We start from the raw sequence: 56,412 nt of genomic DNA, 5'->3' as shown, positions 1-56,412 counted from the left end.
CCACGAACTGGCGCGCAATCTGCGCTGCGGTGCCGGGATTGCCCTGTGCGGACTCATAAAGGAACTTGAGGTTCTCGCCTTCCTTGTAACCGGCTTCGGCAAGGGCAGCCTTGACGCCGTCACGGGCGGCGTCAAGCGCCGGATGTTCGACGATGGCGGTGACGGCAACGGTGACGTTTTCAGCCTTGGCCGGCAGAACGATGGCGCTCGCAGCAGCGAGAGCCAGAATGAATGCGCGCATGGATATCCTCCTATTGGTTCCCTGTTTTCGTCTTTCTAGGAACAAGACAGACCGAAATCAATCGGAGAACCGCCGGAAACCCAGCTTTATGGCGCAAATGCGGCTTATTCAGTCGTCTGCGCCGTGGTTGGCGATCATCATCGCCTCAAAAGCCAGCCGCTCGGTCTTGCGCATGCGTTCCGATTCCGACTTCAGCTGACCGCAGGCGGCGAGGATGTCGCGGCCGCGCGGCGTGCGGATCGGCGATGCATAACCCGCCTGATTGATGAAATCGGCAAATTTCTCGATCTGCGCCCAGTCGGAGCACTGGTAATTCGTGCCCGGCCAGGGGTTGAACGGAATGAGATTGATCTTGGCCGGAACGCCCTTCAGAAGCTGCACCAGCATCTTGGCGTCTTCCAGGCTGTCATTGACATCCTTCAGCATCACATATTCGAAGGTGATGCGGCGGGCATTGGAAAGACCCGGATAGTTGCGGCAAGCCTCGATCAGCTCCTTCAGCGGATATTTCTTGTTGATCGGCACCAGCATGTCGCGCAGCTCATCACGCACCGCATGCAGCGAAATCGCCAGCATCACGCCGATCTCATCACCCGTGCGGAAGATTTCCGGCACAACGCCGGACGTCGAGAGCGTGACACGACGCTTGGAGAGCGACAGGCCGTCGCCGTCGGTGGCAATCAGGAGCGCGGTCTTCACGTGCTCGAAATTATAGAGCGGTTCGCCCATGCCCATCATCACGATGTTGGAGACCTTGCGGCCTTCGCTCGGCACATAGGCGCCAACCGGCGTAGAACCATCAGGGAAATCACCCAGCCGGTCGCGGGCGAGCAGAAGCTGCGAGAGAATTTCCTCCGCCGTCAGGTTGCGCACCAGGCGCTGCGTGCCGGTGTGACAGAAGGAGCAGGTCAGCGAACAGCCCACCTGGCTCGATATGCACAGCGTGCCGCGCCCTTCTTCGGGAATATAGACCGTCTCGATCTCGACGGGGCGGCCGGCACCGCGCGGCGGAAAACGCATCAGCCATTTGCGGGTGCCGTCATTGGAGATCTGCTCCTCGACGATTTCCGGGCGAGCGATGGTGAAAGCCGCCTTCAGCTTCTCGCGAAGTTCCTTGGCGACATTGGTCATATTGTCGAAATCGGAGACGCCGCGCACATAAAGCCAGTTCCACAACTGGCTGACGCGCATCTTCACCTGCTTCTGCGGCACGCCGATTTCTGCCAGCGCCTCGCCCATTTCCTCACGCGTCAGGCCGATCAGCGACGGCTTGCCGGACATGAGATCGCTATTGGCGATCAGCGGGGTTTTGACTGCCAGACCGGCAGAAGCTTGCATTACGGACATCACGTTATCCCATCGTTCCATGCATCGCACGACCGGCCTGTCGGAAAGGCGGAAAATCGTCTGCATGTCGAGAAAATCAAAGGCGGAGCACTTTTCGCGCATCCGCCTGTCAATGTTGCCGCGCCTTTAGCATCAAACTGGCAAAAACGCAAATGGCCGGTCGAGGACCGGCCATTGTCAAACGCGATGAAGCGTCTGTGTTACTTGCAGCTCTCGATCTGCTTGAGAGCTGCTGAAATACCCGAGAGCGAATAGGAATAGGAAGTGCCGGTTCCGCGACCGGACGTCGCCTTCACCGTCATCGACTTGCCGCTCTTCATCGCTGCGACGAGAGCTGGCTCTTCAGCGGCGTTCTCAACCCAGGCAGCCTTGTCTTTGGTGAACATGACGAAGTTCTTGTTGTCGATCGTCACATTGACCTTGGAGCCCTGCTTCAGCGGATAACCCACCATGGCCTGCGGCTCATAGGAGATGTTCTGGCCAGGGCGCTGCGAGACGATGAAGAAGATATCGCCGTGGTCAACGCTCGCCGGTTCCTTGGAGGTCGGAATGGAAAGAACGTAGCAGACGGTGCTGTTGCCCGATTTGTACGAATAGGCACCCCAGGCATTAAACTGCTGGATGCGCGTGGGCGACTGTGCAGATGCTACGCCGACGCTGGTCAGCAAAATGGCCGCTGCGGTTGCTACACTTCTTACAAACATAGAATTTCCTGCCGGTTATTGTCTTCCATTGGCCCGAAGCAGCGGCGGGCTCCATTTTCTGGATCGGCCACGTTCAGGTGCGGATCGTCTTTTCTCATTGTGGTCGGAAAGCGGTTACCAAACCGTCAACAACACGCATAAAATGCCGGAAACGTCTTGCGGTGTTACAGATTGGCGACTTCCCGACGCCCTGAGGAGAACGGCGTGGCACGCCCTTCCCTCGTGTGTAAGACACATAAATTCAGGCAAGAATTTGTCACCCGCCGGGCTCTGCCGGACGGAAATATCACAGAGACGTTACCCGGCTTCCTGCTGGCGCTTCAGCATGGCGTCAGCCGCCTCGTAATGCTCCATCTTGATATGGGCGCGGATCATGGCGAGCGCGGCGGTAATGACCGCGATATCATCGGTAAAACCGACGACCGCCAGCATGTCCGGCACCGCATCGATGGGCATGATGAAATAGGCAAGGGCAGCCAGAATAATACCCTTGGCGCGCAACGGCGTGTCACGGTCGATCGCGCAATAATAGGCCGCAGCCGCGTCGCGCGCGAAGGGAACCTTCGTCATCACCCGCTTCAGCTTGGGCCAGAATTTGGCGCGCACGACATTCTCACGCTCCTGCTGCTTGTCGGCTTCGCCCGGCAGAAGAATTTCACCGATTTTCACATCATCCATGATCGACGGTCCTCCGGTCACGGCTATTATATGGGACTGAACGCGCGCCGTTCAATTCCCCCGGCCCGCAGCCGCCTTCTGCATGGCTTCGGCCAGAAGAAAATCCCGCTCCGTCACCCCCTGTGAATCATGGGTGGTGAGGCAGACCTTGACCCGCGAATAGACATTGGACCATTCGGGATGATGATTGAGCCTTTCCGCGACAAGTGCGGACTCGGCCATGAAACCGAAGGCCTCCGCAAAACTCGAAAACTTGAAGGAGCGAACGATCGCCGCCCCGTCCTCACGCAGCGACCAGCCCTCGAGTTTCGACAATGCCTGCCGGATGGCGTCCGGTTCAAGTCTGGGATATTTCATGACTCTTGCCTCCGCTTGAGACCCATTAACGCTTCAACGACCGGATCGACGCATATTCCATGAAACATATAGCTGTTCTTTTTGTCTGCATGGGCAATATCTGCCGCTCACCACTTGCCGAAGGCGTTTTGACAAACCTTGCCGATGGAGACGGCGTATCCCGCCAACTTACGGTCGACTCCGCCGGCACCGGCGGCTGGCATACCGGCAATGCCCCGGATCGTCGATCCATCGCGATAGCCCGCAAGCATGGCATCGATATTTCAGGGCAGCGCGCGCGGCAGGTCAGTCAGGCCGATTTCGAAAACTTCGATCTCATCCTTGCCATGGACACGAGCAATCTGGCGAAACTGCTTCAAAAGTCGCCGGAAAACCACAGGCACAAAATCCACCTGTTTCTGGACTATGCTTCGGGACACCACGAGAGCGTCCCGGATCCCTATTTCGGCGGTGAAGACGGTTTTCTGACCGTCTACAACATGCTCTTGGCAGGATGCAGATCGTTGCTCGAAAAGATGGAGCTGGATCGCGCCTCGTGAAGCGGGAAAGCCTCCTCCACGATATAGGGCCCGCCGCCCACCGATTCCTTCGACGACATCAGCACGAAACGGCCGACCGTGAAGGGCGAGGTGCGGAAGTTGCCGCGTCCGGAAAGATAATGCACCACATCATCCAGGCGGGAAGAGCGCAGCCGCGCCAGCGTGACATGCGGCATGAACTTGCGCGGATCGGGCGGGAGACCGATCCTCTGGCAGATTCTCTCCACCTCCGCCTGCAGCGCATGCATTTCCGGCGAGGGCGAGACCCCGGCCCAGATGGAATGCGGTTTCTTGGAACCGAAGGACCCCATGCCGGTGAGGCTGAGCTGGAATTCCGGCCTGTCGATCCGGTCCAGCCTGTCCACGACCTCATCGGCGGTACGCCCGTCGATGTCACCGATAAAACGCAGGGTTATGTGATAATTCTCCACATCGATCCACCGGGCTCCCGGCAGACCACCGCGCAACAATGAGAGGCTCATAGCCGCATTGCGCGGAATTTCGAGGGCGGTAAACAGTCTCGGCATGGCGAGCTCCCCGAATCTCTTGGCAGAACAAGCATAGCGAATCACGCAATGCAGACGGGCGCAAGTGCTTATTTTTTTTGCGCACCGATTGTCTTGATGAAGCTTTCAACAGCCGGCAAAGATTTTTCGACCATCATCGCCACCCCCTTGGTATTGGGGTGCATCTTGTCATCGAGCTTCAGCGCATCATCCGTCACGACGCCGTCCAGAAAGAAGGGATAAAGCGGCAGGTTGTATTTTTCGGCAAGCTTCGGGAAGATCGGATTGAACCGCCCGGCATAATCCTCGCCCATGTTCGGCGGCGCCATAATGCCGACCAGCAACACGGCTATGTTACGCTTCTGAAAGCCGGAAATGATGGTATCGAGGTTCTTTTCCGTCTGTTCCGGTGCAATACCGCGCAGTGCATCATTGGCGCCAAGCTCCAGAATGACCCCGTCCGTGCCGTCCGGAACCGACCATTCCGCCCGCGCCAGACCACCGGAGGACGTATCGCCGGAGACGCCGGCATTGGCGATGGCGACATTGGCGCCCTTCGCCTTTAATGCAGCTTCAAGCTGTGCGGTGTAGCTGTCGGTGGGCGGAAGCTGGTACCCGGCCATGAGGCTGTCGCCGAGGCCGACCAGTTGCAATGTCCGCTCCTGCGCCATGGCGGACGCGGCGGAAAAGGCGGCGGCGAAAATGACGATGAAGTGAAACAGGGCAGCTTTAAATCTCATCACGGCTTTCCTAACTTGGTTCGCATTGTCTGAAATACCGACCGCATCGACACCGCCAGACCGTTTTCATCCCCTATATAGGAACGAGAATTGTGACGAAAAGCATCATAGAGCTGAAGAAGGCCGACCTCACGCTCGGTAACGCCGCCGCCTCCGTTCACGTTCTCAAGAACATCGATCTTTCCATCGGCGAAGGCGAAGCGGTCGGCATCGTCGGCCCTTCCGGTTCGGGAAAATCGACGCTTCTCATGGTGCTTGCCGGTCTGGAGCGGCTGGACAGCGGCGAAATCGTCATTGCGGATACGCAACTGCACAAGCTTGGCGAAGACGCGCTGGCGGATTTTCGCGGCCGGAATATCGGCATTGTTTTCCAGTCCTTTCACCTCATCGCCAATATGACGGCGCTGGAGAATGTCGCCGTTCCGCTGGAATTGGCCAACGTTCCCAATCCCTTCGAGATTGCCAAGCGCGAACTCGTCGCCGTCGGTCTCGGCGAACGCCTCAACCATTATCCCGGCCAGCTTTCCGGCGGCGAGCAGCAGCGTGTCGCCATCGCCCGCGCGCTTGCCCCCTCACCGGCCGTGCTGATCGCCGACGAACCGACCGGCAATCTCGATACCGATACCGGCAGGCAGATCGCCGATCTTCTGTTTACCAAACAGGCCGAACGCGGCATGACCATGGTGCTCGTCACCCATGATCCGTCGCTCGCCGCCCGCTGCTCGCGGCAGATCAAGGTGCGCTCCGGCGAGATCGAGGGCGACAGCGCCAGACCGCAGGTAGCGCGGGTGGTATCGGCATGACCGGATTCATTCTCCCGTCTTTTGCCAATATCAGAAACGCCGCAAGGCTCGCCCGTCGCGAAATCCGCGGCGGTCTGCGCGGCTTTTACATTTTCCTCGCCTGCATTGCGCTTGGAACAGGGGCCATCGCTGCGGTCAATTCCGTCTCGCGTGCGGTCACCAGCGCGATTGCCACCGAAGGCCAGTCGATTCTGGCGGGCGACGTGCGCTTCGAACTGCGCAACAGGGAGGCGACGGCGGAGGAGAAGGCCTATCTCGACGGCCTTGGCACCGTCGCGGTCTCCACCGGGCTGCGCTCCATGGCCCGCCTTGCCGACGGCTCCGAACAGACTTTGACGGAAGTGAAAGCCATAGACGGCGCCTACCCGCTCTATGGAACTTTCGTCGCCGATCCCAATCGACCTTTGGCGGAACTGCTGGCCGGCAATGGCGACGCCTATGGCGCCATTGCCGCGCCACTTCTGCTGGAACGGCTCGGTATCAAGGTGGGCGATGAGATACTGCTCGGCAATGTGAAATTGAAATTGACCGGCACCGTCGTCGACGAGCCGGACGCGCTGTCCGACGGTTTCGGTTTTGCGCCAAGGCTCATCGTCAGCCGCGATGCCCTCTTCGCCTCCGGCCTCGTCCAGACCGGCAGCCTCGTCGAACACGCCTACAAGATCAAGTTGAACGATCCGTCAGCGCGGGTAACCATGACCGATGCGGCCAACAAGGCCTTTCCCGATGCCGGCTGGTCCATCCGCACCAGCGACCGGGCAGCACCCTCGCTCACCGAAAACGTCAACCGCTTCTCGCAATTCCTCACACTGGTAGGCCTCACAGCCCTTATCGTCGGCGGCGTCGGCGTCGCCAACGCCGTTCGCGCCTTTCTCGATTCCAAGCGCACCACGATCGCCTCGCTGAAATGCCTGGGTGCGCCGGCCTCGGTGGTCACCATGACCTACCTCTTCCAGATCGCCTTCATTGCCACCGTCGGCATCGTGATCGGCCTTGTGGTTGGCGCCGTTGCGCCGCTTGTCGCCATGCGGTTTCTGGAAGGTGTGCTGCCGGTGCCAGAAGGACTTGCCTTTTATCCCGGCGCACTCGGTCTCGCCGCCCTGTTCGGTCTCCTGACAACGCTTGCCTTCGCCATCGTGCCGCTCGGCCAGGCGCGCGAGGTTCCGGCGACGGCGCTTTTCCGCGAACAGGGTTTCGAGGAGGGCAGCTGGCCATCCTGGCCTTATCTCGCTGCAACCGGCGTTCTGCTGGCGGCGCTGGCCGCACTGGCCATCTTTTCGGCGGAAGACCGTTTCATCGCCTCGGTCTTCCTTGCGGCAATCGCCTTTGCCTTCGTGGTGCTGCGGCTGGTGGCTTCCGGCGTCAAGGCCATTGCCAAACGCAGCCCGCGCGTTCACTCCGCAGCCCTTCGTCTGGCGATCGGCAATATTCACCGGCCCGGTGCGCTCACCCCGTCAGTCGTTCTTTCCCTCGGCCTCGGCCTCACCCTGCTCGTGACGCTAACACTGATCGACGGCAATCTTCGCCGTGAACTGACGGACAGCCTGCCGGAAAAGGCGCCGAATTTCTTCTTCGTGGATATTCAGGGCAGCGAAGTTCAGGGCTTCCGCGATCTCCTGAAGCGGGAAGCGCCGGAGGGAACCCTGACCGAAGTGCCGATGCTGCGCGGCCGCATCATGGCGCTGAACGGCACGGATGTGACGAAAATGGAGGTGCCACCGGGAGGGCGCTGGCTGCTGCGCGGTGACCGTGGCATCACCTATTCGCAGGATGTTCCCGAAAACGCGACGCTGACGGAGGGAACATGGTGGCAGCCGGATTATAGCGGCGAGCCACTGGTCTCCTTCGCGGCGAAAGAGGCGGGGGATCTGGGCCTCAAGATCGGTGACAAGGTCACCGTCAACGTGCTCGGTCGCAGCATCACGGCCAAGATCGCCAATCTGCGCAATGTCGAATGGGAATCGCTGTCGATCAATTTCGTCATGGTGTTTTCGCCGAATACCTTCCGCGGCGCACCGCATGCCTGGCTCGCGACCCTTGCCGATCCTTCCGCAACGGCCGGCGATGAGGGCCGGATATTGCGCGCCGTCACCAACACCTACCCAACGATCACCAGCGTGCGCGTGAAGGACGCGCTCGATGTCGTGAACCGGCTGGTCGGCCAGCTTGCCACCGCCATTCGCGCCGCTGCGGCCGTCGCCCTGATAGCCTCCGTCCTCGTTCTCGCCGGCGCGCTTGCAGCCGGCAACCGCGCCCGCACCCATGACGCGGTCATCCTCAAGACGCTGGGCGGCACGCGAAACCTGCTCATCCGCGCCTTCTCCTACGAATATATGATGCTCGGCCTCGCCACCGCCGTCTTCGCGCTTTTTGCCGGCGGCGTTTCCGCATGGTTCGTCGTTGCCCGCATCATGAAACTGCCCTCCAGCTTCCTGCCGGATGTGGCGATCGGAACCCTTCTCGTCGCCCTCGTCATGACGGTCGGCATCGGCCTCATCGGCACCTGGCGAATTCTCGGGCAGAAGGCGGCGCCGGTCCTCAGGCAGGCGGGGGAATAATCATCGGTTGCGCACCGCTTAACTTTAACGATTAATTCTTTGTAATGATCGCCAAAACGTGAGCGCTTTTCGCGCATATGGTGTCTTTTCAACCGCAAAAGGCCTTGTATCGGACACGTTCTGCCATCATATTCTTGAGCAGGCTTGCTGAAGCTCCGCAGCGGCGCCCGGGAGGTATCCCGACACCGTAGCAATCACGGAGCTCAAAAGAGGAAACAATGGCTGACTTCAATAACTACCAGAACCGCATGGCGCAGACCCGTGCACAGTCTGGTGCGATGATCGATGAAGGTCTTCGCGCCTACATGCTCAAGGTTTACAACCTGATGGCGCTGGCTCTGGTCATCACCGGCGTCGCGGCGTTCGGCACCTATACGCTCGCCGCCTCCAACCCGGCTTTTGCCCAGTTGCTTTTCGCATCGCCGCTGCGCTGGGTCGTGATGCTCGCACCGCTGGCACTGGTGTTCTTCCTTAGCTTCCGTATTCAGAACATGAGCGTTTCCGCTGCGCAGACGACCTTCTGGGTCTACGCTGCACTGATGGGCGTTTCGCTCTCCTCGATCTTCCTGGTCTATACCGGCCAGAGCATCGTGCAGACGTTCTTTGTGACCGCGGCTTCGTTCGGCGCGCTTTCGCTCTACGGCTACACCACGAAGAAGAATCTCTCGGGCCTCGGTTCGTTCCTGATCATGGGCCTGTTCGGCTTGATCATCGCGTCGATCGTCAACATCTTCCTCGCATCGTCTGCGCTGCAGTTCGCGATCTCCGCGATCGGCGTTCTGATCTTCGCAGGTTTGACCGCCTACGACACGCAGAAGATCAAGGAAATGTACTTTGACGCTGATGATGTTGCCGTGGCTGGCCGCAAGGCCATCATGGGCGCGCTGACGCTCTATCTCGACTTCATCAACCTCTTCACCTTCCTTCTCCAGTTCCTCGGCAACCGCGACGACTAAGGTCGGGAGTTCTGGTGACAGACACACAAAAGGCGGCCGATCGGCCGCCTTTTTTGTTTGCAAATACCTTTGCGCTTCGCGTGTTCCCGTCGTTATCGACATTACAGCCAGTCAAAGCTCACTCGATAAGCTTCAAAACCTTGTCAAAAACCTTGAGAACCTGCGGCAACTCATGACCGCGCTTGAGGATGCGGCCATCCACATTCACCACGCAATAGGCGCCCTGTTTCGCCGCCAGCCTGGGGTTCTTCTCGATCCTGTAAAGCGGCATCTCACCCGAGCGCTTGAAGACGGAAAACACCGCCTTCTCCTTCAGATGGTCAATGGCGTAGTCACGCCACTCGCCCTCGCCCACCATGCGGCCATAGATGCGCAGGATCGCATCCAGCTCGCGGCGGTGAAAGGTGACCGGCAGAGGATCCTTGTTCTTCTTATATTCGCGGAGATCGATAACGGTGGAACTGTCGCGTGAAGCGGTCTGCACCTGCTGCACATCCGGTTGATCGGTCATCCAATGCCTCCGAATCCACCCAAATCATCCCATCAATGTGAGCCTGAGACGACGAAATTGCAAGCCTTGCCCCCTGCCGGCAGCAGGCCACCCATTCCATAGGGCTTGAGGGGTTTCGGGCAGCGGCAGAACCGGACGCGACGATACGGAACGGCCGCATGACAGCTGCCTCCGTAAAAGCAGAGGTAAAAATTGGTAACCATTTAGGCACCCATTTTAGGGGACCCTGCCGTATTTCGGTCAAACCATGGCCTGAATTGGGTGGAATAGTCCTATTGTCAATTGATGCCTAGGCACCAAGATGACCCGGTCCGGTGCATTGACCCTTTACCCCCAGCCCCCAATGCCCGGACCGGATCTTCAATCGCCAATAGGCGATTATGGCGTTTCGCTTCCCAGCAGAATACTTGCGCCGACGATAGCCGCCGGATCGCCGCTGGCATTGGCGCTCTGCAACAGAACGGCGCAGCCGCCCTTTTTCACCTTTGCCACAACGCTTGCCGGAAGCTTCACCGTCATCGGCGAACCATCCCACATGCCGACGGTCTGCACGTCATAAACGCTGTGCCAGTAGGATATTTTTTTGCCCTGGTTATCGCCCTTCTGCACATCCACCGTCTGTTCACGGGTGAAATAAGCGACCACGACATCCGCCCTGCCGCTGCCGGCACCGATATCGATCTCCACCTCATTTCCGGCAAACTTTGACGAGACCGGCACGTTCAGCCCCTTGCCCTCGCGCTTGAAGGCGTCCAGCCTGTCATAGATACCACGGACATCGGCGCCCTTGACATGGTCGCGGCCGTTCAGAATAGCCTGCGGCGTATAAACCCCGTTGCGACCGAGTGCGCGCATATAGCCATATTGCCGCTCGGTATTTTCCTTCGATGCCAGCGAATCGGTCCAGCCGAGATAGTTCCAGTAATCGACATGGTAGGAGAGACCGACGACATCGCCCTTCTGGATCATCTTGCGCAAAGCCTCATCCGCCGGCGGGCAGGAGGCACACCCCTGAGATGTGAACAATTCGACGACGCCCTTCACGGCCTCCTGCGCCTGCGCGGAGGTGACGAGGAACGTGCCGAGAAGACATATCGACAGGGGGAATTTCAGCGGCATTACAAAAACCTTTGTCCGGAAGAGATCCAGACGAATTGATGCGATCAATCCTGCCGGGATGCAAACCGGAAAATAACGTCTATTACCCTTCAATAGAAAGTCACGAAGGGGTGAGCGACAATCACAAAAAACGAGACCAGAAAATGGAAAGACGCCGGGATTTCTCCCGGCGCCTGCAATTGTTGAAGCGTTAGGCGGCCAGATCGCGAAGAACGGTCTGCAGAATGCCGCCATTGTTCATGTAGATCACCTCATCCAGCGTATCGATGCGGCAGAGAAGCGGAACTTCCTTCACCGAACCGTCGCTATAGGTGATCTTGGCGATCTTCTTTTCACGCGGCTTGATGTCACCTTCGAGACCATCGATCTCGACGATTTCGTCACCCTTGAGATCAAGGCTCGCCCAGGTCGTACCTTCTTCGAATACGAAGGGAACGACACCCATGCCGACGAGGTTAGAGCGATGGATACGCTCGAAGGACTGCGCGATGACAGCCTTGACACCGAGCAGGTTGGTACCCTTCGCCGCCCAGTCGCGCGACGAGCCATTGCCATATTCGACGCCGGCGAAGATGACGAGCGGAACGCCTTCCGCCTTGTATTTCATGGCGGCGTCATAGATCGACATCTCTTCCTTGGACGGATAGTGGATGGTGTAGCCACCTTCCTTACCGTTCGGGCCGAGCATGTGATTGCGGATGCGGATATTGGCGAAGGTGCCGCGCATCATCACTTCATGATTGCCACGACGCGTGCCGTACTGGTTGAAGTCGGCAACTCCGACCCCATGCTCCGTCAGGTAGGCGCCGGCAGGCGAAGCTGCCTTGATCGAACCGGCCGGAGAAATATGGTCGGTGGTGATCTTGTCGCCGAAGAGACCAAGGACGCGCGCACCCTTGATGTTCTTGAGACCCGTGCCCTTCTTGCCCATGCCGACGAAATAAGGCGGGTTCTGAACATAGGTCGACTGGTCGTCCCAGGCATAGGTCTGGCCCGGCGGAACCTGAACGGCCTGCCAGTTCGCATCACCCTTGAACACGTCGGCATACTTGGTTTCATAAAGCTCGCGGGTGACGTATTTCAGGATGAATTCCTGGATTTCCTTCGAAGTCGGCCAGATATCCTTGAGATAAACCGGATTGCCGTTCTGGTCGTTGCCGATCGGCTCCTTCGTCAGGTCCTTCTGGACCGTGCCGGCAAGCGCGTAAGCCACGACAAGCGGCGGCGAGGCTAGATAGTTCGCCTGAACATCCGGCGAGATACGGCCTTCGAAGTTGCGGTTACCCGAGAGAACACCTGCGGTGATCAGGCCCTTGTCGTTGATCGTCTTGGAGATCGCCGGTGGCAGCGGACCGGAGTTACCGATGCAGGTGGTGCAACCGAAACCAACGAGGTTGAAACCGATCGCATCGAGATCCTTCTGCAGACCGGACTTGTCGAGATATTCCGCAACCACCTGCGATCCCGGTGCAAGCGAGGTCTTCACCCATGGCTTGGACGTCAGCCCCTTGGCGACCGCATTGCGGGCGAGAAGGCCTGCCGCGATGAGAACCGAGGGGTTGGAGGTGTTGGTGCAGGAGGTGATGGCGGCAATCGCCACATCGCCATGGCCAAGATCGAAAGCTTCGCCTTCAACTGCGTAACGGTTCGAAAGCTGGCCGGGCTTCTTGTAGTCGTTTTCGAGAGCCGTCGCAAAATTCGGCGCGATGGTTTCGAGCGGCAGGCGGCCTTCCGGACGCTTCGGGCCGGCCATGGAGGGCACGACGTCGCCGAGATCGAGTTCCAGCGTGTCGGTGAAGACGAGGTCGGAACCATCGCCGGTGCGCCACATGTCCTGAGCCTTGGAGTAGGCCTCAACGAGGGCGATACGGTCCTTGGCGCGGCCGGACATGGTGAGGTAATTGATGGTTTCGCCATCAACCGGGAAGAAGCCGCAGGTCGCGCCATATTCCGGACCCATGTTACCGATGGTCGCACGGTCGGCGAGAGACATCGAATCGAGGCCCGGGCCGAAGAATTCGACGAATTTGGAGACGACGCCCTTCTTGCGCAGCATCTGCACCACGGTCAGCACGAGGTCGGTCGCGGTAACGCCTTCCTTCACCTTTCCGGTCAGCTTGAAACCGATGACCTCGGGCAGGAGCATGGAGACCGGCTGGCCGAGCATGGCTGCCTCAGCCTCGATACCACCAACACCCCAGCCGAGAACGCCGAGACCGTTGATCATGGTCGTGTGGCTGTCGGTGCCGACGCAGGTATCCGGATAAGCGACCGTCTCGCCGTCCTCTTCCTTCGTCCAGACGGTCTGGCCGAGATATTCGAGGTTGACCTGGTGACAGATGCCGGTGCCGGGCGGAACCACACGGAAGTTCTTGAACGCCTGCTGGCCCCACTTCAGGAAGCGGTAACGCTCGCCATTGCGCTCATATTCCAGTTCAACGTTACGGGCAAAAGCGCTCGGCGTGCCGAATTCGTCAACGATAACGGAGTGGTCGATGACGAGATCGACGGGAACCAGCGGATTGATCTTTTCCGGGTCACCACCAAGCGCCTTGATGCCGTCACGCATGGCGGCAAGGTCGACCACGGCGGGAACACCGGTAAAGTCCTGCATGAGAACGCGGGCGGGGCGGTAGGCGATTTCGGTTTCGGTCAGGCCCTTGTTGTTCAGCCATTCGGAAACCGCCAGAATGTGTTCCTTGGTGACGGACTGGCCGTCTTCGAAACGCAGCAGGTTTTCCAGGAGAACCTTCATGGAATAGGGCAGCTTGGAAACGCCCTTCAGGCCATTGGCTTCAGCCTTGGGAAGGCTGAAATAGACGTATTCCTTACCATCCACGGTAAGGACGGAACGACATTGAAAACTGTCGAGTGATTTGGGCATGGATCAAAACCCCGCTTACACTGATAGCCAACACGTTCGTGCGGACACCTATGCACTCATGCACATCAGGATGCGGGTACGACCATTTCCGCTGTCCGCACGTGAAAATTGCTCCTCGCAATCGTCAAGTCCGGCGCAAGATGATGTTCACGCCGGCCGCTGGCGTGGTTGACACCCATATAGATAATTTCGGAGAAACGTGCCAGACCATTCAACGAAGCTAATCGATTTTTTTATCGAGACGACGAAATCTTAAACGGAACCGCAGCATGGATTTGACGGCGGAAAATCTTGGCGTGCGACGCGGCGAAGATTTCATATTCATGAACATTTCCTTCAAGTTAAGCGACGGTGAGGCGCTGGTGCTGACCGGCCGCAACGGCTCGGGAAAATCCACGCTGCTGCGCGCGGTGGCTGGCCTGCTGCGCCCCGAACAAGGGCAGGTGAAGATAGCCGGCAAAGGAATAGACGCCGAGATGCGGCCGTCGGAGGCCTGCCATTATCTCGGCCATCGCAATGCGATGAAAACCGAACTGACGGTCGCGGAAAATCTCCGCTTCTGGAAGGACTTCCTCGGCGATTTTTCCGGCAGCACGGGCGTGGCGATCGACGAGGCAGCGGAGATCGTTGGTCTCGCCGGCATCACCCACCTGCCCTTCGGTTATCTCTCGGCCGGCCAGCAGCGGCGTTTTGCCATGGCGAAGCTTTTGATCGCATGGCGACCGGTGTGGATTCTCGATGAGCCGACGGCAGCACTCGACAGGGCTGCGGACGCCATGTTTACCGATCTCGTGAAAAGCCACCTTGGGAAAGGTGGGATCGTTCTGGCTGCGACCCATCAGCCCCTGGGGCTGGAGAAGGCGCGGGAATTGCAGATGACGGGTTTTGCGGGTGTGGAGGCTTGGGCATGAACGGTTTGCACGCGGGGCTTACCCCCCTCTGCCCTGCCGGGCATCTCCCCCTCAAGGGGGGAGATCGACCCGCGGCAAGGTCTCGCCCATCTCAATGCTGGAGAAAGAATTGGGGGGAGTGCGCCTTGCCGATCTCCCCCCTTGTGGGGGAGATGCCCGGCAGGGCAGAGGGGGGTAAGCTACACCCATCGGGGGCCCACCAATGACCGCCCTCTTCCTCCGCGATATCAAACTCTCCATCCGCGCCGGCGGCGGCGCGCTGATCGGCGTGCTCTTCTTTATGACCGTGGTTGCCGTCATCCCCTTCGGCGTCGGCCCCGATCTCAACCTGCTCGCCCGCATCGGCCCGGCCATCGTCTGGATCGGCGCGCTTCTGTCCGCCCTTCTCGGCCTCGACCGGCTGTTTCAGGCCGAGCGGGATGACGGTTCGCTCGATCTGATCCTGATGCAGGAAACCCCGCTGGTGCTGACCGTCTTCGTCAAATGCCTGGCGCATTGGGTCACGACCGGGCTGCCACTGGTGCTGGCATCACCCTTGCTCGGCCTGTTCATGAACATGGACGAGGTGGCGATCGGTGCGGTGATGCTGACGCTTCTCGTCGGCTCACCCGCCATCACCTTCATCGGCGCGGTGGGCGCGGCGGTTGCCGTTGCCCTGCCACGCGGCGGGCTTCTCGTTTCCATCCTCGTCCTGCCGCTCGCCATCCCGGTGCTGATTTTCGGCGTCAGCGCTTCCTACGCGGCGGTGCAAGACCCGGCCCCCTTCATGCCGCCATTTCTCATTCTCGGCGCGATCACGTTATTTTCAGCCGTGACCGGCCCTTTCTTTGCCGCTTTGGCGCTGCGCAATGTTATGGATTGACGAAACCGTGATGGACGATCTCCGATTGACAGGGATCAATTGCGGGACGGCCATTCTCGGGTTACACAAACGGCATGAACGAGCAGACCTTTACCATCACCAAATTCAGCGATCTCGCCAACCCCACGCGGTTTCTGGCGCTGGCGGCGCGCATTCTGCCCTGGCTCGCTGGGCTCACGGCACTGGTGCTGGCCGCCGGTCTTTATCTGTCCTTCACCACCGAAGGTGATTACCAGCAGGGTTATACCGTGCGCATCATGTATGTGCATGTGCCCTCCGCGTGGCTGGCGATGATGTGTTATTCGGTCATGGCGATCTCGGCCATCGGCACGCTCGTCTGGCGTCATCCGCTGGCCGATGTCAGCCACAAGGCCGCAGCCCCCATCGGTGCCGCCTTCACGCTGATAGCGCTCATCACCGGCTCGCTCTGGGGCAAGCCCATGTGGGGAACCTGGTGGGTGTGGGATGCGCGGCTCACCTCCGTTTTCGTGCTTTTCCTGATGTATCTCGGGCTGATTGCGCTCAACCGCGCCATGGACGATCCTTCCAGAGCCGCCCGTGTCAGCGCCGTGCTGATCCTCGTCGGTTTCGTGAATATTCCCATCATCAAGTTTTCGGTCGAGTGGTGGAATACGCTGCATCAGCCGGCAAGCGTCATCCGCATGGGCGGTTCCGCCATCGATGCGGAGTTTCTGTGGCCGCTTCTGACCATGGCTGTCGGCTTCACGCTGCTGTTCTTCACCTTGCACATCGCCGCCATGCGCAATGAAATCTGGCGCCGGCGCGTGGCCGCGCAGCGGCGGCTTGCCGCGCGCATGGCAAACCGGGAGGGCTGAGGCGATGACACACGCCTTTTATATCGGCATGTCCTATGCTGCGACCGGGTTTGTCGTTCTCTGTCTCATCGCCTGGGTCGTCATGGATGGCCAGGCGCGCAAACGGGAACTGAAGGAACTCGAAGCATCCGGCGTGCGCCGCAGGGCGAGAGCCGGTTCCGCAGGTGATGCGCAATGACGCAGACCGACCACGACACCAAGGCCAAATCGACGGGCCGCGCCCGTTACGCGCTGGCGCTGCTGCCGCTTCTGCTATTTGGCGGCTTTGCCCTCATCGCCGGCAAGATGCTTTACGATCAGGATGTGAACGGGCTGGATATCAGCGCCATCCCGTCAGCGCTGATCGGCACCAAGGCGCCCGCTTTGTCGCTGCCGCCACTGGAAGGCTCGAACCTGCCGGCGCTCACCGATGCCGCCATCAAGGGCAAGCTGACGCTGGTCAACGTCTTCGCCTCCTGGTGCATTCCATGTCGACAGGAACATCCGCTACTTCAGGAACTGGCCAAAGACAGCCGCATCACCGTCGTTGGCATCAACTACAAGGACAAGCAGGACAATGCGCTGCGCTTCCTTGGTGAACTCGGCAATCCCTTTGCCGCGATAGGCGTCGATCCGAATGGCAAGGCGGCAATCGACTGGGGTGTCTATGGCATTCCCGAAAGTTATCTGGTCGGCGTTGATGGCACGATCCTTTATAAAAAGGTCGGCCCCTTCGATGCCCGCAGTGTCGAACGTGACCTGCTGCCCGCCATTACGGCCGCAGCCGGGAAATAACCTCATACCGTAAGGCCTTACCCCTTGGTAACGACCCTCAGCGCCGGCCCTTCCGCAGGCAGGCGTATGCCTTCCAGCACGACCTGATCACGGCCGCCACGCTTTGCGGCATAAAGGCTGTCATCTGCCCGCTTGATGGCATCGTGAATGGAATGATCTCCCCTCGCGACAGCCGAGACACCGAAACTTGCGGTGATCTGGCTCATAACACCGCGATTGCGCCAATCGAGGGATGAGAGACCTGTGCGCATGCCATTGGCAAGCTGGCCGGCTGCAGCGGCAGTCTGCCCGGGCAGGAAGACCACGAATTCCTCACCGCCGAAACGCGCCACCAGCGCATTCGCGGGCGCGTTTCGCCTGAGAAGGTCGGAAAGGCCGATGAGCACGATATCGCCGGCCGCATGACCATAAACATCGTTGATGCGCTTGAAGTGGTCTATGTCGCAGGCGATGATCGCGCCTTCCGGCGTATCGTTGCGAAAATCGGGAACGCACCGGTCGAAACCACGGCGGTTCAACACATCCGTCAACGGATCATGTTCCGCCGCATGCAGGTGACGGTCAACGGTGACGGAAATCTGGCTTGCGAGCACAGACAGCGCGAGCAGGAAGCCGAAGATGCTCGCCGCAAGCTGCATGTAGAAGGCGTAATCCGACTCGAAGAATTCGCTGAGCTCGATCATCGAGCCGTTCGGCGTCATCACCAGCAGCATGCCGATGCGCACCAGCGTTTCCAGCACCACAAGCGAAGCGATGGCTACCATAAGCCTGTCAGCCAGCGCGACGGGCCGCCGGCGCACGAGCCAGACCGGAAAGGCAAGCAGCAGGGCACAGACGAAATCACCGATGACGAGTTCGCGTTTCAGATCCGGCGTGACGAAAACATGGAACGAGACCAACAATACCGCCACTGCCACGATCGACAGCCGCGCCTTGGTATAAAGCGGCCGCTCAAAATGGGTGAGCAGCGCATGGCCATACAGAAAGAAGGCGGAGAAGAACAGCAGGTTCGAAAGGATCGCCTGGACTTCGAAGGGCAGGCCGCCTAGCACCAGAGGCGTCGCGAAACCAAAAGCCGCCGCAAGATATCCGATACCCCAATAGCGCGCCGAAGCGTGGCCGATCCTCTGCAGGAACAGGAACACCACGCCGAATGTCAGCATGATGAAGGGAAGAAGATAGGCGAAATTATCTTGCAACGGGATCTGCCAGGAAGAAACGGGCCTTTGAAGCCGGACGTTACCGCAATGCCCTTAAGAAAGCCTGCATATAACGCGCGGTTTCTGAGCCTTTCCGGCCAAAATCCCGGCGAACCCGTTCACATTTGCGGGAGCGCGTTCTGCCATTCCTTGATCGCTTCGACGGGCCAGACCAGCATCACCACATTCAGCGTCAGATTATCGCGGATCAGCCAGCCGGTGAAGATTTCAAAGAAGACGGCGATCAGGACCGTCAGCCACACCGGCACGCGCGCGGCAAAGAGGAAACCCAGCGCCATGAAGACCGTATCCATCGCCGAGTTCAGGATGCTGTCGCCGGTGTAACCCAGCGCCATGGTCGCGGTGCGGTAACGATCAATGATGAGCGGGGAGTTTTCGAGGATTTCCCACGCCGCCTCCACCAGAACCGCCAGCGAAAGGCGCATGGAGAGCGGCTTGTTGCGGAACAGCAGCCAAGCGAACCAGTAGAACAGGAAGCCATGAATGATATGCGAAGGCGTATACCAGTCGGCCAGATGCTGGGAATTGCCCGGCGTGTTCACGCCCGGCTCGAACAGCTTCACATAACCGCATTCACAGATGGGAATACGGCCCATGGCATAAAGAATGACGATTTGCAGGAGAAGCAGCGCGGCGGCCACGCCGAACCATTTAAGCGAACGCGAACGGGAAGCCGGCATCTCCGCAACTGTCATTTTTCGTCCTTGTTAAGCGGTTCCAGCGAATGACGCATGACAAGCGGCATCTGCGCCATGGTGAAGATGATGGTGATCGGCATCGTGCCCCACACCTTGAAAGCCACCCAGGTATCAGTGGTGAACATGCGCCACACGACCTCGTTCAGCACCGCGAGGAAGAGGAAGAAAATGCCCCAGCGCAGCGTCAGCTTGCGCCAGCCCTCATCCGTCAGCCTGAAGGCCGAATTGAAGACATAACCCAAAAGCGATTGCCCGAAGAACAGGCCGCCGAGCAGGATGACGCCGAACAGCGTGTTGACGATGGTCGGCTTCATCTTGATGAAGGTGTCGTTCTGCAACCACAAGGTCAGCGCACCGAACACGAACACCACGATGCCGGAAATCAGCGGCATGATCGGCAGCTTGCGCGTCAGCACCCAGGAAACGGAAAGGGCAACGGCCGTGGCGATCATGAAGAGGCCGGTTGCGATGAAGATCGGCCCACCGAACTCCGTCAGCACCGGGAAGGTGGAAGCCAGCCATTCGCCGCGGGAATTGGCGAAGAAGAACACCATCAGCGGGCCAAGCTCGAGCACGAACTTCAGCAGCGGGCTGATTTCCGCCACCATCTTTTCGCTTTCCTTGGAATTGCTTTCAATATCCATACTCAAACTCCCGCAATGGCCTTGGCGAAATCTTCCGCCTCGAAGGGCTCCAGATCGTCAACACCTTCACCCACACCGATGAAATAGACCGGCAGCTTATGTTTGGCAGCGATGGCGACGAGGATACCGCCTCGCGCCGTGCCATCCAATTTTGTCATAATCAGGCCCGAAACACCCGCAACATTGCGGAATATCTCCACCTGGTTCATGGCGTTCTGTCCCGTCGTCGCATCGAGCGTCTGCAACACGGTGTGCGGTGCATCCGGGTCGAGCTTGCCGAGCACACGCACGATCTTTTCCAGTTCCGCCATCAATTCCGTCTTGTTCTGCAGACGGCCGGCCGTATCGATGATCAGCACGTCGCTTTTCTGCGCCCGCGCCTGCTCGTAAGCGTCGTAGGCGAGACCCGAGGCATCCGCACCGAGCTTGGTGCCGATGAATTCCGAACCCGTGCGATCGGCCCAGATCTTGAGCTGCTCGATTGCCGCCGCGCGGAACGTATCGCCCGCCGCCAGCATCACCTTGAGGCCGGAGCCCGAGAGCTTGGCGGCAAGCTTGCCGATGGTGGTCGTCTTGCCGGTACCGTTCACGCCGACGACGAGGATGACATGCGGCTTGTGCGAAAGATCGAGTTCCAGCGGCTTGGCGACGGGTTTCAAAACCTTGGTGATCTCACCCGCCATGATGCGCGCCACATCTTCGCCGCTCACATCCTTGCCGTAGCGTTCCGAAGACAGGGCGCCGGTGATGCGCATGGCGGTTTCGACGCCGAGATCGGACTGGATGAGAAGGTCTTCCAGCTCGTCAAGCGTATCCTCATCCAGCTTGCGTTTGGTAAAGAGCGCCGAAATCTGCGTGGTCAGCTGTGTTGATGTGCGTGCAAGACCGGCCCGCAGGCGCTGGAACCAGGTCAATTTTACCTGAGGCGCGGCAGGGGCAGGTTCCTGCCGCTCGCTTGCTGACGAAAAGCCCTTGGGCAGGACCGGAGGAATGGCAGAGGGTTCGGCCGCACTCGCGGCTTCCGCCTCATCAAGCAGCGCATCCATTGCATCCGCATCAAGCACGGCATCAGCGGGTTCCTGCAAAGGTTCCGCCGGCTCCTCGGCAGCGGCCTCCGCCTGCAGCAAGGATAAGGGCACGAGACCCATATCGCCGGAAAGCTCGGCGCCGGGCAGAAGCGGCGCGTCCTCTTCCTCGTCGTCTTCAGCGAGGGCAGCATCGACGGCCTCGTCAGCAGCCGGCCCGCCGGCCGTCTCCATTTCCAGTTCGGAAACCGGGTCCTTGTCGACAGGGTCATGCGCTTCAGCGTCGCTCAGCGCGGCTTCGAAGGAGGCGTTTTCATTGCCGCGCGCGGGTGCGGCATCCTCTTGCGGCCGCTCTTCCGTTTCGGCCTTGTCCTTGCCGAACGAAAAGACTTTTTTGATGAAGCCGAGGGCCATGATTGTTCCCGTGTCTTTTCTCTTTAGCCGCCTCAGGCCGCATCCGCCGCCAGAAGCTTCATGTTCAGATGTTTGCCGTTGTGGCCGGTAATCGCAACCTGCGCAAGAGTGCGCGGGGCGAGATCAGGCGTCTCCACCAGCGTGAAATTGTCGGTATGGGCAAAACCGTTGTTTTCGACCAGGATCGTCTGCACCGAACCGACCATGTTTTGCAGATGCGCCAGTCTCAGCGCCTCACCGCGTGCCCGAAGCCTGCCCGCCCGCTCCTTCACCAGAGAGCGGTCCAGCTGCGGCATGCGCGCCGCCGGCGTGCCGGCACGCGGGCTGTAGGGGAAGACATGCAGGCTGGAAATGCCGCACTCCTCAGCCAGCATCGCGGCGTTTTCGAACATCTCTTCCGTTTCGGTCGGAAACCCGGCGATCATATCCGCACCGAAGGCGATATCCGGTCTCAGTGATCGCACCTCGTAACAGAAGCGGATGGCATCGGCGCGCGAATGGCGGCGCTTCATGCGTTTCAGGATCATGTCATCGCCATGCTGAAGAGAGAGATGCAGATGCGGCATGAAACGTGGCTCATCGGCAATCAGATCCATCAGATGATGGTCAGCCTCGATACTGTCGATCGAAGAAAGCCGCAGGCGGAGAATATCAGGCACCTGCTTCAGCAAGGTCTTGGCGAGGTAACCGAGCGACGGCTCGCCGGGCAGGTCCGCACCATAACTCGTGGCATCCACCCCGGTCAATACGATTTCGCGATAGCCGCTTTCCGTCAGCCTGCGCGCCTGATCCACCACCGCACCCATCGGCACGGAGCGCGAATTGCCGCGCCCATAGGGAATGATGCAGAAGGTGCAGCGATGATCGCAGCCATTCTGCACCTGAATGAAGGCGCGCACATGCCCGTCAATATGCTTGACCATCTGCGGCGCGGTCGCCTTGATGCTCATAATATCGTTGACGCGCAGTTTTTCTTCCGCCGAGACGCCAAAATCCGGCAGCGCGCGATAGGAGACGCTTTTCAGCTTTTCCTCGTTGCCCAGCACCGCATCCACCTCGGGCATTTCGGCAAAGGTCTGCTTTTCGGTCTGGGCGGCGCAGCCGGTAACGATGATGCGCGCATGCGGATTGTCCCGCCGGGCACGGCGGATGGCCTGACGTGCCTGGCGCACCGCTTCGCCCGTCACGGCGCAGGTATTGACCAGCACGGCATTGTTGAGCCCCGCCTTTTCGGCCTCCGCCCGCATCACTTCCGATTCATAGGTGTTGAGACGACAGCCGAAGGTTATGACCTCGACGCCACTCATACGGCCCCCCGTTCGACCGCATCGCGCGACCACGCGCCAGTAACGGGATCGACGGAACCCGACCATTCCCATTCGGCCGGGCCGGTCATGATGACGTGGTTATCCTCACGCCAGTCGATGGTCAGCGGCACGCGGATGGGGCTCGAGGCGACATCGATGGTGACCTTCCTGCCGGTGCGGCCGGTGCGAGCGGCGGAAACGGCCGCCGCACAGGCGGCGGAACCGCAGGCAAGCGTCAGCCCGGCGCCGCGCTCCCAGGTGCGGGTGCGAAGCGCGCTGTCGGAAATGACCTGCGCCAGCGTGATATTGGCCTTTTCCGGAAACATCGGATGATTTTCGAGAAGCGGTCCGAAACGTTCGAGATCGAATTCCATCGGATCGCGATCCACCCAGAAAATCGCATGCGGGTTACCCATGGACATGACGGCGGGCGAATGCAGGATCGGTGCGTCGATCGGCCCGATCTGCAATTCGATGCGGCTCGTGTCGTGGAACTCCTCAGAAAGCGGAATGTCACTCCAGCGGAAACGCGGCAGGCCCATATCGACCGATATCATGCCGTCTTCATGCTCGACAGCGTTCAGAATGCCGGCGACCGTCTGGAAGGTGAAGCTGGTCTTGCCGGTTTCGGAAGATAGCGCCTGCACAACACAGCGCGTACCATTGCCGCAGGCCTGCGCCTTGGTGCCATCGCAATTGAGAATATCGATGAAGGCATCCGTGCCGCTGACACGCGGATCGTGGATCGCCATGATCTGGTCGAACTGTGTGGCGGGATCGGCGTTGAGGGCGATTGCTGCCGCTGGCGTGACCATCTCCTTGCGGCCGCGCATGTCGACAACGAGGATCTTGTTGCCAAGCCCGTTCATCTTCGCAAATTCGACCGTGTCCGCCATCGCCTTAAACCTGAAAACTGTCTGAAAACCGGTTTGCATACGGGATTTCCCCGCGCTTTCGCCCTATATGGCGGAAAGGACAGCAAATTACCAGACTGTTGCGGCGCAAACGCGGCAGCGGCTCAGGCGGCAGGCACGTCGAAAACCTCGCCGGGGCGCATCGGCCGGAAACGGCTCTCCTCCACCCCCTGCTCCGTCAGTGCTGTCTTAAGCGCCACAAGCGGTGCATCCACCGCCTCATCGGTGAGCTGCACCGTGCCCCAATGGTGGCCGCAGACATGCGCCGCACCGCAAAGCCTCATGCCTTCCACTGCTTCCGCCGGGTTCTGGTGCTGGCCCTTCATGAACCAGCGCGGTTCATAGGCGCCGAAAGGCAGGTTAGCGAGGCGGAATTCACCATGCTTCTTGCGTGCGGCGTGATAGTTGAGGCCTTCGTGGAAGCCGGTATCGCCGATATGGTAAATCTTGCCGCCCGGCGTTTCGATGACGAAAGCGGCCCAGAGCGCCATGCTCCGATCGTTCAAACCGCGCGCCGACCAGTGGTGGCACGGTTCGAAGTGAATTTTCACCGAACCCGTCTCCACCACATCGCCCCAGTCCCCCACCTCGATACGCGCCGCCTGAACGCCGGTACGGATGATGGCGTCATTGCCGAGTGGGGTGATGAAAAGCGGCTTGTGCGCCACATGCAGGCGCTTCAGCGTTTCCATATCCAGATGGTCGTAGTGATTATGCGTCACCAGAACCAGATCAATGGGCGGCAGGTCCTCGAAACGGATGCCGGGTGCATTGACCCGTTTGGGACCAGCAAAGCTGAAGGGGCTGGTGCGCTGCGACCACACCGGGTCGACGAGAATATTCAGTCCGGCCGTCTGGATGAGAAAGGAGGCATGGCCAACGAAAGTGACACGCATATCCCTACCTTCGATCCGGGCTTCCGGCTTTGCGAAGGGAAAGGGGCTCGGATAACTTTCCGGCCATGTGGCGCGCTCGCCATTGAAGCGCCATTTCAAAAGACCCATGAAATTGCCGGGCGGCGTGCCCCCGGGATTGAAAAAGCGTACCCCGTCGAAATGATCAGAGATCGGGCCGCTGTAACAGGCGCTGGCGCTCGAACGGCGTGCATAAAGGCCGCCGCCCGCCAGAGCGAGCAGGCCAAGTGCGGAAAAACGAAAAAAGTTTCGACGTTTCATGACAAAGGTATAGGAAGCGCAATGACGCCGTTCAAGCGCCGCCAATAGCGGCCTGCGACCGATCACGCAAAGATGAAATGCGGGCTTTGCCAGCCATAAACCGGCGCTGCCTTGACTTTTCCCGCACTTTCCTGTTTATCCCGCCCATTAGCTGGCAGTTTCATGACTCCAAGCCGCCGACCGGGACCCGCAAAGGTATAAAGAGATCCCGGAGGTCAACACCCGACAGCGCGATGCGCCCTCGGGTGCTTTTTGGCTTTGCGTCTTGTTTTTGCCAGCGAAAGCACCGACGTTTCGGAGACCCCGGAACGAAGAAGGAAGAAACGATGTTTGAAAACCTCCAGGACCGCCTTGGTTCCATTCTGAATGGACTGACCGGCCGTGGCGCGCTGACGGAAGCCGATGTTGCCGCCGCCCTGCGCGAGGTTCGCCGTGCGCTTCTGGAAGCGGACGTGGCGCTGGAAGTCGTGCGTTCCTTCACCGACAAGGTGCGTGAAAAGGCCGTCGGCGCGGCCGTCCTGAAATCCATCAAGCCCGGCCAGATGGTCGTCAAGATCGTCCATGACGAGCTTGTCGAAATGCTCGGCACCGAAGGCGTCTCCATCGACCTTCATGCCCCGGCTCCCGTCGTCATCATGATGGTGGGTCTGCAGGGCTCGGGTAAGACGACCACGACCGGCAAGATCGCCAAGCGCCTGACCGACCGCGACAAGAAGAAGGTGCTGATGGCATCTCTCGACACGCGTCGTCCGGCAGCACAGGAGCAGCTTCGCCAGCTTGGCGTCCAGACCGGCGTCGACACGTTGCCGATCATCGCCGGCCAGTCGCCGACCGATATCGCCGCACGCGCTGTGCAGGCGGCAAAGCTCGGCGGCCATGACGTCGTCATTCTCGATACCGCCGGCCGTACCCATATCGACGAACCCTTGATGCTGGAAATGGCCGACATCAAGAAGAAGTCCAACCCGCATGAAATCCTGCTGGTCGCGGATTCGCTGACCGGTCAGGACGCCGTCAATCTGGCGCGCAATTTCGATGAGCGTGTCGGCATCACCGGTCTCGTGCTCACCCGTATGGACGGTGACGGCCGCGGCGGTGCGGCCCTCTCCATGCGCGCCGTCACCGGCAAGCCGATCAAGCTAATCGGTATCGGCGAGCGCATGAACGAACTCGACGAGTTCCATCCGCGCCGTATCGCCGACCGTATTCTCGGCATGGGCGACATCGTCTCGCTGGTCGAAAAGGCCGCCGAAAACATCGATGCGGAAAAAGCCCGCGCCATGGCCGAGAAGATGGCCAAGGGCAAGTTCGACCTCAACGATCTGGCCGACCAGCTTGGCCAGATGAAGAAGATGGGCGGCATGGGCGGCATCATGGGGCTTATGCCCGGCATGGCCGGCATGAAGGACAAAATGGCTTCGGCCGGTATGAACGACAAGATGTTCGACCGTCAGATCGCCATCATCTCCTCCATGACCAAGGCGGAACGCGCCAATCCGGATATTCTGAAGCACAGCCGCAAGAAGCGCATCGCCGCCGGTTCCGGCACCGATGCCGCCGAAATCAACAAGCTCCTGAAAATGCATCGCGGCATGGCCGACATGATGAAGGCCATGGGCGGCAAGGGCAAAGGCGGCATCATGAAACAGATGATGGGCGGCCTTGCCGGCAAGATGGGCCTCGGTGGCATGATGGGCGGCGGCATGCCTGACCTGTCGAACATTGATCCGAAGCAGCTTGAGGCGCTCCAGAAACAGGCTGAAGCCGCCGGCCTCGGCAAGCCGGGCGCAATGCCAGGTCTTGGCGGCCTGCCGGGCGGGCTGCCCGGTCTCGGTGGGGCAAAGCTGCCGGGTCTTGGTGGCATGCCGGGCCTGCCCGGTTTCCCGAAAAAGAAGTGAGGTCGACGCCGATGAACAATGCAGAGGTGAAAGCCCAGCTTTCCGAATACCGCCAGTCGATCGACAATATCGATGCCGCACTGGTTCACATTCTTGCCGAACGTTTCCGCTGCACCAAGGCGGTGGGCGTATTGAAGGCAAAATACAGTTTGCCGCCGGCCGACCCGGCGCGCGAGGAATACCAGATCGAACGCCTTCGCCGTCTGGCGAAGGACGCCAATCTGGACCCGGATTTCGCCGAGAAGTTCCTGAACTTCGTCATCAAGGAAGTCATCCGGCATCATGAAGCAATAGCCGCTGAACATGGCGGTAATGAAAAGACCGCCTGAACGGCGGACAAGCCATCCTAAGGAGTAAATGACATGGCACTGAAAATTCGTCTCGCACGCGGTGGTTCCAAGAAGCGCCCGTACTACCAGATCGTCGTTGCTGACGCCCGCTCGCCCCGCGACGGCCGTTTCCTCGAGAAGGTCGGTTCCTGGAACCCGATGCTTGCCAAGGACAACCCGCAGCGCGTTGAGCTGAAGGCTGACCTCATCAAGGAATGGATCGCCAAGGGCGCGCAGCCGACCGACCGCGTTCTGCGCTTCCTCGCCGAAGCCGGCCTTGCCGAGCGCGCCGCTCGCAGCAACCCGGAAAAGGCAAAGCCGGGCAAGCGCGCTCTGGAGCGCGTTGCTGAAAAGAAGCAGAAGGCTGAAGATGCAGCCGCTGCTGCTGCGGAAGCCTCTGCTGCAGAATAATCTGCACGGAAACTTTTGAAGAACGGGTGGCGTGGTTTTCCATGCCGCCCGTTTTTTGTTTATTTTGGCGTCAACAAACCTTAAAGCTGACGCAACCAACACCAGAAGACGGACGGCCCGATGGCAAAGCTGGAAAACCCGGTACTCATGGCAAAGATCGGCGGCGCGCAGGGCCTGCGCGGCGAAGTCCGTGTCAGCACCTATACGGCCGACCCTCTGGCGCTTGGCGATTACGGCAATCTGGTCACCGCCGATGGCCGCATCTTCGAGATTCTGGAACTGCGCGAGGGCAAGAATGTCGTCGTCGTCCGCTTCCGTGGCATCAACGACCGCAATGCGGCCGAAAGCCTGAACGGGCTGGAACTCTTTGTCGAACGCGACAATCTGCCGGATGACGAACTCGATGACGACGAATTCTATTATGCCGATCTCGAAGGGCTGGAAGCCGTTGACGCCGAGGGAAAAAGCTATGGTGCCGTCAGCGCCGTCTATGATTTCGGCGCCGGCGATCTGCTGGAACTGAAAGGCGCCGGCCGCCGGCCCGCCCTTATTCCATTTTCAGAAGCGGCCGTGCTTGAGATCGATCTGGAAGCGGGGCGCATTCTCATCGATCCCATGGCCGCCGGCCTGATCGACAATCCTGACGACAAGAACGAAACCGGCGTACCGCCGTTCGGCAAGAAATAATCCATGACCTTCAAGGCGACCGTGCTGACGCTCTACCCGGAAATGTTTCCGGGGCATCTCCAATATTCGCTGGCCGGCAAGGCGCTGGAGCGGGGGCAATGGTCGCTGGATGCCGTGCAGATCCGCGAATTCGCCACCGACAGGCACAGAAGCGTCGATGATACGCCCGCAGGCGGCGGTGCCGGCATGGTGCTGAAACCCGATGTTCTGGCTATGGCGATCGATCATGTTTCAAATGGCGATACTCGACCACGGCTGCTGATGAGCCCGCGCGGCAAACCCCTGTCTCAGAACCGCGTGCGGGAACTGGCGGCCGGCGAAGGGGCGATCATCGTCTGCGGCCGTTTCGAAGGTGTCGACCAGCGCGTCATCGAGGCGCGTGGACTGGAGGAAGTGTCGATTGGCGACTACATCCTCTCCGGTGGCGAGCCGGCGGCGCTGACGCTTCTGGATGCCGTCGTCCGCATCCTGCCGGGCGTCATGGGCAACGATCTTTCCGGCGTGCATGAAAGCTTCGAGGGTGGGTTGCTGGAACATCCGCATTATACCCGCCCACAGCTCTGGGAAGGCCGCGATATTCCCGCCATCCTCACCTCCGGCAACCATGCCGCCATCGATAAATGGCGGCACGAACAGGCGCTGGCGTTGACGAAGGAAAGACGGCCCGATCTGCTGGAAAGTACTCAGACCGAGACGAAATAATAGGCCGTCAGCACCAGCCCGACCGCAATGACCAGCCAGCGGATGATCCATTGCGGCACCCGCCTTGCCGTGTGCACACCCACATAGCCGCCAAGTGCCGCCGCCGGGAACATGATGAGGGCGGCCCACCAGGACACGACCCCGCCGCTGACAAAGATCGTGATGGCTATGACGGCAATCACCACCGACAGCAGGTTCTTCAGCGCGTTCAGATGATGATAGCTGCCACCCGAGGTTATTCCGAGGATGGCCAGCATCATGATGCCCATGCCCGCTCCGAAAAAACCGCCATAGATGGAGGCGAGCCCCTGAAAGACAAGGCTCGGCAGATTGCCGGGTGAACGTTCCGCGCTCGCCTTTGGTCGCAGCCATGGGCCGGCCGCGAAAACAGCGGTAGCGGCCAGAAGCAGCCATGGCACCAGCTGACGGAAGGACGGATTGTCGAGCGACAGCAGAAGCAGCGACCCGGCAAGCCCGCCGACAATGGAGACGACAGACAGCGAGACCGCTTCGCGCCAATGTGCACGGATTTCCGGCCCATAGGCGATAACGGAAGTGATATAGCCCGGAAACTGCACGATCGCCGACGTGGCATTGGCGACGATGGGCGGCAGGCCGGCAAGCGTCATCGCCCCGAAGGTCAGGAAGGTGCCGCCACCGGCGATCGCATTGACGACACCCGACAGGAAACCGGTCGCAAACAGCATGAGAATGATAAATACAGACATGGCCCCTCCCAAGGTTCCCATGCCATAACCGGGCAGATGCGCCTTCGCAATCACCGTGATGCAGCGCGTAATTGATAAAATATTGTCATGAAAGGGATGACAAACGGCGCATCCTCGTGTATGTGCCCGCGTGGAATTGGGGTTTACCCCTTTAACCGCAAGCAAAGAATGGCGAACCCGCTCCTGCCGCAAGGCATAGTCTGAAGGCATTGACCGACAGACGACCGTTGAGCGCTCTGGCTGTTTCAGAAGAAATCAGAGGTTAACATGACCAATATCATTCAGCAGCTGGAAGCCGAACAGGCTGCCAAGATCGAAGCAAAGCGCACCCTGCCGGACTTTTCTCCGGGCGATACGCTGCGCGTCAACGTGCGCGTGACGGAAGGTAACCGTACCCGCGTTCAGGCTTACGAAGGCGTTTGCATCGCTCGTTCCGGCGGTGGCCTTTCCGAAAGCTTCACCGTTCGCAAGATCTCCTACGGCGAAGGCGTCGAGCGCGTATTCCCGATCTACTCCCCGCTGGTCGAAGGCGTTGAAATCGTTCGCCGTGGTAAGGTTCGCCGCGCGAAGCTCTACTACCTGCGCGACCGTCGCGGCAAGGCTGCCCGTATCGTTGAAAACACCGGTACGCGCGCACGCAAGCTGAACGAATCCGAGCGCCAGGCAGCTGCCGAAGAAAAGGCACGTCTGGAAGCTGAAAAGGTAGCAGCAGCACAGGCTCTCGCCGCCGAAAAGGCAGCAGCCGAAGCCGCAGAAGCCAAGGCAGCGGAAGAAGCAGCAAAGGCTGCAGAAGCCACGGCGGAATAAGATTCCATTTCGATGGATGCACGAAAGGCGACCTTCGGGTCGCCTTTTTTGTGGTGCCTGACGGCCAATCGGAAGTCGCAGCCCACAGATTGGGAATTCGATACCTGACCTGAACTATGCGCGACGGGCGATAGGCCAGAAAACCGAAAGAAAAGCCGCCATCCTTCCCGTCGGCCGCACGTCCTTCAGTCTTTTTTAATGGGAGGATACGGCAAATTCCAACAAGATAACGGATACTTACTTAAATTTTTCGTGCGGGTGTTTTAGCCCTTCCTCGAATAGCATTGCCTAATTCCTTTTATTGTGCAATTTTCTTGCTGTTTTAGGTGTTATTATGTTTTTCTTTAATTCTTTTTTAACAAGAAATAAGTCTGCCTTTTTCGCCGTTGGCCTCGCCAGCGCGTTGATGAACGTTCTCAATCTTTCCGGCTCACTTTTCATGCTGGAAGTTTACGACCGGATTCTGCCCAGCAAGAGCATTCCATCTCTTGTGGCGTTGGTCGTTCTGCTTGTCGTTCTCTACGCGTTTCTTACGGGGTTCGATGCATTGCGAGGCCGGATATTGGCGCGCATCTCCGACAATATGGACGACGCGCTCAATCGGAAGCTTTTCCGGGCGTCGATCAGCACGCCGCTCATCGCTTCCGCCAAAGTCGATGGTTTGCAGATCATCGGCGATCTCGACCAGATTCGTCAGTTTCTCTCCGGGCCGGGACCGGCGGCGTTTTTCGATATTCCCTGGCTGCCCGTCTATCTCGTGATCTGTTTTGCCCTGCATCCGTGGATCGGCTTTGCCGTGCTCGCCGGCGCCGTGGTTCTTGTCTTGCTGACGCTGCTGACCAATTGGCTGACCGAAAGAGCGACAAAGCAGGCCTATACCGTGCGGGGACACAGAAACGCGCTTGTCGGCAGCAGCCAGCGCAACATCGAATCCATCAGGACCATGGGCATGATGGGAGCGGTGACCTCGATGTGGGATGAGCTGCATTCCGGCTATCGCGCCATCACCCTGTCGACATCCGATACGACCGGCATGCTTGGCGCAATATCCCGAACATTCCGCCTGTTGCTGCAATCCGGTGTCATGGCGCTTGGCGCCGTGCTGGTGATCGACGGCCACGCATCGGCGGGCAGCATCATTGCCGGCTCGATCCTCTCGGCAAAGGCGCTTGGCCCCGTCGAACATGCGATTGCAAACTGGCGCAGTTTCATGACTGCCCGGCAGGGGTGGAAACGCGTCAACGAATTCCTTGAACTGGTGCCCGAACCCGCACCGCCTCTCTCCCTGCCGCGTCCGCAATATACCGTTGCCGTCGATCGCGTCACCGGTGGCCCGCCCAATGGTGCGCGCGATACCGTAGCCGATATCTCCTTCACGCTGAATGCGGGCGATGGTCTCGGCATCATTGGCCCAAGCGCATCCGGCAAATCCACGCTGGCACGTTTGATAGCCGGCATCTGGCCCTATGAACGCGGCTCCGTCCGCTTCGATGGGGCGGCACTGAACCAGTGGGATTTCGAGTTTCTCGGCAAATCCATCGGCTACATGCCCCAGCAGGTGGAGCTAATGCCGGGAACAGTGGCGCAGAATATCGCCCGCTTCGACCGTGATGCGACCGCGGAATCGATCGTCGCCGCCGCCAAGGCTGCCCAGGTGCATGAGCTGATTCTGAACCTGCCCAATGGCTACGACACCCACATAGGCGATCGTGGCGAGGCTTTGTCGGGTGGGCAAAAACAGCGCATCGGCCTGGCACGCGCGCTGTTCGGCGAGCCCTTCTTCGTTCTTCTCGACGAACCGAACTCCAATCTGGACAGCGAAGGCGAAGCGGCCCTACGCACTGCCATTGGCGATATCAGGGCGCGGGGCGGCATCGTCGTCGTCATTGCCCATCGCCCCAGCGCCATCGAAAGCATCAATCTGGTGATGGTGATGAGCAATGGCCGGATGCTGCGCTTCGGCACCAAGGAAGAGGTGCTTGCGCAAATCCTGCGACAGAATATCCGCCAGGTGTCGGAGGGGGAAGAAACACGCAAGATCGAAAGCCGGGTGAGCGAAAATGGCTGAGGCGGAAAAAGCCGGTATGACAAATCCGTCCATCGTCAGGCACTCGGCGGCGGTGATCGTTCTTGCCCTCGGCCTTCTGGTCGGATTGGGCGGCTGGGCGGCTCTCGCGAAGCTTGCGGGCGCCGTGGTGGCCACGGGCCGGGTTGTGGTTGAGGGCAACTCCAAAAAGATCCAGCATCTTTCCGGCGGGATCGTCAGCGAGATCGATGTCGCCGAAGGCGACAGGGTCGAGGCGGGCCAGGTCGTGGTGCGGCTGAGCAGCACGATCGTTCAGGCGAACCTCTCCATCGTTGAAAACACGCTCGCGCAACTCTATTCGCGCCGGGCGCGCCTGCGTGCGGAGATTGCCGAGGAACCCTCTTTCACCGTGCAGGAAGACCTGGCGGCGCTGACGACTTCCAAGGCCGCCAAGACCTTCATCGACAGTGAGCAGAACCTTTTCAGCAGCCGTCGTAACGCGTTGGTCGGGATGAAAAAGCAGCTCGGAACACGCAAGGATCAGCTGGCCGACGAGGCGCGGGGTCTCGAGGTGCAGGTGGAGGCGACGGGAAATGAGCTTGCCATTGTAAAGGACGATGTTTCCAAGACCGATGAGCTCTTCAAAAAAGGGCTCGTCACGCTTCAGCGCCTCAATCTCCTCAAGCGCCAGCTTTCCAATCTCGAGGGCCAGCAGGGCCAATATATGGCGGCTCGCGCGCAGACGGTGGGCAAGCTGAGCGAACTGGACCTGCAGTTGCTTCAGCTCGACGAAGACCGCAAATCGGAAGTCACGAAAGATCTGACCGCGATCGAAGCAACGGTCGCAGAATACGAAGAACGGCTTGCGGCAACGCGCGACCAGCTGGACCGCCTCGATATCCGCTCGCCGATTTCCGGTCGCATCTACCAGCTTTCAGTGCACAACATAAATGGCGTCATCCAACCGGGCGAAGTGCTGATGCTGGTCGTGCCGGAGCAGGATGAGCTTGCCATCGAAGCCAATATAACCCCGCGCGACATCGATCAGATTTACGTCGGGCAGCCGGTTACCGTTCGCTTCACGGCATTCAATCAAAGCACGACGCCGGATTTGAGCGCGGAAGTTGCTGTCGTTGCCCCCGATCTGCAGGCAGATCCCCGAACTGGCGCATCCTATTACGCGCTGCGCATCAAACCCGACAAGACCGGCATGTCTCATCTGCCAGGTGGGCGGTTGTACCCCGGCATGCCCGCTGAAGTATTCATACAGACCAGCGAAAGGAGTGTTCTTTCTTATTTTGTGAAGCCATTCCAGGATAGACTTAGAAAGACATTCGTTCAGGAATAATTCATCACCAAAAACGCGTTATCCAGTAAAAATTTCCATAAATATTATTATTATCAATTTTTATAAAAAACGAATTAATATATTGTACTATGAATTTTTATGGATTAGAAATTGCATGCAAATTTATCCAAAAGCACATTTTCACTTCAATTCATTCTCAAAAATTTATGGGAGAGTAACATGGCATTGACGGTAACTTTCGGTAACGGCGGCGCTTACACGGTCGCTTCGCTCACCAATCCGGTCGATCAGGAAACATACAAACTCCTCGATGAAGCGACGACGCAGACCAAGAACGGCTCCTCGCTCAATACCGGCATCGTTCAGGTCGACAACCCGGCCGCCAAGGTCGCTGTCGGATACAATGCCGATACCAACAGCTTCAATTTCGACGTCGTGACGGCGTGGAACTCCGTGAAAAACGTCCTCGCCAAATCCAACACATCCGAAAACCTTTCGTTCAAGGATTTCGTTCACGTCGACGTTCACCTCGGCGGCACGGGTTCCTCCAACGTTGAAGTTCTCAACGCCAAGCGTGGCAATATTTCCACGGGCTCGGGCAACGACACGGTCACCGTCTCCCTCGTTTCGAACGAGAAGTTCTGGGTAAATGCCTTCAACGTCGATACCGGCGCCGGCAACGACACCATCACTTTCAAGGCAGGCAAGGCGTTCAACGACACCTCCGCCGGAGGTACGGGCGGTATTGTCAGCGCCCAGGCTGTGAACGGCGGCGCTGGCGTCACCGACGGCAGCTTCACCACCGTCAAGATCGATGCCGGTGCCGGCAACGATACGATCGACCTGAGCGGTGTGAACCTTGCTTCCTCGCTGGTAACCGGCGGCAAGGGCATCGACAACATCAAGGCAAGCGGTGGCGCCGACACTTTCGTCTTCAATCTCGGCGACATGGCCAAGAGCCTTGCCACCGACAGCATCGAAGGCTTTGACGTCGTCAAGGACAAGCTCAAGCTGGTCGGTACGGTGATCGATAACTGGGCAGTATCGACGAGCGATAGCGACACCATCCTTACCTACAACGTCACTGGCGAGCACAAGGGCGAGAAAATCGTTCTTTCCGGCGTTCACCTGACCGGTAGCGACTGGTTCACCGCATAATTCCCTCAAAGGGATCGCATACAACAGTGCTTAAAATAGTCGTGGCCCGGACATATCCGGGCCACGATTTTTGTATGTATGAGAGCCGTAATTTACGGCTGTCGCTTTCTTCAAGGTCAGGCCATCTTGGCCTGGCTCCCCATTTTACGCGTGGCGATGATGACCAATACGCCCGCAAGCGCCAGGCACAGGGCGAGGAAGAACATCGGCGCGATGGTGCTGCCGGTCTGATCCTTGATCCAGGGCACGACATTCTGCGCCACGAAGCCACCCAGATTGCCGACGGAATTGATGGCGGCAATGCCAGCAGCCGCACCCGCACCCTTGAGGAAGCGGCCGGGCAGGCTCCAGAATACCGGCTGGCCGGCAAAGATACCCGCAGCGGCAACGCACAGGAAGGCAAACTGCAAGACGGGATCGCTGAGCAGCGCCGACATCAACAGGCAGAAGGCGCCAACGAAGGCAGGACCAACGATATAGGGCGTCTTGTTCTTTGCCTTATCGGCCGCCAAAGGCACGACGAACAGGGCGATGGCGACGATCACCCAGGGGATGATGTTGATGAAGCCATTGGCGGTATTGGAAACGCCGAAGCTCTTCACAATCGTCGGAAGCCAGTAGCTGAGACCGTAGGCCGCCAGCGGAAAACCGACATAACAAAGCGCCATGAACAGGACACGCGGATTGGTCAGCGCCTTGAAGCCGTCTTCCGCATGATCTTCCATGCCCTTGTTTTCTTCGGCCAGACGATTCTTCAGCCAGTCCTTCTCGTCCTGTGTCAGGAACTTCGCCTTTTCGGGCGTATCATCCAGATAAAAGAAGGTGGCGACGCCGGCGATGACAGCCGGAATACCCGTTGCCAGGAATACCCATTCCCAGCCGGCATAACCGAGGAAACCGTCGAGATCGAGCAGTATGCCGCCGAGCGGCGCGCCGATGGCATTGGCAAGCGCGCTGAAGATCATGAACAGGCCGATCATGCGGCCGCGATAATCACGCGGGAACCAGAGCGTCATCAAGAACAGCACGCCGGGGAAGAAGCCAGCCTCGCAAAGCCCGAGCAGGAAGCGCAGGATGTAGAACATCGTGGCGTTCTGCGTATAGGCAAGCGCGATGGTAACGGCACCCCAGGAAACCAGAATGCGGGCGAACCATTTGCTGGCGCCGAAACGGTTGAGGAACAGGTTGCTCGGAACTTCGAAGATGAAGTAACCGATGAAGAACAGCGAAGCGCCAAGACCGTAGGCATATTCGCTCAGGCTCAGCGCATCGACCATCTGCAGCTTGGCATAGCTGACATTCTGGCGGTCGATATAAGCGATGAGATAGAGAAGGCCAAGAAACGGCATCAGCCGCCAGGTGATCTTCGAGATAAGGGCTTTTTCGGATACCATATGCTTTTCCCTCCCTTCGATTTCTCGTCGAAATGCAGATGATAAGGGAACCCATCTATATGTGCGTCGCAAAATACGCAAGTTGCATCGCATCATGACAATGGGCGGAACCTCCGCAGAACAGGCAAGTCACGGTCGGAATAGCATGGTGCAGCGCATATAAGAGCCGCCCATCAACCGCTCTGCCGACAATACGCATCCATATTGCCGTAAAACCGGCGATCTGCTATGAAAGCTGCCATGGGATCTAAATTCGGATGTCTCGCACAGAATGTTTACGTGCTGCAGGACCACAAGCGTCTGCCGGCACGGTTCTTTGCGCGCGTTTCCGGGGCGCTCACCAGCCGACTTAGGCTCGCCTGACAGCACCCGCTGTCCACCGCCTTTTTGAACCCCGATTACCCTTTTTCATGACAAGGCATAGAGCCATGAGCGCACCCCGCACCTTATATGACAAGATCTGGGACGACCACGTCGTCAATCGTGACCCGGACGGAACCTGTCTTCTCTACATCGACCGTCACCTCGTGCACGAGGTGACGAGCCCACAGGCCTTCGAAGGTCTGCGTATGGCCGGCCGCCCGGTCCATTCGCCGACCCGCACGCTGGCTGTGGTCGACCATAACGTCCCGACCACCGCCGACAGGCTGGAAGGCATCAAGAACGAGGAAAGCCGTATTCAGGTGGAAGCGCTTGCGCAGAACGCCAAGGATTTCGGTGTGGAATATTATTCCGAGCGCGACAAGCGCCAGGGCATCGTCCATATCGTTGGCCCCGAACAGGGCTTCACCCTGCCCGGCATGACCATCGTCTGCGGTGACAGCCACACCTCCACCCACGGTGCTTTCGGCGCGCTCGCACATGGCATCGGCACTTCGGAAGTGGAACATGTTCTGGCCACCCAGACACTGATCCAGAAAAAGGCCAAGAACATGCTGGTACGTGTCGACGGCAAGATTCCGGAAGGCGTCACGGCCAAGGATATCATCCTTGCCATTATCGGCGAGATCGGTACCGCCGGCGGCACCGGCCATGTGATCGAATTTGCCGGCGAGGCAATCCGGTCGCTCTCCATGGAAGGCCGCATGACGGTCTGCAACATGACCATCGAAGGCGGAGCCCGCGCCGGTCTGATCGCACCGGATGAGACGACCTTCGACTACATCAAGGACAAGCCGCGCGCACCGAAGGGCGAAACGCTGGAACAGGCCATCGCCTATTGGAAGACGCTGAAATCCGATGAAGGCGCTCACTACGACAAGGTCGTGGTGCTGGATGCGGCCAACCTGCCGCCCATCGTCTCCTGGGGTTCGTCACCGGAAGACGTGACCTCCGTTCAGGGCATCGTTCCCAATCCGGACGATATCGCGGAAGAAAACAAGCGCACCTCCAAGTGGCGCGCGCTTGAATATATGGGCCTGAAGCCCGGCACGCGCATCACCGACATCGCCATCGACCGCGTCTTCATCGGCTCCTGCACCAATGGCCGCATCGAGGATCTGCGTGCGGCGGCGAAGATCGTTGATGGCCGCAAGGTGGCCCCCACCGTCTCGGCCATGATCGTGCCCGGCTCCGGCCTCGTGAAGGAACAGGCGGAAAAGGAAGGTCTGGACAAGATTTTCCTCGACGCCGGTTTCGAGTGGCGCGAACCGGGCTGCTCCATGTGCCTTGCCATGAATGACGACCGCCTGAAGCCCGGCGAACGCTGCGCCTCGACCTCGAACCGCAATTTCGAGGGCCGTCAGGGTTACAAGAGCCGCACCCACCTCGTCTCCCCCGCCATGGCGGCAGCGGCGGCGATTGCCGGTCATTTCGTCGACGTGCGCGAGTGGGAGTAAGAGCCTGAAGTCCGCTTAAGACGAGCCACTTGCCCCGCACAGGGGTGGGTGGCTTTTTATTGCGCCCCTTGCAAACGCCGCTGCGGCTGCGTCCCGTGCAGAAATACCGCAAAAGTATCCCAGGGCGGCGTGATGGCGAGCTGGCTCAAAATACGCGCAACCTCGCCCCTGTGAATGCCGGCATGCAGGACCATATGTGAGATCATCTCTGCGCGGGACATGTACCCCCTGTCGCCATCCGTAAAGGTGAAGGCGACGAACTCGCCGAGCGACGCCGGCGATGTTGCCTCGATATAATCGAGATACCAGCCATCAAGAGCGGCGACATCCTTCGCAAGATCACCCAGTTGCGGTGTTACCTCGGTATTGTCCGAGAGAAAACCGTGTGCCGTTCCGGTGAGGTGACCCGAAAAAATCCTTGCGACGACGTAATAGTGATTGATCAGCCGAATGGCGGCGTGGCGTTCGGATGCGTTTCGATCGGGATCGAGGTGTTGCAGCTTCTCGAACAAGTCCCTGTTCGCCCATGCGTGATAGCCGAGCAGGCTCCTGAGCAAATCCCTCATGACAATATCCTTTACATCTGAAAAATGTGAGCATTATGTTTATATTTTCGCCATGGAGGACGGCTTGTCTACTCGCATTGCCAAGCGGAAGACCGAGATGCGCAAGGAGCCGCGTCAGGAGCGTTCCAGGGCCACGGTCGATGCCGTCATCCACGCAGCGGCTCGCATTTTGAGCGATCACGGCTGGGCGGGCTTCACCACGAACAAGGTGGCAAAAACGGCTGGCGTCAGCATCGGCTCGCTTTATCAATATTTCCCGGACAAGGTTTCGATCGTGGAAGCGGTGCGCCATCGTCACCTCGAGGACTGCCTCTCGGTGATGAAGCGCGTTGCCGAACGGCAGCAATCGCTTGCCAAATTCGTGGAAGAACTCGTGACCGGCATGATCGCGGTCCACAGCTCCATCCCGGCCTTCACAAGGTCCTTCTGGATGACGCGCCGAGCCACGAGGGAATGAACGATCCGAACAGCGCCTTCGAACAGGAATATCTCGGTCTCTATGCGGCCGCGATCGCGGCACATATGGCCGGTTCGAAGGCAGAGAGCAGAACGGCGGCCCTGATCGTATCAGACGCCATCGACGGCATCATTCACAATGCCGCCCGCCGTGGAGAATTACAGTCACCCAAAGTCAGGCGGGAAATGATCGCACTCGTTCACGCCTATCTGTCGAAGGCAAGCGGCCAATAAAAGCTTCTCAGCTCATTCCGAAATAATCTTCACCCGCTGACCGGGCTGAATGGTGGCCGTGGCGCTCATCGCGTTGATCATGCGGAACATGTCGAGCTTCCGGTCGGTTCCCATCATCCGTGCCGCCATCGTCGCCACGGTTTCACCGGACTTCACCGTCACCACCCGCACTCTCAGCGGCTTCAGCGAGGCGATCTCCTGCGGCGTCATCTTGCGGAAGCTGGTGCGCAATATATTGGCGATGGAATCGAGCTGCGTATTGCCCTTCGGCACCGCCGTCAGGAACCGGAAAATCTGCTGCCCGACACGGATGACGGTCACGTCGAAATCCCATTTATCCGCGCTGGCGCGGGCTGTCGCGGCTTCCAGACCATTGATCTGTGTTTCCTTGACGGTTTCCGGCAACAGGCCGGCAACCCAGCCGCTGGTCAGGTAATTGGCAAGGCTCGTCTGTTTCGGATCGGCCACGCCGTCGAAACGGATCGCCATGTCGCCCGGCCCCGTCGCCAGAACGGCCTCCACCTTGTTGTCGATGACGAAACCTTCCGGCACATCGAAGCGGATACCCAGCGTTCCATGCAGGAATGTCTGACCGCGGACGTAACCTTCCTGCGGGCTGTCGCCATAAAGCAGGCCATCTATGCCATCCAGAAACCAGTCGCGGCCACGATCCCCGACCTGACCTTCCTGGCCGAAGGCGCGGGCATGACGGCGCGCCAGTTCGATGCGCTGCGGCGTATTGGGGTGGCTGGAAAGGAAGTCAAGGCTCTGATCGTTTTCGGGATCAGCCGAGGAGAACCGCGCATAGGCCGCCATGGAATCCAGAAAACGCGGCGATGCGAAGGGATCGTAGCCAGCCTCGCCCAGCATGCGAACGCCGATCACGTCCGCCTGCAATTCCTGTTGGCGGGAGAAGGCCGCAAGCCGCAGCTTGCCGCGGGCCAGTGCCTGCTTGCCGGCGAGATCGCTCGACAGCACCTCGGCGACTACGCGGCTCGCAATCACCTCGGCCTCTTCGCGGCGCTGGCGTTCGATGCCGTGGTTTGCGGTCACATGGCCCATCTCGTGCGACAGCACGGCCGCCACTTCAGAAGCATCATTGGCAAGCGCCAGAAGTCCGCGCGTCACGTAGAGATATCCGCCGGGCAATGCGAAAGCATTGATGGCGGGGGAGTTCAGAATGGTGATGCGATAGGATTGCTGCGGATTTTCCGAGACAGCCGTCAGCGCGCCGGCAATGCGGGCGACCAACCGCTCCGTCTTGGCGTCACGATATTCGCCGCCATAACTTGCGACGATGCGCGGATGTTCGCGCGCACCCATCTGGGCGCGCGGATCATTCTTCTGCACCTCTTCCACGGTCTGGGGATTATCCGAAGGACGCAATGTGGACTGGTAGGCCGGGCTGAAGAGGGACTGGCACGATGACAGCAACACGGCGGACGCCGTCAGCGCGGACCAGGCCGCAGCAAGCCGGCCGGAACGGCGAAGGCCTGAACCGGAGAAGAGCCTCCGCTGTGCAGTCATGCTATTTTTCATTCTCTATGCCTGCCCCTTAACGTTCCTGATCATCCGTTAATTGCAGACCAGAATAACAGATTCGCCCCAATGGGCGATGAATGCCAAAGCGGTAAAAACGATCCATCAAGTCCGGAATATTCCTGAAGAACGCAATAATTCCCATCTTTTCTCGGACAACAACTTGAAACTGGCAAGTGCAAATTAGCGCCATTGAAGTCATCTAAAGCGATTGCCAGCGGCGCGCGTCGAAAATAAGGCGATCAGCCATTCAGAAAACTGTCGACCGCCTTCACATTTTGTGTGGTGAAGAAATCTGCGGTCGAGCCTGCATAGACAACGCGGCCGCGCTCAAGAAAAACCACCCGCTGCGCCAGCTTTCTTATGTCATCGGGGTGATGCGTGACAATAATCACCGTATTTTTTGTTTCATCATGCAAGTCGAGAAGCAAAGAGGCCATGCCCGCCCGCAATCCCGGATCGAGCGCGGCGAAGGGCTCGTCGAGCAGCATGACCGGTTTTTTCCGCACCAGCGCACGGGCCAGCGCCGCTCTCTGTCTTTCCCCGCCGGAAAGTGTGCCCGGCAGACGCTTGTCGAAACCCGCAAGGCCGACGCGCGCCAGCGCCACCTCGATCCTCTGCCGGTCTTCCGCTCGCAATTTCAGCCCGGGGCTAACGCCGAGAGCGACATTGGTGAAAATATCGAGATGGGCAAAAAGATTATTGTCCTGAAAGATCGATGAAACCGGTCTCTCCGAAGGGTCTTGTGCCGTCATATCCTGCCCATCGATCACCACGCGACCGGAATCCGGCACCTCAAAACCAGCGACAAGATTAAGGAGAGTCGATTTTCCCGAACCGGAGGCACCCACAACGGCGGTCACCTGACCTTGCGGGAAGGCGCAATCGAGATCGAAATCCTGTGCTCCAAGCCGCAGCGTGACCTTGTCCAGCTCAACGGCAAAATCATAACCCGTCATATGCTCGCCCTTGCTGATTGGGATTGCCGCGAAACGCCGCCTGCGGCCAGCAGCAGGCAAACGACACCAAGGAGGAAGGCATAACCGGCGGCATCATTGGTGCGATAGCTGCCCATATTGCTATAAACCAGCCAGGGCAAGGTGACGAAACTTTCCGATCCGAACAGCGCAACCGCCCCGAGATCACCGAGCGACAGCGCCATGGCAAAGGAAAGCGCCATCAGCACGGGCCGCCACAGAACCGGCAGATCGGCAAACCGCAGCCGCGACAGGCCCTGAAGCCCGAGACTGGCGGAAAGCCGGCCAGTGCGCAGAAAATGGCTGGTAAAAGCCGGCTCCATCACCCGCATGGCAAGGGGTAAGGCCATCAACATATTGATGAGCGCCACGAGAACGGGCGCATAAAAGCTGACATCACCGAACACCCGCAGCAGCAGGAACCATCCGCTTCCCAGTACGACGGGCGGCACAAGCAGCACCAGCGACGACCCCGCCCCAAGGACTGCGGAAAGCAGGCGGAGAGGCCAGGCCACGCTACGTCTGGAGTTGACAGCCTGACGCGCGCCGATGATCGCCATGCAGCAGAGGACGACGAGAATTGCCGACAGCATGGCGATTGCAAGACTGGTCGCCGCGGCGCGCAGGAAGACCGGCGCGGTGAGCAGACGCGGCAGATCGGCCTGCAGCCCCGAAACCGCTATGGCGACAAGCGGCAGCCCGATCAGGAAAACGGCAAAAACGATTGCCGCCCCGTCCCACAGGCGCGCAGCGGTACTTTTGCCGTCGAAACGGCGGATGCTGCGACCAAGCGAAGAGATTTCCGCTTCCGGTGACGGCAGAAAGGCGAGCAGCCCGAGCAGGATTGCGGTGAGGACGATCTGCAGAACCGAGAGCGCGATTGCCCGCTGCGGATCGAAATCGAACCGCAGCGCCTGATAGATCGCCACCTCCAGCGTTGTCGCCGCCGGCCCGCCGCCGAGAAGAAGCACAAGCGTGAAGCTGGTGGCACACAGCATGAAAACCAGCCCGGCAATGCCGGGAATGAGCCGCGAGACCGCAGGCCATTCGATGAAACGGAAAACCGAAACCGGCCCCATGCCGAGACTTGCCGCCATGCGCCAATATTCCCCCGGAATACGCTCCAGCCCCGCCAGCATCAGCCGCACGCAAAGCGGCAGATTGAAGAAGACGTGAGCAATGAGAATGCCGGAAAGGCCATAAATGCTGAAAGGCTCATCCACACCGGCAAAAACAAGGGCACTGTTCAGCACACCCTGCCTGCCCCAGATGGTGATGATGCCGAAGGCGCCGACGATCACCGGCAGCCCCATTGGCACCGCCATCAGCCGGATGATCCAGATCCTTCCCGGAAACTCTTTCCGCCGGGCGAGCGCCAGAGCGACGGGCAGGCCAAGAGTGATGGACAAAAGGGTGGAGAGCGTGGCCTGGTACAGTGTGAAGCGCAGGATGCGCAACGTATAGGCATCCATGATACCGGCGGCGGATGCGCCAGCGTCAAATGACAGCAGCGCAAAAACCGCGAGCGCCATGAACAGGAAAACGGCGGCAAAAGCCGCCGTCCCGAAAATGATCGACCGCCGATAATCGCGACGCAGCATCATGCGCGGGCGTGCCTCTTCCTCAGTTCATGCTCATGGCGGCAAGCCATTCGTCGATCCACGCCTTGCGGTTCTTCGCCACTTCTTCCGGATCCATCAGGAAGGTCTTCTGCGGCACGACGAGTTTGGAAAATGCCTCGGGCAAGGGCGTCGAGGTTGCCGCGACCGGCATCATCCAGTTGTTTTCCGGGATGGCATCCTGAAAACCTGAGGTCAGCGTGAAAGCGAGGAACTGCTTTGCCAGCTCCTTGTGCGGTGCATTTTTGAGAAGGCCAGACACTTCGATCTGGATGTAATGCCCTTCGGAAAAGACCGCGGCCTGATAACGGTCCGACTTTTCGGCGACCATGTGATAGGCAGGCGAGGTGGTGTAGGAGAGCACCATCGGCACCTCCCCCTTGGTGAACAGGCCATAGGATTCCGACCAGCCCGGCGTGACGGTGAGAATGCGCTTCCTGAGCTTTGTCCAGGCTTCCGGCGCCTTGTCGCCATAAACCGATTTTACCCACAAAAGCAGGCCGAGCCCCGGCGTGGAAGTACGCGGGTCCTGAATGGCGATCTTCTGCGCAGGGTCACCTTCCACCAGCTCCTTGAGGCTCGCCGGCGGGTTTTTCACCGTCTGCGTATCATAGATGACAGCGAAATGCCCATAATCATAGGGCACGAAAACATCGTCGGCAAAACCGCCCGGCACCTTGGCCGCCGATGCATCGATGCCGCTGGCGTCAAAAAGGCCGGTCTGTTTGGCTTCCGCGACAAGATTGGTGTCGAGACCAACAACGACATCCGCCTTGGAACCGCTACCCTCAAGTTTCAGACGGTTGAGCAGCGCCACGCCATCCGCGACACCCACAAAATTGACCGTGCAGCCGCAGACCTTCTCGAAGGCTTCCTTCACCTTGGGACCCGGACCCCATTCGGAAACGAAGCTTTCATAAGTGTAGACGGTCAGTTCCGGCTTGTCCTGAGCCACGGCGAAACCGGGCAGGAACAGCGAGGCGGCAATGACGGAATTCAGGAAAAGACGACGGCGCACGGGTATCTCCTCAAAAACGAGAAGGGAAATAGCCGCCTGCCTTGAAGCCGTCTAATCCCTCCGCCGGTATGAACCGGATCAGGTTCTTCGGGTTGGCAAGCCTCTCAGCCCTCTGCACACGAGCACAGAAGACACCCCGTTAGATCAAGATGATGGTTTAGTCCCGCCGTCCCAGATTGGCAAGATGGCCGAAGATCAACCCTGCTCCGTCATATGCACCAGCTCCCAGACGTGCCCGTCGGGATCCTGAAAGCTGCCGGCATACATGAAACCGTGATCCTGAACCGGTTTCCAGCTGCCGCCGCCAGACGCAAGCGCGGTTGCGATCATCCGGTCGATCTCCTCTCGGCTTCCGGCGGAAAGGCAGGTCAGAACCTCGGTGCTGCTTTTGGCATCGGCGATATCGCCATTGATGAAATCGCGAAAACGTTCTTCCTGAAGAAGCATCACGAAGATGTTTTCCTCCACGATCATGCAGAGCGTCCGGTCGTCGGAATATTCCGGATTGAAGCTGAAACCGAGGGCCGTGAAGAAGCTTCTCGATGCCTCGATATTCTTGACCGGCAGATTGACGAAAATCATGCGCATTTTCAGACCTCCTTCAAACGAACGCGGTCATAGAACGGCAATTCCGCTTACCTGTCAAAGGCCGAAGAAAAGCTGGTGAACGGGCGCGTCTGGCTTCAGCTCTCCAGTTCCTCGCGCAGCATTTCCAGTTCCAGCCATTCCTCTTCCATGGTCTCCAGCTTGTCGCGCAGCTTTTCCATTTCCTGCGCCAGCTTGTTGAAGGTGGCCTGATCCTTGGCGAAAAGTTCCGGGTCAGCCATGCGCTGTTCTCGTTTTGCGATCTCTTCCTGGGCCTTTTCCATTTCCTTCGGCAGATTTTCGAGGGCGAATTTCTGCTTGAAGGAGAGTTTGCCTTTAGCCTTTGCAGGCTCCTGCGGCGTCGAAGCTGAAGATACCGCCTTGGCCTTTTCCTGCCTTTCGGCCTTGTGTTTTTCTTCGGCCGCACCCTTGCGCTGCGCCATCATGTCCGAATAGCCGCCCGCATATTCGATCCAGCGCCCATCCGGCTGATCGGGGTTGGCCGGTGCGATGGTGGAGGTGACGGTGCGGTCCAGAAAATCACGGTCGTGGCTGACGAGAATAACCGTGCCGGAAAAACCGGCGACGATCTCCTGCAGCAGATCGAGCGTTTCAATATCGAGATCGTTGGTCGGTTCGTCGAGGATCAGAAGATTGGTCGGCCGGGCCAGAATGCGCGCCAGGATAAGGCGGGCGCGCTCCCCACCGGAAAGATTGCGGATGGGCGTGCGCGCCTGCTCCGGCTGGAACAGGAAGTCCTTCATGTAACCAGTGACATGCTTCACTTCGCCATTGACGAGAAGATTGTCACCACGCCCGTCGGTTAGATAATGCGCGAGCGTTTCGGCGGGATTGAGATCCTCACGCTTCTGGTCGAGCGTGGCGATCTCCAGATTGGTGCCGAGCTTCACCGTGCCGCTATCGGGCTCAAGCTGGCCCGTCAGCATCTTCAGAAGCGTGGTTTTGCCCGCACCGTTCGGTCCGACGAGACCGATGCAGTCACCACGATGCACGCGAAGCGAAAATGGCGCGACGATCACGCGCTCACCATAAGCCTTGGTGATGGCATCGGCCTCGATGACCAGCTTGCCGGATTCCCGCCCTTCCGTGACGGTCGCCTGCACGGAACCCTGCGGTCCCTTGTGGCCGCGATATTCCGCGCGCATGGCCTGAAGCTCGCCGACACGGCGCATGTTACGCTTGCGCCTTGCGGTCACGCCGTAGCGCATCCAGTGTTCTTCGCGCTCGATGGCCTTGCCGAGCTTGTGCTGTTCAAGCTCTTCCTCTTCCAGCACCTTGTCGCGCCATTCCTCGAAATGGGCAAAGCCGCGATTGAGGCGGCGCGACTGGCCGCGATCGAGCCACACCGTGGAGGTCGAGACCTTTTCCAGAAAGCGCCGGTCGTGCGAAATCAGCACCAGCGCACTGCGCGTCTGCTGCAGTTCGCCTTCCAGCCATTCGATGGTGGGAAGGTCCAGATGGTTGGTCGGCTCGTCCAGCATCAGAATATCGGGCTCCGGCGCCATGACCCGGGCAAGCGCCGCACGGCGTGCTTCGCCGCCTGAAAGGCTCTCAGGATTCTCCTGTCCGGTAAGACCCAGATGTTCGAGAAGATAGGTCACGCGATAGGGATCGTCGCCCGGCCCGAGCCCCGCTTCCGCATAGGCCTGAATGGTGTCGTAACCGGCAAAATCCGGCGCCTGCTCCAGGTAACGAATGGTGGCGGCAGGATGCCGGAAAACCTCGCCCGATTGTGCCTCAACCAGGCCGGCAGCGATCTTCATCAGCGTGGATTTGCCAGAGCCATTGCGTCCGACAAGGCAGATGCGGTCACCGGGCTCCACCTGGAGGTTGGCGCCGTCGAGAAGCGGGGTCACGCCGAAGGTCAGCTTGATATCGTCGAGTTTCAGAATTGGGGGTGCCAAGGCGTCAGGCTCCGGTCAGATCATAGGGGCGGGCGAGCACGATGGCTTTGCCGCTTTTCAGCGAGAAATGCACAAGGCCGCCATTCGCGACATTGGAAATAGTGCGGGAGGAACCGAAAGCAAGCGCGAAATCATCAAGCGGATAACGCACATTGCCGATATCGAGCCCCTCCAGGGCGGTAAAGCCGGCGACGGAAAATAACGATCCGGCCGGCAAATCGATGGTAAGCGAACCGGCAAGCAGCGGCTTCGCCTCTTCCTCACCGGAGGTCAGCGTCACTTCGAAACCGCGCTCCGCAAGCGCTACGGCATAAAGAAGGTGCTGAAGCGCATGGTCGCTTCGCGCGCCACCGAGCGCACCCACCAGCAGCAGCGAATGCGCGCCGCGCGAAAGTGCCTCGGAGACCGCGATCTCACCATCCGTTACGGCCTTTGCGGCCGGATAGGGTTGCCGCCTCACATCCGGCCAGGCATCGAGCAGCTCTTGGCTGGCGGAATCGAAATCTCCGACCCACAGTTCAGGTGTGAGACCAAGCGGCGCGGCATGGCGCATGCCGCCATCGGCCGCAATCACGCGGCTATTGCCGACCGCCTGTTTCAGGCGATCGGTCACCGCGACATCGCCGCCAAGCAGAATGGTGAAGCGCTCTTTGTTCATGCCCTGCCTTACCGCACCTCGGCCGAAAATGGAAAGCCGAAACCCCGATGAAATCAGCCTATATTGATTTTCGCCGGCTTCGGGATTATGAAACGCCTCAGTGGTGATTTGCCGACCGGCTTGCAGCCACTTTAAAGAAGTCGCTAAAGGGTCGAGGAAAAGGGCAATTTCCTGGGACCGGCCGCGATTTCGCTGCCGGTTTTTTTGTTTTCGCAACGTTCTTTACGTGATCCGGAAAAGAGAGTTCGACATGCCGATCAAAATTCCCGATACGCTTCCCGCCTTTGAGACCCTCGTTCATGAGGGTGTGCGGGTCATGACCGAAACGGCGGCCATCCGGCAGGATATCCGCCCGCTCCAAATCGGGCTTCTCAACCTCATGCCGAACAAGATCAAGACGGAAATCCAGATGGCGCGCCTCGTTGGCGCTTCGCCGCTGCAGGTGGAATTGTCGCTGATCCGCATCGGCGGCCATCGCGCCAAGAACACGCCGGAAGAGCATCTCCTCTCCTTCTATGAAACGTGGGAGGAAGTACGCCACCGCAAGTTCGACGGCTTCATCATCACCGGCGCACCGATCGAGCTGCTGGACTATGAAGATGTGACCTACTGGAACGAGATGCAGCAGATTTTCGAATGGACGCAGACCAACGTCCATTCCACCCTGAATGTCTGCTGGGGCGCTATGGCCGCCATCTACCATTTCCACGGCGTGCCGAAATACGAGCTGAAGGAGAAAGCTTTCGGCGTTTATCGCCACCGCAATCTCTGCCCCTCATCGATTTACCTCAACGGCTTTTCGGATGACTTTCAGGTTCCGGTCTCGCGCTGGACGGAAGTGCGCCGCGCCGATATCGAGAAAAACCCCGAACTCGAAATCCTGATGGAATCAGAGGAAATGGGCGTGTGTCTGGTGCATGAGAAGGCAGGCAACCGGCTCTACATGTTCAATCATGTCGAATATGATTCCACCTCGCTGTCCGACGAATATTTCCGCGACGTGAATTCCGGCGTGCCCATCAAGCTGCCGCATGATTATTTTCCGCATAACGACCCGGAACTCGCTCCGCTCAACCGCTGGCGCAGCCATGCCCATCTGTTTTTCGGAAACTGGATCAACGAGATATACCAGACGACGCCCTATGATCTCCAAGCCATAGGCAAACTGGCCGCGTAAACTGCGGGATTGCGAATTGCCGGAAAATGACGCAACGTCCGCCCGGCAATTCGCGACACCAGGGAGAATGACGAGATGAGCGACGGCGCGGCACGGGAAGATTTCGGTTTCACGGCAACCGGTGAAAAGGTCGAACGCGTCACCATCTCGAAAGACGGTTTGACGGCGAAAGTCATCACCTGGGGCGCGGTCATTCAGGATCTGCGCCTTGACGGCCACCAGCCGCCACTCGTTCTCGGCTTCGACAAGTTCGAGGATTACAAATATTCCTCCTATTTCGGCGCCACGCCGGGCCGCAACGCCAATCGCATCGGCAATGGCAGGTTCGCCATCGACGGGCACGAATACCAGCTGGAGCTGAACGAAAAGGGCGTAACCCATCTGCATGGCGGCAGCGATGGCATGGGCAAGCGCAACTGGATGCTGATGGAACATGGCGAAAGCCATGCCGTCCTGCAGATCATCGATCCCGATGGCCGCGCCGGTTATCCCGGCAACTGCACGGTCACGGCCACCTATACGATCCGCGATGGCGGCGTGCTTTCGGTGGTTTATGAAACGGTGACCGACCAGCCAACCATCGCCAATGTCTGCCAGCACTCCTATTTCAATCTCGATGGCGCGGATACCGCACTTGGTCATGAGATCAGCATCGCCGCTGACTTTTACCTGCCGACAAACGAACAGCAGATACCGACCGGCGAAATCCGCTCCGTTGAAGGCACCGTCTTCGACCTGCGCCACACAACGCCGATGCGGCGCAAGGAGAATGGCGAACAGGTTCTCTACGACCACAATTTCTGCCTCTCGCCCGAGCGTCGCGCCAAGCGCAAGGTCGCCCGCGCCTATTCGCCCGCCTCCGATATCGCGCTTGAGGTTCACACCACCGAACCCGGCGTGCAGCTCTACTCGGCTTTCAAGCTGGATGTCCCCGTTCCGGGCCTCGATGGCCGCCATTACGGCCCCTTTGCCGGTTTCTGCCTGGAAACGCAGATTTGGCCTGACGCCGTCAATCACCCGGATTTTCCGCATGCGATCCTGCGGCCGGGCGAAACCCTGCGTCAGGAAACCGATTATATCTTCACGAAGGGCTGAGAAGCAGAGGGCCGGGATCAGTCCAGCACACAGCCGACATAGCCGCCCGAGGCACGGGCACGGCGCTCGATAAGGCCGGCCAGCCGTTGCAGGCCGCGCCCGGGCTTGCTCGCGACGCGGTCGATGGGATTGGGCAGGGAGACGGCCAAAAGCGCCGCCTGACGGGAGCTGAGCTTGGCGGCAGGTATCTTGAAATGATGCTGGGCCGCCGCCTCGATGCCGTAAATGCCTGGCCCCCATTCGGCAACGTTGAGATAGATCTCCATCATCCGCTTTTTCGACCAGACGAAATCAGCCGCAATTGCCAGCGGCAATTCCAGCCCCTTGCGCAGGAAAGAGCGGCCGTTCCATAAAAACAGGTTCTTCGCCGTCTGCATCGGAATGGTGCTTGCGCCACGGGTGGAGGCCCCGTCGAGTGCATTGCTGACCACGGACTGCATCTGGTTCCAGTCGACGCCGCCGTGGAAACAGAATTGCCCATCCTCGGACATCATTACGGATTGCACGAGGCGCGGCGAAATATCCTCAAGCGGCACCCAGCGCCTGTCATAACCCTGCAGGGTCACCAAATCGGCAAGCATCAGCGTTGAAACAGGCCGGATGAACGGCAACGCATAAACCGGGATCAGCAGATAGGGCAGGATCAGCAAAGCCAGCAAGGTCATGATGATGCGCTTTGCCAACGTGCGAAAATCCACCTTCGGACTGCTCCGGTCTTCCGCCAGCACGGCGTAATCTGCGTCGCTTTCAGGCGTACTGCTCAATATTCGTCAAAGCCCCGCACCAATTTAAGCCTTTCATAGTCCATTGCCGCCTTCAAGGCGAGTCCGGTCACACTGTTGCGGCGCTGGAATCACGAAAAGGTTTGCCTGCATTCGCGCGGCATGCCAAAGAGCGCGGCATGGACGCTCAGATGACGAATTTCGAAACAAGGCTACGCGAAAACGCGGCAAAAACCGAAGCGCTGCTTGGCCAACTGCTTTCCGGCAAGGCACGCGCGGATGAGATCACACGCCCGCAAAACCTGCTCGAGGCCATGCGCCATGGCGTGCTGAACGGCGGCAAACGCCTGCGGCCTTTTCTCGTCATCGAAAGTGTCGCGCTTCTCGGCGGAGATGCCGACGCCGCCCTTTTTGTCGGCGCGGCGCTCGAATGCCTGCATTGTTATTCGCTTGTCCATGACGATCTGCCGGCCATGGACGACGACGACCTGCGCCGCGGCCAGCCGACCGTGCACCGCAAATTCGATGAGGCAACCGCCATCCTCGCCGGTGACAGCCTGCTGACGCTTGCTTTCGACATCATAGCCTCGGATGAAAATCCGCTCGCGGCCGAGCGCAAGGCCGCACTCGTTCTTTCGCTCTCCCGCGCCGCCGGTATTGGCGGCATGGCTGGCGGGCAGGCCCTTGACCTTGCTGCCGAAAAGAAAGCGCCTGATGAGGACGGCATTATTACATTGCAGGCTATGAAAACCGGCGCCTTGCTGCGTTTCGCCTGCGAGGCCGGCGCGATCATTGCCGGCAGCGATCAATCCGAAAGGCAGCGACTGCGTCTCTTTGGCGAAAAGATCGGCCTCGCCTTCCAGCTTGCCGACGATCTTCTGGATCTGACCGCCGATGCCGCCACCATGGGCAAGGCGACCGGCAAGGATGCCGCACGCGGCAAGGGCACGCTGGTGGCTTTGCGCGGCGAAGACTGGGCACGCATCAAACTGCAGGAACAGGTGGCCGAGGCCAGCGAACTCCTGACCCCTTATGGCGAAAAGGCCGCGATTCTCATCGCGGCCGCAAGATTCATCGCCGAACGGAAAAGCTGAGCGGAACCGCTCAGCTTTTCATCATCCCATCAGCCCTTGAGCGGCGAAATCAGCACTTCGACGCGACGGTTCTGGGCACGGCCGTCCGAGGAGGCATTCGAAGCGATCGGCTGGGACGGGCCGTAACCGAGCGTCGAAATACGGCGCTGGTCGACGCCGCGTGCACCGAGATAATTTGCAACAGAGGCCGCACGACGCTCGGAGAGCGCCTGGTTATGCTGCAGGCTACCGGTGGAATCGGTGTGGCCGTTAATATCGATCAGCGTGCGGTTGAACTTGTTCAGCACGATGGCGACGGAATCGAGCGTCTGGTAGAACGGCGGAATGACCTGGTCCTGATCCGTGGCAAAGGTGATGTTGGACGGCATGTTGAGAACGATGCTGTCGCCACGGCGGGTCACCGAAACGCCGGTTCCCTGAAGCTGGGCGCGAAGCTCGGCTTCCTGCCCGTCCATGTAGTTGCCGATGGCGCCGCCAGCGAGAGCACCGATGCCCGCACCGATAAGCGCGGCGTTACGGCGACCAACCGGCGAACCGCCGACAGCCAGACCACCGAGAGCACCAACAACAGCGCCGATACCGGCACCGCCGGCGGTGTTCGACATCTTCTGCTCGCCCGTATAGGGATCGGTGGTGGTGCAGGCGGAAAGATAGGTGCCGCAAAGGGCGACGATCGCGATTTTTTTGATCATGTGTTTTGATGCTCCGAGAGGTTCAGGAGGTATGACAGTGGAATTCCGGCCTTTTCACGGTCGTTTTTACTCCGCCGCATCTTTCTGGCCAAAACGCTTTTCGATGTAATCGATCACAAGCGCTTCAAAATCGGCGGCGATGTTGGGGCCACGCAGGGTGAGAGCCTTTTCGCCATCGATGAAGACCGGTGCAGCCGGGCTTTCGCCGGTTCCGGGCAGCGAAATGCCGATATCGGCATGTTTGCTTTCACCGGGACCGTTGACGATGCAGCCCATGACGGCGACATTGAGCGCCTCGACACCGGGATATTTTTCACGCCAGATCGGCATGTTCTTGCGAATATCGTTCTGGATGTTCTGGGCGAGCTCCTGAAAGACGGTGGACGTGGTGCGCCCGCAGCCGGGACATGCCGCAACAACCGGGATGAACTGGCGGAAACCCATGACCTGCAACAGTTCCTGCGCCACCTGCACCTCACGGGTGCGGTCGCCATTCGGCTCCGGCGTCAGCGAAACGCGGATCGTATCGCCGATACCGTGCTGCAGCACATAACCCATGGCGGCGGACGAAGCGACGATGCCCTTCGAACCCATGCCCGCCTCGGTCAAGCCCAGATGCAGGGCGTGATCGGATCGTTCCGACAGCATCGAATAAACGGCGATCAGGTCCTGAACCTGGCTGACCTTGGCAGACAGGATGATGCGATTGCGCGGCAGGCCGATCTCTTCGGCAAGTTCGGCGGAAATCAGCGCCGACTGAACGATGGCTTCTCGTGTGACCTGACGGGCGGAGAGCGGAAAACCCTGCTCCTTGTTCCTGTCCATCAGCGTCGTCAGCAGTTCCTGATCGAGCGATCCCCAGTTGACGCCGATGCGGACGGGCTTGTCATAACGGATCGCCATTTCGACGATCTCGCCGAACTGCTTATCCTTCTTGTCCTTGAAACCGACATTACCGGGATTGATGCGGTATTTGGCCAGCGCCTCTGCACAGGCCGGGTGATCGGCCAGAAGCTTGTGGCCGATATAATGGAAATCGCCCACAAGCGGCACATCAAGCCCAAGGCGCAGCAGCCGCTCGCGGATTTTCGGCACAGCGGCCGCACTTTCGTCGCGGTCGACCGTGATGCGCACGATTTCCGAACCGGCCCGGAACAGCGCCGCCACCTGCTGCACGGTGGCGTCGATATCCGCCGTGTCGGTATTGGTCATCGACTGCACGACGACGGGTGCGCCGCCACCCACGATGACGCCGCCCACGTCTACGGCGACGGATGCACGGCGGGGCTTCGGGTCGTAATCGGCATGTGACGTCATGGCGGTCTCTGGAGCTTGCGGCAAGGTCTTGCAATTGAGGTGAAACAAGGGGGGCTACTTGTCAACACCCAACGCACTGGAGCTTCTACTTTACCGCAATCATGGCAAAATTCGAGACGCCTATTCCTTGCCCGCACCATCCGCATGGCGGGCGAGCCGCGAAAGCAGAAAAACCACCACATGCAGCAGGGGCAGCGCGATGAAGACACTGGCAAGGCCGGTATGTTCTGCAATGAAGCCGATGGCGGACGGTGCCACCAGAATACCGGAGTAACCCATGGTGGTAACGACCGAAAGGCCGATTCCCGGCGCCAGCCCCGGCATATTGCCTGCGGCCGAAAAAGCGATGGGCACCATGTTGGAAATACCGATGCCGGCAATCGCGAAGCCGATGATCGCAATGGTGGAATTACCCGCAAGACCGGCAATGACGAGGCCGATGATCGACATCGCCGAGCAGAACCGCAGGGTCGTCACGGCGCCGAAGCGGTCCCGCACCAGATCGCCGGCAAAACGCATCACCGCCATGGTCATGGAAAAGGCCGCGAAGGCAAAACCGGACTGCGATACGGAAGCGCCGAGCTCATTGCGCAGATAAAGGGCACCCCAATCGAGGATGGCCCCTTCCGGGATCATCGAGAACAGCGCCATCAGGCCGATGATCCACGGTAGCGGCGTCAGCGGCAGGCCACCTTTCGGACGCTCCTCCTCGGGGTGCGGACGATCCGCCAGAACCCGTGGCCATGCGATGACCAGAAGCACGAGCGCGATGACGGTGAGCGCAATGGCGTGACCCTGTACGCCGATGGCCGTGATGAGGTAACCGCCAAGACCGGCCCCGATGAGGCCGCCGAGGCTCCAGAAGGCATGGCAGGACGACATGATCGCCCGGCGCATATCGCGCTCCACAGCCACTGCGTTGGCATTCATGGCAACATCCATCGCCCCCGTCAGACCGCCGAACAGGAAAACTGCGATCACCCCTGCCCAGACGGTGCCGGCCCAGGAAATGAAAAGCAGCGTCGGCAGAAAGATCGCGGCGGTGACAAGGCTCACGGTACGCGAGCCGAAACGGGCGATCTGCGACCCGGCAATCGGCATGAAAACCAGCGAACCGATACCAAAAACCAGAATGATCAGGCCGAGCGCACTTTCGCTGAGGGACAGCCGTGCCGCAAATTCCGGAATCTTGGGCGCCCATGATCCCATCATGAAGCCGTTCATCAAAAACAGCAGCGAAACGCCAAGCCTGTGCCGCGTCAGATAGGATGAGCGTGTGCCTGTCGGCGAAAATGTCGTGGGGCCATTCATCGGCAATATCCTTCAGACTTGACCATGAGAAAACTGAGCAGCGTCATCGTCGCCGCAATGAACGTCTACGCCCTTTGCCGAGAGCGACTCGACCAATGCACGGTCGGCATCCCGTTCCAGCACGAGGCAAAGCGGTGGGGAAAAATCATGAACGTGGAAAGCGGCCTTATGGCCGAGCTTTTCCGTGGTGATTGCGGCGATGACCCGCTGGCTGGCACTACAGGCAAGCCTCTTGAACACCGCATCCTCGAAAACATCCGCCGAAAGGCCCGTCTCGGCCGCAACACCACAAACACCGAGCACGCAGAGATCGGGCCGCATCAGCTCAAGCTGCCGAAGCGCCATGGCATCGATTGCCGCACCGACGGCCGGATCGACCTTGCCGCCAATCAGCACCAGATCGATATCGGCCCGCCCCGTCAGCTCGGCGGCTATGGCGGGCGTATTCGTCACCACGGTCAGATTAAGGCCGACTGGGATCGCTCTTGCAATGGCAAGATTGGTCGACCCTGCATCGATGAAAACCACCATGCCCGGTTCAATGAGCGGAATGACGGCGCGCGCCAGCAGGGCCTTGCGGTCGGCATCCTCGGCAATCCGCGTTTTCAGCGGCACTGTCGTGCTGTCGGAAAGCAGTGCCCCGCCATAAACGCGAAGGCATTCCCCGCGCGCCGCCATCTCGCGCAGGTCGCGGCGCACCGTGTCTTCGGAAACACCGAAATTCTGGGCCAGATCCTGCGCCAGCACACGGCCGCTTTGCCGCAACTGCGCCAGAATGAGCGCCTGCCGCTCGCTGACAAAATGATCACTCATGGGGACTCATGCATAAACAAGAATAAACGTGCACGAACATGCATAATCAAGTTTCTGCCGGAGCGCAATAAAAAACGCCCGCCGGGAAGGCGGGCGTCTGTAACCTATTGCCGATAAGGTAAGCCGTTATTCGGCGTATGAGATCAGCAGATCCTTTGCATCGATCTGGTCACCGGGCTTTACCAGAACTTCAGCGATCTTGCCGTCACGCTCGGCATGCAGCGCGGTTTCCATCTTCATGGCCTCGATGGAGAGCAGCACGTCGCCGGCCTTGATCTCCTGACCCTGATTGACGAAGACCCGGCTGATCACGCCCGGCATCGGCGCGCCGATATGAGACGCATTGCCGGGTTCTGCCTTGCGGCGCACCGCGGAGCCGGAGGCGCCATGGGCGCGATCCGGTACCTTGATGCGGCGCGGCTGACCGTTGATCTCGAAGAACACCGTCACCATGCCCTTATCATCCGTGCCGGACGAGGCCTGATTGACGATGACAAGCGTCTTGCCGCGCTCGATATCGGCAAACAGCTCTTCACCATCCTCCATGCCATAGAAATAGGCATGGGTCGGCAGCACGGAAACCGGGCCGTAGGTCTCGGCAGTA

General features: G+C 59.4%; 55 protein-coding genes, 1 pseudogene and 2 riboswitches (1 of these 58 only partly in view). Of the genes and pseudogenes, 23 read left to right on the top strand and 33 right to left on the bottom strand.

Annotated features, from left to right (window positions below):
• The 5 genes from O3S81_RS22645 to O3S81_RS22625 form a co-directional block, all read right to left on the bottom strand.
• On the bottom strand, positions 1-241 hold the start of the coding sequence (locus O3S81_RS22645; RefSeq protein ID WP_269346878.1) for an ABC transporter substrate-binding protein. Its footprint begins 713 nt before the window's first position; 241 of the gene's 954 nt are visible here — the first part of the coding sequence; it begins with the start codon at positions 239-241; its stop codon lies beyond the left edge, outside the window.
• Positions 242-349: 108 nt separating this feature from the next.
• The gene (gene rlmN, locus O3S81_RS22640; protein ID WP_269347074.1) at positions 350-1,522 is read right to left on the bottom strand and encodes a 23S rRNA (adenine(2503)-C(2))-methyltransferase RlmN; all 1,173 of its coding nucleotides are present in this window, start codon (positions 1,520-1,522) and stop codon (positions 350-352) included.
• A 266-nt stretch (positions 1,523-1,788) separates the two neighbouring features.
• Positions 1,789-2,292, bottom strand: coding sequence for an invasion associated locus B family protein (locus O3S81_RS22635; RefSeq protein WP_269346877.1), 504 nt, complete (start codon positions 2,290-2,292; stop codon positions 1,789-1,791).
• Between the two features lie 297 nt (positions 2,293-2,589).
• Positions 2,590-2,970 (bottom strand): YkvA family protein, encoded by a 381-nt coding sequence (locus tag O3S81_RS22630; protein ID WP_269346875.1) that lies wholly within the window; start codon positions 2,968-2,970, stop codon positions 2,590-2,592.
• Positions 2,971-3,021: 51 nt separating this feature from the next.
• Positions 3,022-3,327 (bottom strand): 4a-hydroxytetrahydrobiopterin dehydratase, encoded by a 306-nt coding sequence (locus O3S81_RS22625; RefSeq protein ID WP_269346874.1) that lies wholly within the window; start codon positions 3,325-3,327, stop codon positions 3,022-3,024.
• A 59-nt stretch (positions 3,328-3,386) separates the two neighbouring features.
• On the opposite strand from O3S81_RS22625, the gene O3S81_RS22620 reads away from it, so the two are divergent.
• Positions 3,387-3,866, top strand: coding sequence for a low molecular weight protein-tyrosine-phosphatase (locus O3S81_RS22620; RefSeq protein ID WP_269346872.1), 480 nt, complete (start codon positions 3,387-3,389; stop codon positions 3,864-3,866).
• On the opposite strand, the gene thpR is transcribed toward O3S81_RS22620, so the two are convergent.
• Both thpR and O3S81_RS22610 read right to left on the bottom strand, forming a co-directional pair.
• Positions 3,800-4,393 (bottom strand): RNA 2',3'-cyclic phosphodiesterase, encoded by a 594-nt coding sequence (gene thpR / locus O3S81_RS22615; RefSeq protein ID WP_269346870.1) that lies wholly within the window; start codon positions 4,391-4,393, stop codon positions 3,800-3,802. The two genes, O3S81_RS22620 and thpR, sit on opposite strands and share 67 nt — an antisense overlap.
• A gap of 68 nt (positions 4,394-4,461) precedes the next feature.
• Positions 4,462-5,112, bottom strand: coding sequence for an arylesterase (locus O3S81_RS22610; RefSeq protein WP_269346868.1), 651 nt, complete (start codon positions 5,110-5,112; stop codon positions 4,462-4,464).
• A 92-nt stretch (positions 5,113-5,204) separates the two neighbouring features.
• Between O3S81_RS22610 and O3S81_RS22605 the strand changes: the two genes are divergently transcribed.
• The 3 genes from O3S81_RS22605 (at position 5,205) to O3S81_RS22595 (ending at position 9,429) form a co-directional block, all read left to right on the top strand.
• Complete coding sequence (locus O3S81_RS22605; protein WP_269346866.1) at positions 5,205-5,915, top strand: ABC transporter ATP-binding protein; 711 nt, start codon at positions 5,205-5,207, stop codon at positions 5,913-5,915.
• On the top strand, positions 5,912-8,473 hold the full coding sequence (locus tag O3S81_RS22600) for an ABC transporter permease (RefSeq protein ID WP_269346864.1): 2,562 nt from the start codon (positions 5,912-5,914) through the stop codon (positions 8,471-8,473). The genes O3S81_RS22605 and O3S81_RS22600 overlap by 4 nt, the downstream gene beginning before the upstream one ends.
• A 218-nt stretch (positions 8,474-8,691) precedes the next feature.
• Positions 8,692-9,429, top strand: a complete 738-nt coding sequence (locus O3S81_RS22595; RefSeq protein WP_269346863.1) for a Bax inhibitor-1/YccA family protein — start codon at positions 8,692-8,694, stop codon at positions 9,427-9,429.
• Positions 9,430-9,547: 118 nt separating this feature from the next.
• On the opposite strand, the gene O3S81_RS22590 is transcribed toward O3S81_RS22595, so the two are convergent.
• The 3 genes from O3S81_RS22590 to acnA all read right to left on the bottom strand — a co-directional run bounded on the left by O3S81_RS22590 (position 9,548) and on the right by acnA (position 13,943).
• Positions 9,548-9,940: a DUF2794 domain-containing protein gene (locus O3S81_RS22590; protein ID WP_269346862.1), complete on the bottom strand. Its 393-nt coding sequence runs from the start codon at positions 9,938-9,940 to the stop codon at positions 9,548-9,550.
• A gap of 378 nt (positions 9,941-10,318) precedes the next feature.
• Positions 10,319-11,059, bottom strand: coding sequence for a DUF1223 domain-containing protein (locus O3S81_RS22585; RefSeq protein WP_269346860.1), 741 nt, complete (start codon positions 11,057-11,059; stop codon positions 10,319-10,321).
• 190 nt (positions 11,060-11,249) lie between these two features.
• Positions 11,250-13,943 carry an aconitate hydratase AcnA gene (gene acnA / locus O3S81_RS22580; protein WP_269346858.1) on the bottom strand — a complete coding sequence of 898 codons (2,694 nt, stop codon included), beginning with the start codon at positions 13,941-13,943 and terminating at the stop codon, positions 11,250-11,252.
• A gap of 269 nt (positions 13,944-14,212) precedes the next feature.
• On the opposite strand from acnA, the gene ccmA reads away from it, so the two are divergent.
• The 5 genes from ccmA to O3S81_RS22555 all read left to right on the top strand — a co-directional run bounded on the left by ccmA (position 14,213) and on the right by O3S81_RS22555 (position 17,326).
• Positions 14,213-14,854: a heme ABC exporter ATP-binding protein CcmA gene (gene ccmA / locus O3S81_RS22575; protein ID WP_269346856.1), complete on the top strand. Its 642-nt coding sequence runs from the start codon at positions 14,213-14,215 to the stop codon at positions 14,852-14,854.
• 202 nt (positions 14,855-15,056) lie between these two features.
• Positions 15,057-15,716 (top strand): heme exporter protein CcmB, encoded by a 660-nt coding sequence (gene ccmB, locus O3S81_RS22570; protein WP_173987904.1) that lies wholly within the window; start codon positions 15,057-15,059, stop codon positions 15,714-15,716.
• 74 nt (positions 15,717-15,790) lie between these two features.
• Positions 15,791-16,552, top strand: a complete 762-nt coding sequence (locus O3S81_RS22565) for a heme ABC transporter permease (protein WP_269346853.1) — start codon at positions 15,791-15,793, stop codon at positions 16,550-16,552.
• Positions 16,553-16,556: 4 nt separating this feature from the next.
• Positions 16,557-16,730 carry a heme exporter protein CcmD gene (ccmD, locus tag O3S81_RS22560; RefSeq protein WP_269346852.1) on the top strand — a complete coding sequence of 58 codons (174 nt, stop codon included), beginning with the start codon at positions 16,557-16,559 and terminating at the stop codon, positions 16,728-16,730.
• Positions 16,727-17,326, top strand: coding sequence for a DsbE family thiol:disulfide interchange protein (locus tag O3S81_RS22555; RefSeq protein ID WP_269346850.1), 600 nt, complete (start codon positions 16,727-16,729; stop codon positions 17,324-17,326). The genes ccmD and O3S81_RS22555 overlap by 4 nt, the downstream gene beginning before the upstream one ends.
• A gap of 17 nt (positions 17,327-17,343) precedes the next feature.
• On the opposite strand, the gene O3S81_RS22550 is transcribed toward O3S81_RS22555, so the two are convergent.
• The 7 genes from O3S81_RS22550 to O3S81_RS22520 all read right to left on the bottom strand — a co-directional run bounded on the left by O3S81_RS22550 (position 17,344) and on the right by O3S81_RS22520 (position 24,723).
• Positions 17,344-18,525: a GGDEF domain-containing protein gene (locus tag O3S81_RS22550; protein ID WP_269346848.1), complete on the bottom strand. Its 1,182-nt coding sequence runs from the start codon at positions 18,523-18,525 to the stop codon at positions 17,344-17,346.
• Between the two features lie 119 nt (positions 18,526-18,644).
• A complete protein-coding gene (locus tag O3S81_RS22545; protein WP_269346846.1) occupies positions 18,645-19,241 on the bottom strand; it encodes a DUF2585 domain-containing protein in 597 nt (198 codons plus the stop codon).
• Entirely contained in the window at positions 19,238-19,888 is a 651-nt protein-coding gene (locus O3S81_RS22540; RefSeq protein ID WP_269346844.1) for a septation protein A, read from the bottom strand. Before O3S81_RS22540 ends, O3S81_RS22545 begins: the two co-directional genes overlap by 4 nt.
• A gap of 2 nt (positions 19,889-19,890) precedes the next feature.
• A complete protein-coding gene (gene ftsY, locus O3S81_RS22535) occupies positions 19,891-21,327 on the bottom strand; it encodes a signal recognition particle-docking protein FtsY (RefSeq protein WP_269346842.1) in 1,437 nt (478 codons plus the stop codon).
• A gap of 32 nt (positions 21,328-21,359) precedes the next feature.
• Positions 21,360-22,634: a tRNA (N(6)-L-threonylcarbamoyladenosine(37)-C(2))-methylthiotransferase MtaB gene (gene mtaB / locus O3S81_RS22530; protein ID WP_269346840.1), complete on the bottom strand. Its 1,275-nt coding sequence runs from the start codon at positions 22,632-22,634 to the stop codon at positions 21,360-21,362.
• On the bottom strand, positions 22,631-23,530 hold the full coding sequence (dapF, locus tag O3S81_RS22525; RefSeq protein ID WP_269346838.1) for a diaminopimelate epimerase: 900 nt from the start codon (positions 23,528-23,530) through the stop codon (positions 22,631-22,633). The genes mtaB and dapF overlap by 4 nt, the downstream gene beginning before the upstream one ends.
• 122 nt (positions 23,531-23,652) lie before the next feature.
• Entirely contained in the window at positions 23,653-24,723 is a 1,071-nt protein-coding gene (locus tag O3S81_RS22520; protein WP_269346837.1) for an MBL fold metallo-hydrolase, read from the bottom strand.
• Positions 24,724-25,049: 326 nt separating this feature from the next.
• On the opposite strand from O3S81_RS22520, the gene ffh reads away from it, so the two are divergent.
• The 5 genes from ffh to trmD all read left to right on the top strand — a co-directional run bounded on the left by ffh (position 25,050) and on the right by trmD (position 28,750).
• Complete coding sequence (gene ffh / locus O3S81_RS22515) at positions 25,050-26,621, top strand: signal recognition particle protein (RefSeq protein ID WP_269346835.1); 1,572 nt, start codon at positions 25,050-25,052, stop codon at positions 26,619-26,621.
• 11 nt (positions 26,622-26,632) lie between these two features.
• Positions 26,633-26,950: a chorismate mutase gene (locus tag O3S81_RS22510; RefSeq protein ID WP_269346833.1), complete on the top strand. Its 318-nt coding sequence runs from the start codon at positions 26,633-26,635 to the stop codon at positions 26,948-26,950.
• A 33-nt stretch (positions 26,951-26,983) separates the two neighbouring features.
• Positions 26,984-27,361, top strand: a complete 378-nt coding sequence (rpsP, locus tag O3S81_RS22505; RefSeq protein ID WP_004443943.1) for a 30S ribosomal protein S16 — start codon at positions 26,984-26,986, stop codon at positions 27,359-27,361.
• A 120-nt stretch (positions 27,362-27,481) separates the two neighbouring features.
• Positions 27,482-28,048: a ribosome maturation factor RimM gene (rimM, locus tag O3S81_RS22500; RefSeq protein WP_269346830.1), complete on the top strand. Its 567-nt coding sequence runs from the start codon at positions 27,482-27,484 to the stop codon at positions 28,046-28,048.
• Between the two features lie 3 nt (positions 28,049-28,051).
• Entirely contained in the window at positions 28,052-28,750 is a 699-nt protein-coding gene (trmD, locus tag O3S81_RS22495; RefSeq protein WP_269346829.1) for a tRNA (guanosine(37)-N1)-methyltransferase TrmD, read from the top strand.
• Here trmD and O3S81_RS22490 read toward each other — a convergent pair.
• On the bottom strand, positions 28,732-29,478 hold the full coding sequence (locus tag O3S81_RS22490; protein ID WP_269346828.1) for a sulfite exporter TauE/SafE family protein: 747 nt from the start codon (positions 29,476-29,478) through the stop codon (positions 28,732-28,734). The two genes, trmD and O3S81_RS22490, sit on opposite strands and share 19 nt — an antisense overlap.
• 267 nt (positions 29,479-29,745) lie before the next feature.
• Between O3S81_RS22490 and rplS the strand changes: the two genes are divergently transcribed.
• The 4 genes from rplS to O3S81_RS22470 all read left to right on the top strand — a co-directional run bounded on the left by rplS (position 29,746) and on the right by O3S81_RS22470 (position 34,778).
• Positions 29,746-30,285, top strand: coding sequence for a 50S ribosomal protein L19 (gene rplS / locus O3S81_RS22485; RefSeq protein WP_046799594.1), 540 nt, complete (start codon positions 29,746-29,748; stop codon positions 30,283-30,285).
• 334 nt (positions 30,286-30,619) lie between these two features.
• Positions 30,620-32,353: a type I secretion system permease/ATPase gene (locus tag O3S81_RS22480; protein WP_269346825.1), complete on the top strand. Its 1,734-nt coding sequence runs from the start codon at positions 30,620-30,622 to the stop codon at positions 32,351-32,353.
• Entirely contained in the window at positions 32,346-33,659 is a 1,314-nt protein-coding gene (locus O3S81_RS22475; protein ID WP_269346823.1) for an HlyD family type I secretion periplasmic adaptor subunit, read from the top strand. Before O3S81_RS22480 ends, O3S81_RS22475 begins: the two co-directional genes overlap by 8 nt.
• A gap of 180 nt (positions 33,660-33,839) precedes the next feature.
• Positions 33,840-34,778 (top strand): rhizobiocin, encoded by a 939-nt coding sequence (locus tag O3S81_RS22470; RefSeq protein WP_269346822.1) that lies wholly within the window; start codon positions 33,840-33,842, stop codon positions 34,776-34,778.
• 116 nt (positions 34,779-34,894) lie between these two features.
• Here the strand turns inward: O3S81_RS22470 and O3S81_RS22465 are convergent, their stop codons facing one another.
• A complete protein-coding gene (locus O3S81_RS22465; RefSeq protein WP_269346820.1) occupies positions 34,895-36,172 on the bottom strand; it encodes an MFS transporter in 1,278 nt (425 codons plus the stop codon).
• Positions 36,173-36,600: 428 nt separating this feature from the next.
• On the opposite strand from O3S81_RS22465, the gene leuC reads away from it, so the two are divergent.
• Positions 36,601-38,010 carry a 3-isopropylmalate dehydratase large subunit gene (gene leuC / locus O3S81_RS22460; protein ID WP_269346818.1) on the top strand — a complete coding sequence of 470 codons (1,410 nt, stop codon included), beginning with the start codon at positions 36,601-36,603 and terminating at the stop codon, positions 38,008-38,010.
• Positions 38,011-38,066: 56 nt separating this feature from the next.
• On the opposite strand, the gene O3S81_RS22455 is transcribed toward leuC, so the two are convergent.
• On the bottom strand, positions 38,067-38,576 hold the full coding sequence (locus O3S81_RS22455) for a DinB family protein (RefSeq protein ID WP_269346816.1): 510 nt from the start codon (positions 38,574-38,576) through the stop codon (positions 38,067-38,069).
• 97 nt (positions 38,577-38,673) lie between these two features.
• Between O3S81_RS22455 and O3S81_RS22450 the strand changes: the two are divergent.
• Positions 38,674-39,266: pseudogene (locus O3S81_RS22450) on the top strand (TetR/AcrR family transcriptional regulator).
• Positions 39,267-39,278: 12 nt separating this feature from the next.
• Here the strand turns inward: O3S81_RS22450 and O3S81_RS22445 are convergent.
• From O3S81_RS22445 to O3S81_RS22415, 7 genes are all read right to left on the bottom strand, one after another.
• Entirely contained in the window at positions 39,279-40,793 is a 1,515-nt protein-coding gene (locus O3S81_RS22445; protein WP_269346814.1) for a M48 family metalloprotease, read from the bottom strand.
• A gap of 254 nt (positions 40,794-41,047) precedes the next feature.
• Positions 41,048-41,764 (bottom strand): thiamine ABC transporter ATP-binding protein, encoded by a 717-nt coding sequence (gene thiQ, locus O3S81_RS22440; protein ID WP_269346813.1) that lies wholly within the window; start codon positions 41,762-41,764, stop codon positions 41,048-41,050.
• Entirely contained in the window at positions 41,761-43,386 is a 1,626-nt protein-coding gene (gene thiP, locus O3S81_RS22435; RefSeq protein WP_269346812.1) for a thiamine/thiamine pyrophosphate ABC transporter permease ThiP, read from the bottom strand. Before thiP ends, thiQ begins: the two co-directional genes overlap by 4 nt.
• A gap of 19 nt (positions 43,387-43,405) precedes the next feature.
• Positions 43,406-44,419: a thiamine ABC transporter substrate binding subunit gene (gene thiB, locus O3S81_RS22430; RefSeq protein WP_269346810.1), complete on the bottom strand. Its 1,014-nt coding sequence runs from the start codon at positions 44,417-44,419 to the stop codon at positions 43,406-43,408.
• Between the two features lie 38 nt (positions 44,420-44,457).
• A riboswitch (TPP riboswitch) is annotated at positions 44,458-44,568 on the bottom strand.
• A gap of 46 nt (positions 44,569-44,614) precedes the next feature.
• A complete protein-coding gene (locus O3S81_RS22425) occupies positions 44,615-45,007 on the bottom strand; it encodes a VOC family protein (RefSeq protein WP_269346808.1) in 393 nt (130 codons plus the stop codon).
• Positions 45,008-45,102: 95 nt separating this feature from the next.
• Positions 45,103-46,929 (bottom strand): ABC-F family ATP-binding cassette domain-containing protein, encoded by a 1,827-nt coding sequence (locus O3S81_RS22420; protein ID WP_269346807.1) that lies wholly within the window; start codon positions 46,927-46,929, stop codon positions 45,103-45,105.
• A gap of 4 nt (positions 46,930-46,933) precedes the next feature.
• Entirely contained in the window at positions 46,934-47,587 is a 654-nt protein-coding gene (locus O3S81_RS22415) for a thiamine diphosphokinase (protein ID WP_269346805.1), read from the bottom strand.
• Positions 47,588-47,677: 90 nt separating this feature from the next.
• A riboswitch (SAM riboswitch) is annotated at positions 47,678-47,754 on the top strand.
• Between the two features lie 83 nt (positions 47,755-47,837).
• Between O3S81_RS22415 and metA the strand changes: the two genes are divergently transcribed.
• Positions 47,838-48,764: a homoserine O-acetyltransferase MetA gene (gene metA / locus O3S81_RS22410; protein WP_080827074.1), complete on the top strand. Its 927-nt coding sequence runs from the start codon at positions 47,838-47,840 to the stop codon at positions 48,762-48,764.
• 75 nt (positions 48,765-48,839) lie between these two features.
• Entirely contained in the window at positions 48,840-49,859 is a 1,020-nt protein-coding gene (locus tag O3S81_RS22405) for an aldose epimerase family protein (RefSeq protein ID WP_269346801.1), read from the top strand.
• Between the two features lie 17 nt (positions 49,860-49,876).
• Here the strand turns inward: O3S81_RS22405 and mtgA are convergent, their stop codons facing one another.
• Entirely contained in the window at positions 49,877-50,623 is a 747-nt protein-coding gene (mtgA, locus tag O3S81_RS22400) for a monofunctional biosynthetic peptidoglycan transglycosylase (RefSeq protein ID WP_269346800.1), read from the bottom strand.
• 137 nt (positions 50,624-50,760) lie between these two features.
• Here mtgA and O3S81_RS22395 point away from each other — a divergent pair, with 137 nt between their 5' ends.
• A complete protein-coding gene (locus O3S81_RS22395; RefSeq protein ID WP_269346799.1) occupies positions 50,761-51,675 on the top strand; it encodes a polyprenyl synthetase family protein in 915 nt (304 codons plus the stop codon).
• Between the two features lie 29 nt (positions 51,676-51,704).
• Here O3S81_RS22395 and O3S81_RS22390 read toward each other — a convergent pair whose 3' ends face one another.
• The 5 genes from O3S81_RS22390 to O3S81_RS22370 form a co-directional block, all read right to left on the bottom strand.
• Positions 51,705-52,367 carry an OmpA family protein gene (locus tag O3S81_RS22390; RefSeq protein WP_269346798.1) on the bottom strand — a complete coding sequence of 221 codons (663 nt, stop codon included), beginning with the start codon at positions 52,365-52,367 and terminating at the stop codon, positions 51,705-51,707.
• A gap of 66 nt (positions 52,368-52,433) precedes the next feature.
• Positions 52,434-53,684 carry a flavodoxin-dependent (E)-4-hydroxy-3-methylbut-2-enyl-diphosphate synthase gene (gene ispG, locus O3S81_RS22385; protein WP_269346797.1) on the bottom strand — a complete coding sequence of 417 codons (1,251 nt, stop codon included), beginning with the start codon at positions 53,682-53,684 and terminating at the stop codon, positions 52,434-52,436.
• Between the two features lie 120 nt (positions 53,685-53,804).
• The gene (locus O3S81_RS22380) at positions 53,805-54,995 is read right to left on the bottom strand and encodes an MFS transporter (protein ID WP_269346796.1); all 1,191 of its coding nucleotides are present in this window, start codon (positions 54,993-54,995) and stop codon (positions 53,805-53,807) included.
• Positions 54,996-55,007: 12 nt separating this feature from the next.
• On the bottom strand, positions 55,008-55,808 hold the full coding sequence (locus O3S81_RS22375) for a DeoR/GlpR family DNA-binding transcription regulator (protein ID WP_269346794.1): 801 nt from the start codon (positions 55,806-55,808) through the stop codon (positions 55,008-55,010).
• Between the two features lie 126 nt (positions 55,809-55,934).
• Positions 55,935-56,412: biotin/lipoyl-containing protein (locus tag O3S81_RS22370; protein WP_269346793.1), on the bottom strand; the 478-nt coding region annotated here is incomplete at its 5' end.

This window comes from Agrobacterium sp. SOY23, assembly GCF_027212525.1.
In the GTDB taxonomy this organism is placed as follows: domain Bacteria; phylum Pseudomonadota; class Alphaproteobacteria; order Rhizobiales; family Rhizobiaceae; genus Agrobacterium; species Agrobacterium tumefaciens_I.
The sequence above is the reverse complement of the archived record's forward strand: the minus strand, read 5'-3'. Positions and strand labels throughout refer to the sequence as shown.

Excerpts from the sequence above, each read along its gene's own strand:
- rlmN (WP_269347074.1), bottom strand. The coding sequence starts at position 1,522 with ATGTCCGGCAAGCCGTCGCTGATCGGCCTGACGCGTGAGGAAATGGGC.
- O3S81_RS22635 (WP_269346877.1), bottom strand. The coding sequence starts at position 2,292 with ATGTTTGTAAGAAGTGTAGCAACCGCAGCGGCCATTTTGCTGACCAGC.
- O3S81_RS22630 (WP_269346875.1), bottom strand. The coding sequence starts at position 2,970 with ATGGATGATGTGAAAATCGGTGAAATTCTTCTGCCGGGCGAAGCCGAC.
- O3S81_RS22625 (WP_269346874.1), bottom strand. The coding sequence starts at position 3,327 with ATGAAATATCCCAGACTTGAACCGGACGCCATCCGGCAGGCATTGTCG.
- O3S81_RS22620 (WP_269346872.1), top strand. The coding sequence starts at position 3,387 with ATGAAACATATAGCTGTTCTTTTTGTCTGCATGGGCAATATCTGCCGC.
- thpR (WP_269346870.1), bottom strand. The coding sequence starts at position 4,393 with ATGCCGAGACTGTTTACCGCCCTCGAAATTCCGCGCAATGCGGCTATG.
- O3S81_RS22610 (WP_269346868.1), bottom strand. The coding sequence starts at position 5,112 with ATGAGATTTAAAGCTGCCCTGTTTCACTTCATCGTCATTTTCGCCGCC.
- O3S81_RS22600 (WP_269346864.1), top strand. The coding sequence starts at position 5,912 with ATGACCGGATTCATTCTCCCGTCTTTTGCCAATATCAGAAACGCCGCA.
- O3S81_RS22595 (WP_269346863.1), top strand. The coding sequence starts at position 8,692 with ATGGCTGACTTCAATAACTACCAGAACCGCATGGCGCAGACCCGTGCA.
- O3S81_RS22590 (WP_269346862.1), bottom strand. The coding sequence starts at position 9,940 with ATGACCGATCAACCGGATGTGCAGCAGGTGCAGACCGCTTCACGCGAC.
- O3S81_RS22585 (WP_269346860.1), bottom strand. The coding sequence starts at position 11,059 with ATGCCGCTGAAATTCCCCCTGTCGATATGTCTTCTCGGCACGTTCCTC.
- acnA (WP_269346858.1), bottom strand. The coding sequence starts at position 13,943 with ATGCCCAAATCACTCGACAGTTTTCAATGTCGTTCCGTCCTTACCGTG.
- ccmA (WP_269346856.1), top strand. The coding sequence starts at position 14,213 with ATGGATTTGACGGCGGAAAATCTTGGCGTGCGACGCGGCGAAGATTTC.
- ccmB (WP_173987904.1), top strand. The coding sequence starts at position 15,057 with ATGACCGCCCTCTTCCTCCGCGATATCAAACTCTCCATCCGCGCCGGC.
- O3S81_RS22565 (WP_269346853.1), top strand. The coding sequence starts at position 15,791 with ATGAACGAGCAGACCTTTACCATCACCAAATTCAGCGATCTCGCCAAC.
- ccmD (WP_269346852.1), top strand. The coding sequence starts at position 16,557 with ATGACACACGCCTTTTATATCGGCATGTCCTATGCTGCGACCGGGTTT.
- O3S81_RS22555 (WP_269346850.1), top strand. The coding sequence starts at position 16,727 with ATGACGCAGACCGACCACGACACCAAGGCCAAATCGACGGGCCGCGCC.
- O3S81_RS22545 (WP_269346846.1), bottom strand. The coding sequence starts at position 19,241 with ATGACAGTTGCGGAGATGCCGGCTTCCCGTTCGCGTTCGCTTAAATGG.
- O3S81_RS22540 (WP_269346844.1), bottom strand. The coding sequence starts at position 19,888 with ATGGATATTGAAAGCAATTCCAAGGAAAGCGAAAAGATGGTGGCGGAA.
- ftsY (WP_269346842.1), bottom strand. The coding sequence starts at position 21,327 with ATGGCCCTCGGCTTCATCAAAAAAGTCTTTTCGTTCGGCAAGGACAAG.
- mtaB (WP_269346840.1), bottom strand. The coding sequence starts at position 22,634 with ATGAGTGGCGTCGAGGTCATAACCTTCGGCTGTCGTCTCAACACCTAT.
- dapF (WP_269346838.1), bottom strand. The coding sequence starts at position 23,530 with ATGGCGGACACGGTCGAATTTGCGAAGATGAACGGGCTTGGCAACAAG.
- O3S81_RS22520 (WP_269346837.1), bottom strand. The coding sequence starts at position 24,723 with ATGAAACGTCGAAACTTTTTTCGTTTTTCCGCACTTGGCCTGCTCGCT.
- ffh (WP_269346835.1), top strand. The coding sequence starts at position 25,050 with ATGTTTGAAAACCTCCAGGACCGCCTTGGTTCCATTCTGAATGGACTG.
- O3S81_RS22510 (WP_269346833.1), top strand. The coding sequence starts at position 26,633 with ATGAACAATGCAGAGGTGAAAGCCCAGCTTTCCGAATACCGCCAGTCG.
- rpsP (WP_004443943.1), top strand. The coding sequence starts at position 26,984 with ATGGCACTGAAAATTCGTCTCGCACGCGGTGGTTCCAAGAAGCGCCCG.
- rimM (WP_269346830.1), top strand. The coding sequence starts at position 27,482 with ATGGCAAAGCTGGAAAACCCGGTACTCATGGCAAAGATCGGCGGCGCG.
- trmD (WP_269346829.1), top strand. The coding sequence starts at position 28,052 with ATGACCTTCAAGGCGACCGTGCTGACGCTCTACCCGGAAATGTTTCCG.
- O3S81_RS22490 (WP_269346828.1), bottom strand. The coding sequence starts at position 29,478 with ATGTCTGTATTTATCATTCTCATGCTGTTTGCGACCGGTTTCCTGTCG.
- rplS (WP_046799594.1), top strand. The coding sequence starts at position 29,746 with ATGACCAATATCATTCAGCAGCTGGAAGCCGAACAGGCTGCCAAGATC.
- O3S81_RS22480 (WP_269346825.1), top strand. The coding sequence starts at position 30,620 with ATGTTTTTCTTTAATTCTTTTTTAACAAGAAATAAGTCTGCCTTTTTC.
- O3S81_RS22475 (WP_269346823.1), top strand. The coding sequence starts at position 32,346 with ATGGCTGAGGCGGAAAAAGCCGGTATGACAAATCCGTCCATCGTCAGG.
- O3S81_RS22470 (WP_269346822.1), top strand. The coding sequence starts at position 33,840 with ATGGCATTGACGGTAACTTTCGGTAACGGCGGCGCTTACACGGTCGCT.
- O3S81_RS22465 (WP_269346820.1), bottom strand. The coding sequence starts at position 36,172 with ATGGTATCCGAAAAAGCCCTTATCTCGAAGATCACCTGGCGGCTGATG.
- leuC (WP_269346818.1), top strand. The coding sequence starts at position 36,601 with ATGAGCGCACCCCGCACCTTATATGACAAGATCTGGGACGACCACGTC.
- O3S81_RS22455 (WP_269346816.1), bottom strand. The coding sequence starts at position 38,576 with ATGAGGGATTTGCTCAGGAGCCTGCTCGGCTATCACGCATGGGCGAAC.
- O3S81_RS22445 (WP_269346814.1), bottom strand. The coding sequence starts at position 40,793 with ATGACTGCACAGCGGAGGCTCTTCTCCGGTTCAGGCCTTCGCCGTTCC.
- thiQ (WP_269346813.1), bottom strand. The coding sequence starts at position 41,764 with ATGACGGGTTATGATTTTGCCGTTGAGCTGGACAAGGTCACGCTGCGG.
- thiP (WP_269346812.1), bottom strand. The coding sequence starts at position 43,386 with ATGATGCTGCGTCGCGATTATCGGCGGTCGATCATTTTCGGGACGGCG.
- O3S81_RS22425 (WP_269346808.1), bottom strand. The coding sequence starts at position 45,007 with ATGCGCATGATTTTCGTCAATCTGCCGGTCAAGAATATCGAGGCATCG.
- O3S81_RS22415 (WP_269346805.1), bottom strand. The coding sequence starts at position 47,587 with ATGAACAAAGAGCGCTTCACCATTCTGCTTGGCGGCGATGTCGCGGTG.
- metA (WP_080827074.1), top strand. The coding sequence starts at position 47,838 with ATGCCGATCAAAATTCCCGATACGCTTCCCGCCTTTGAGACCCTCGTT.
- O3S81_RS22405 (WP_269346801.1), top strand. The coding sequence starts at position 48,840 with ATGAGCGACGGCGCGGCACGGGAAGATTTCGGTTTCACGGCAACCGGT.
- O3S81_RS22395 (WP_269346799.1), top strand. The coding sequence starts at position 50,761 with ATGGACGCTCAGATGACGAATTTCGAAACAAGGCTACGCGAAAACGCG.
- O3S81_RS22390 (WP_269346798.1), bottom strand. The coding sequence starts at position 52,367 with ATGATCAAAAAAATCGCGATCGTCGCCCTTTGCGGCACCTATCTTTCC.
- ispG (WP_269346797.1), bottom strand. The coding sequence starts at position 53,684 with ATGACGTCACATGCCGATTACGACCCGAAGCCCCGCCGTGCATCCGTC.
- O3S81_RS22380 (WP_269346796.1), bottom strand. The coding sequence starts at position 54,995 with ATGAATGGCCCCACGACATTTTCGCCGACAGGCACACGCTCATCCTAT.
- O3S81_RS22375 (WP_269346794.1), bottom strand. The coding sequence starts at position 55,808 with ATGAGTGATCATTTTGTCAGCGAGCGGCAGGCGCTCATTCTGGCGCAG.